Source organism: Microvirga arsenatis (assembly GCF_009910705.1).
Classification (GTDB): Bacteria; Pseudomonadota; Alphaproteobacteria; order Rhizobiales; family Beijerinckiaceae; genus Microvirga; species Microvirga arsenatis.
Genome location: NZ_JAAAXJ010000015.1, coordinates 1 through 53680 on the forward strand (window position 1 = coordinate 1; position 53680 = coordinate 53680).

A 53680-nucleotide genomic window follows, 5' to 3' on the forward strand; every position below is an offset into this window, starting at 1 on the left:
CCCACCTGAGCGCCGCCCACGAAGCCGCCGTCGTCATCGTCGTCGGCCAGGTCGACCGCGTCGAAGTCGTCGTCCGACCAGCCATAGCCGGCGTTCACACCGACATAGAAGCCGGTCCAGGTGAAGATCGGAGCAGCCGCCACGATCGGCGCCGGAGGAGCGGCGCGGGCCGGGAGGTCGGCAGCGGCAGCGGCTCCGGCAAAGCCGAAGAGCGCAACGCTGGCAAGGAGAATCTTCTTCATGGTTTCTCTTTCCTAATCGATGTCATGCCAGCCCGACCCACTGACGTCGGATCGAGCCGGGCACTCCCCATTTATAGAGCGACAACCTCGCGAGGGCTGTGACCTCACAACCACAGCGACCCTGGGGTCTTGTGGCAGGATTGTGGCGGCAATATGCGTGCTTACCCCTTGTGGCATCGCTGGACCTACAACGCACAGCTTGGCCGTTGGTTCGACGGCCGAGCGAAAAAATGTCATTTTCGTGTCCAACATGCTCAACTGATCCAGCGGGAGCGGATTTCAAGAGGTTCAAAATGAAGAATGTTGCCCTGGTGACCGGGGGCGCACAGCGCATCGGGCGCCGGATCGTCGAGCGGCTGGCGCAGGAGGGCTATGCGGTGGCCATCCATTGCCGGCGCTCGGCCGACGAGGCGCAGGCCATCGCCGCGCGGATCGTGGAGGCGGGCGGCCGGGCCGAGGTCGTTCGCGGGGACCTCGCCGACGGGGGTGCCGTCGAGCGCCTGGTGCCGGAGGCCGTGCGGGCGCTGGGTCCCCTTACGCTTCTCGTCAACAACGCCTCGGAATTCGAGCCCGACGAGGTCGAGGCGCTCTCTCAGGAGCGCTGGGACAGGCACTTCGCCGTCAACCTGCGTGCGCCTGCCTTCCTGACTCGCGATTTCGCCCGCCAGCTTCCGGAGGGGCGCGAGGGCTGCATCGTCAACATCGTCGACCAGCGCGTCTGGAAGCTGACGCCGCAATTCTTCTCCTATACGCTGACGAAGGCAGCCCTCTTCACCGCCACGCAGACCATGGCTCAGGCGCTGGCACCGCGCATCCGCGTCAATGCCGTCGGTCCCGGTCCCACCCTGTCGAATGTGCGCCAGGGGGACGAGGACTTCGCCAGGCAGAGCCGCGCCGTTCCCCTGGGCCATGGCGGCACGCCCGACGAGATCGCCGATGCGGTGCTCTATCTCGCCAAGGCGCGCAGCGTCACGGGCCAAATGATCGCCGTGGATGGCGGCCAGCATCTCGCCTGGGAGACGCCGGACGTGGCGGGCATCAGGGAGTGAGCGCGATGGCGGAGATCAGCCGGCCGTAATCCGGCTCCTTGCGGTGGGTGGTGCGGCGGTAGCTGAAGAACCGCTCCTCGTCGGAATAGGTGCACAGCCCGAGATCGGCGAAGGCGCCGATGCTGGCCGCCGCCAAGCGCGCGCCGATGAAGCCCGGCAGGTCGAACATGGCGTGACCCGGCCTCGCCCCCTCGCTGAGGAAGCGCTCGTATCCGGGCGCTTCCTTCGTGAAGCGGTCGATGAAATCCGGCCCGACCTCGTAGGCCTTCCGGCTGATCGTGGGGCCGAGCACGGCGACGACGTTCCCGCGCCGGGCGCCGAGCCGCTCCATGGCATCGAGAGTGGCTTCGAGAATGCCCGTCACGGCGCCGCGCCAGCCCGCATGAGCGGCACCGATCACGCGAGCTTCGGCATCCGCGAACAGAACCGGCCCGCAATCGGCCGTGGTGATGCCGAGCGCAAGTCCGGGAACCCCCGTCACCATGGCATCTGCCCTGGGGCGCTCGCCCCGCCAGGGACCTTCAACGATCACCGCATCGGGTGAGTGCACCTGGTACACGCTGACGAGGGCGTCGGGCGCGACATCGAGCGCAGCCGCCATGCGGCGCCGGTTCTCCTGCACCCTGGAGGGGTCGTCCGCCGAGCCGACACCGCCGTTGAGCGAGGCATAGATCCCCTCCGATACGCCGCCCTGACGGGTAAAGAAGGCGTGGCGGACGTGCGGCTGGGAGGAGAGGGCGGGAGCTTGGATGAACATGGCTCGATCTTATGGGGCGGGGGACAGGGTGGGCAATCCTGGAGCGGTCTGGATGCTGCCATGTGTAACGGCCAAAACCTTAAACAGCTCTCCCATACCCTTCGGCCCGCGCTCGGTCAGCCTTGCGAGAGCCGCGTCGATGTCGGCCCCCTGGGTCGGGGTGGCGCGGGTCTTCAGGGCTGCGGCCCGGGCCTCGATGCCCAGTTCCTGCAGGAAATCGCCCTGCGTGGCGATCCCATGCACCCGCGCCCCCCGCGCAAGAGCGGCCCGGGCGAGGCGGTGGAAGTCCACATGGGTGGTAAGATCCGCGTCTCCGGGCGCATCCAGCGGGCCGACGGGCTTGTGGCCTTTGAGAGCCTGCAGGGTGTCGCCGAAGGCGGGCCCCCAATAGCCGTAATCCAGGATCAGGGCTGCTCCCCCCTGGCCCGTGAGCCGGCCGGCGAGCGTGCCCATGACGTCGATGGCTGCGGCGGGCCATTCCAGCACGTCGCCGGGGCGCAGGGGCGTGCCGAGGGCCTGCTCCGGCTCCGCCCGCAGGCCAAAGATCAGGCTTCCGCCCTCGAGACCGACCAGCCGCTCGCACCAGCCGCGCTCGGTGGCGAGGAACTGGCGCACCGGCAGGGCATCGAAGAACTCGTTGGCGACGAGGAGGGTGGGGCCGGGCGGCACGTCTTCGAGCCGGTCGTGCCACTCGACCGAAAAGCCCGAAGCGGCCAGGGCGGCCTGCTGCCGCTGCCGCAAGGCGGGACTCGTCTCCACGAGATGAATGCTGGCGGCTGCCTTGAAGTCGGGCAGGAGCCTGGTTGCCCGCACCAGGTCCGCCATCAGGGTGCCGCGCCCGGGTCCGAGTTCGACGAGGCGGCAGGGGGCCGGCCGGCCCATGCCGTTCCAGACCTCGAGCATCCACAGGCCGATCAGCTCGCCGAACATCTGGCTGATCTCGGGCGCCGTGGTGAAGTCCCCGGCTGCGCCCAGCGGGTCGCGGGTGGCGTAGTAGTGCCTCAGGCACAGGCTCATGTAGCGCTCGACCGTGATCGGCCCTTCGAGCGCGATGATCTCGCCCAATGCCTCCTTCAGGGGCCTCACGTGGCCTCAGCCATAGGACGTGGGCGCGTGTAGCCCCGCGCCGCCAGGACGATGGCTCCCGCGCCCACCAGCGCCATGGGAATCGAGAGCAGCATGCCCATGGTGATGCCGCCGCCAAGGGCCTGCACCGAGGAGCCGAAGAGGAAGCCGAGCTGCGCGTCGGGCTCGCGGAAGAACTCGGCTGCGATGCGGGCGATGGCATAGCCCAGCACGAAGATGCCGCCGAGGAGGCCCGGCCGGCGGAAGCCGAAGCGGCGGGCGGCCACGATCATGACGATGAACAGGATCAGGCCCTCGCCCAGGGCCTCGTAGAGCTGGCTTGGGTGGCGCGGCACGGGGCCCGCATGGGGAAAGACCACCGCATAGGGGAAGTCGGGTGCCGGTCTTCCCCACAGCTCCCCGTTGATGAAGTTCGCGATGCGGCCGAAGAACAGGCCGATGGGCGTCACCACGGCGGCCATGTCGAGCATGGCGAGCGGGTTCAGCCCGCGCGAGCGGGCGAAGAGCACGATGGCGAGCACCGCGCCAAGGAAGCCGCCGTGGAACGACATGCCGCCGTGCCAGATGGCGAAGATCTCGAGAGGCCGCGAGAGATAGGAGCCCAGGTTGTAGAACAGCACGTAGCCGATGCGCCCGCCCAGCACGACGCCGAGCGCCACCCAGACGATGAGGTCGTCCACATCCAGAGGCTTCGGCTGCCTCAATCCGCCCCAGAGATCGGCCCTGGCGGCCAGGCGCTTGGCATAGAACCAGCCGCCGAGGAGCCCGGCCACATAGGCGAGCGCGTACCAGCGGATCGCGAAGGGGCCGATGGAGATGGCGACCGGATCGATGAGCGGGAAGGAGAGCGGCATAAGCGGGCCTTGATCGAACGCGCTGCCATTGGACCCTTCGGACGAGGATCGTCAACCCTGTTGCAGTTTGGCGCGGATGCGCCCATGTGTGACGTTCCAGGGCGGATGCGCCCGCCGAACGCTGTGGATATCGACCCCATGACCCAATCGTCCAACCGGATCTTCGATGAACTCGCCCGCTTCGCCACCGATGCCGCCGGAGCGGCCCAGGGTATCCGCCGCGAGGTCGAAAGCGTGGTCCGCAGCCAGTTCGAGCGCCTGATCAAGGACATGGATGTGGCCACCCGCGAGGAGGTCGCGGTTCTCCGCGACATGGTAGTGGCTGCGCGCGAGGAGAACGAGCGGCTCGAGGCCCGGGTGAAGGATCTCGAAGCGAAGCTGGCCGGTTCGGCCGGCGGACCGACAAGCCCTGCAACGCCCTGACCGGAGCGGAATGCCGGCCTGCGCCGGGCGCGGGTCTCCTGTTGTGGACAGGCGAGCCCGGCGCATTGTGACGGAGGCCGAAATCTAAGACTGTCGATTCATGAGCTGATTCGCGGCAGCAGCGGCAGGGTCCTCGAATATTTCAGGTATTCCGAGCGTTCCTGCCGAGTACTGTCCGAATTTATGCAATGGTGTTGCCTGAATGTGTTTAGCCTCTTCAGGCATTTGAGTTTTTTGGATCGACATGTCGCAGATTCTTCTTGAAATCGACCGCTCGGAGCATCCTCTCGACGTGGTCGAGCGTCTGGCAGCCCTGCGGCATTGGATCTTCGAGCGGGCCGAGGCCGACGAGATGGCCGTCTCTGTCGCGGGACGCTGGGCCGATTACGACATTGCCTTCACCTGGATCGAGGACGTGGAGGCCCTGCACGTGGCGTGCGCCTTCGACCTCAAGGTTCCCATGCGGCGCCGGCAGGAGGTTCTCCAACTCATCTCCGCGGTCAACGAGCAGCTCTGGGTCGGGCATTTCGACCTGTGGAGCACCGAGAACGTCGTGATGTTCCGCCATGCGCTGCTGCTGGCGGGCGGAGCCGATCCCACGGACGGGCAGTGCGAGACCATGCTGCGGGTCGCGGTGGAGGCCTGCGAGCGCTACTTCCAGGCGTTCCAATTCGTGATCTGGGCCGGCAAATCGGCCCGCGAGGCTCTCGACTCCGTGCTGTTCGAAACCGAGGGCGAGGCGTAGCGCTGCCTCGACAGGGATCGGCGGAGAGGGATAGATAGCGCCCACCCGCCCCTCTTCCGTCAGGTCATCCCATGGTGCCGAACGTCTCCCATCTTCCATCCTCGCTCATCCTGGTTGGAGCCGGCAAAATGGGCGGCTCCATGCTGGAAGGCTGGCTCAAGGTCGGCATGAATCCTCAAGGCGTCGCGGTGCTCGACCCGCGCCCCTCCGAGGCGATGGTCCGGTTCTGCGCCGAGCGGGGGATTGCCCTGAACCCGGCGAGCCCCGCTGCCCCCGACGTGCTGGTGCTTGCGATCAAGCCGCAGATGCTGGACGAGGCCGCGCCTGCCCTGAACGGGTGTCTCGGGCCGCAAACCCTCGTGATCTCGATTCTGGCCGGCAAGACCATCGGCGATCTTCGCTCCAGGCTCCCTGCATCGGGAGCCATCGTGCGCGCCATGCCGAACCTGCCCGCCAGCATCGGCCGCGGCGCCACGGGAGCCGCCGCCAACGATCAGGTGAGCGAGGAGCAGCGTCTCATGGCCGATGCGCTGCTCGCCAGCAACGGCATCGTCGAATGGCTCCCCTCAGAGGATTTGATCGATGCGGTCACGGCGGTGTCGGGCTCGGGGCCGGCCTATGTGTTCCATCTCGTGGAGTGCCTCGCCGAGGCGGGCGCTGCGGCCGGGCTCCCCAGGGAGCTTGCCGAGCGTCTCGCACGCGCCACGGTGACCGGGGCAGGGGAGCTTCTGTTCCAGAGCGATCTGACGCCCGCAACGCTGCGCCAGAACGTGACATCGCCCGGAGGCACAACGGCGGCGGCGCTCGAGGTGCTAATGCGGGATCCGGACGGATTGAAGGCGCTCATGCGAGAGGCGGTGGCCGCGGCCAAGCGGCGCGCGGAGGAACTCGCAGGCTGAACCTTGGGATTGCTCCGGTCAGTCCCTAGATTAGCCTCAACGGCACCGAGTCAGGAGATCGATCGTGACGGCACAAGCTTCCACTGCTCCCACGGACAAGCGCAAGGCGATCGTCGAGGCCCTAATGGATCTTGCCGCCCAGCGACCCTGGCGCGAGATCGAGATCGCCGACATCGCCAAGGCCGCCGGCGTCTCGCTGGCCGAGTTCCGCGATCTATTTCCCTCGAAGGGGGCCGTGCTCGGCGCGCTCTCGCGCATGGTGGACCGTCAGGTCCTGGAGGGCACCACCGACGACCTCGCCGGGGAGCCCGCGCGCGAGCGCATCTTCGACGTGCTCATGCGACGCTTCGATGCGCTGCAGCCCTACAAGGAGGCCCTGCGCCGGATCTCGCAGGATCTGCAATACGATCCCGTGTCGCTTGCGGCGCTCAACCAGGTGGCGCTCAACTCGCAGCGCTTCATGCTGGCCGCTGCCGGCATCAGCACGGAAGGCCCGCTCGGGGCGCTGAAGCTCCAGGGCGCAGTGCTCGTCTACGCCAACACCATGCGCACCTGGCTCGACGATGACGATCCGACGCTGGCCAGGACCATGGCGCGGCTCGACCGTGAGCTGCGGCGTGGCGAGCGCATCGTCGAAGGGGCCGAGGATCTGCGGCGCCTGAGCGCGCCGCTGCGCGCCGTCGGCCGCGCCTTCATGCAGGGCCGCCGCTCCGTGCGCTCCGAATGGCGCCGCGCCGGGGACGACAACGGCGACACGCAGAACCCTGCAGCGGCCATCTGAGCAGGACTCGAAGGGGCATCATGGATCAGGCGCAAGCGGCCGCACCGCAGATCACCTTCGACGATTTCCTGAAGGTCGACATCCGCGTCGGGCGAATCCTCGCCGCGGACCCCTTCCCGCAGGCCCGAAAGCCCGCCTTCAAGCTCACTATCGATTTCGGGCCCGGGATCGGCACCAAGCGCTCCTCGGCGCAGATCACGGTCAATCATGCGCCGGAGGATCTCGTCGGTACGCTCGTGCTGGCGGTGGTCAACTTCCCGCCGCGTCAGATCGGGCCCTTCCTGTCGGAGGTGCTCACGCTCGGCGTGCCCGATGCGAACGGCGACGTCATGCTCATCCGCCCGGACCGCGACGTTCCGGTGGGCGGACGGCTGTACTAAGCGAGAGCGCAGATCCCGTCCCCGGCGAGCCGGAGATGAAGGAAGGAGATTCACTCACACGCTCAGCGCTGATAGGCTCCCTTCCGTTGCGCTCTGGCCGGGAATGCAATCGAGAGGGTTGCCTAAGCCGGCAGGCGCACCGTCGCACGCAAGCCCCCGAGCGGGCTGTCGCCGAGCACGATGTCGCCGCCGTGGGAGCGGGCGACGTCGCGGGCGATGGCAAGGCCGAGCCCTGACCCGCCCTCGTCCTGGTTGCGCGCTTCGTCGAGGCGAACGAAGGGCTTGAAGACTTCCTCGCGCAGCTCCGGCGGGATGCCCGGTCCGTCGTCGTCCACGTGCAGGGTCAGCCAGCGCGTTTCGTGATTGGCCGTAATCTCGATCCTGTCGCCGTGCCGTGCCGCGTTGGACACGAGATTGAAGAGAAGGCGACGGAACGCGTCCGGGCGCACCGTGATCATCGGGTCGCCGATGATCTCGAGCTCGGTGACGTGGCCCTGCCGCTCGGCGTCCGACTGCACTTCTTCGAGAAGCTGCCGCAGATCCGTCTCCACGGCCTGCTCGCCGGCGTCGCCCCCCTCGCCCCGGGCGAAGGCGAGATAGCCTTCGAGCATGCGGCTCATCTCGTCCACGTCGCGCTTGAGGTCCTCGACTTCGGGCGATTGCCCGAGGAACACGAGGGACAGCTTGAAGCGCGTGAGGATGGTGCGCAGGTCGTGGCTCACGCCGTTGAGCATGGTGGTGCGCTGCTCGATGTTGCGCTCGATGCGCCGCTTCATCTCGAGAAAGGCGTGGCCGGCCTGGCGCACCTCGCGCGCGCCGCGCGGGCGGAACTCGATCTCGCGTCCCTTGCCGAGCGCTTCGGCGGCTTCCGCGAGGCGCAGGATGGGCCTGATCTGGTTGCGCAGGAACAGGATGGCGATGCCGAGCAGCACGAAGGACGAGCCGCCCATCCACACGAGAAAGATGTGCGAGTTCGAGGCATAGGCCTGGCTGCGCCGCGCCAGCACGCGCATCACGTTGCTCTGATCGAGCTTGACCCGGACTTCCACGTAGCTCGAGCGCCCCACCGTATCGATCCAGTAAGGCCGGTCGATCTGGCGGCGCAGCTCGTTCGACAGGGTCTCGTCGAGGATGTCGAAGAAGGGTTTGGGCCCCGGCGGCGGAAGGTCGGTGTTGCGCAGGATGTCCACGTCGAGCTGCAGGCGCTCGGAGGCGATGCGGGAGATGGTGTTGGCGTTCCTGTCCTGCGGGTAGCTTTCGTAGATGTCGATGAGCGCCGCGATGTCCGCCGTCACAGCCGATGACAGGCGCCGGGTCACGAGCTCGTAATGACGCTCCATGAACACATAGGCGACAACGGATTGCAGCAGGATGACCGGCGCGATGATGATGATGAGCGCGCGGGCATAGAGGCCCTTCGGCAGGTACCGCCCGAACCAGCGGGCCGCGCGGTCGAGCGGGGAATACTTCAGGGTCGCGCCGATCTTCATCGGTCGATCACGAGGCGATAGCCGATGCCGCGCACGGTCTGGAGGAAGATCGGGTTGGCCGGGTCCGTCTCGATCTTGCGGCGCAGCCGGTTGATCTGAACGTCCACCGTGCGCTCGTTGGCGGCGATCCCGTTGCCGGCGAGCGCCTCCCGGGGAACGTTGTCGCCCGCATGGCTTCCGAGGATGGTCAGGATCTCGCGCTCCCGCTCGGTGATGCGCACCACCTCGTCCCCGCGCCGCAATTCGCCCCGGTCGAACCGGTACGAGAAGGGTCCGAAATGAATGGCCTCAGGCACATCCGAGCCCGCGGCGCCCGGCATCGGCATCGCCCGCTTGAGGATGTTGCCGAGGCGCAGGAGCAGCTCCCGGGGCTCGAAGGGCTTGGGCAGGTAGTCGTCCGCGCCGATCTCGAGCCCCGTCACCCGGTCCGAGGCGTCGGAGCGGGCCGTGAGCATGAGGATGGGCACCTGGGAATGCGCGCGCAGGCTGCGGGCATAGTCGAAACCGGACTCGCCCGGCATCATCACGTCGAGCACCAGGGCGTCGAAAACGAAGTTCTCCGCCTTGGCCCGCGCTTCAGCCGCGCTTGCCGCCGCCGTTACCCGGTAGCCGTTCTCGGACAGGAACCGGGTCAGCAGGTCGCGCAGGCGGCGGTCGTCGTCCACCACGAGAACATGCGGAGCATGGTCGGGAATGTCGATGCGTGCATCCATAGGGCGTCAAGCTACATTGTCCGGATCCTGCTTTATCAGGTTTCCTCGGACCCGAACACGAGGTGCTTCACATGGGCGCTGTGGTCCGGATCGATGAGGCGCAGGAGATAGCGGCTCACCAGCTCCTTCGCCTCGGGCTCCATGGCCGAGAGCGCCCGCATGATGCGGCGGGTCTGCAGCTTGGCGAGCTTCAGGGCCAGCTCCCGGCCCTGGGCGGTGGCGTAGAGCAGCCGCTGGCGCCTGTCGGCGGTGCCCATCCGGCTCTCGATGAAATCCTTTTCGATGAGCTCCTTCAGAACCCGGTTGAGGCTCTGCTTGGTGATCTGCAGGATGTCGAGGAGCTCGGCGATCGTGAGGCCGGGATTGCGGCTCACGAAGTGCAGAACCCGGTGATGGGCCCGCCCGAAGCCGTATTCGCCGAGGATCCGGTCGGGATCGCTCACGAAGTCGCGGTAGGCGAAGAAGAACAGCTCAATGAGGTCGTAAGCCGGCGTCTCGGCAAGGACATCCTTGCCGGGGTGGCGAGCCTTCAAAGCCGGAATTGCGTCTGGCAATGTCCTTGTCCTGAATGATATGTCAGCCTTGTTGACATATCTCAGGACGATTGTTACTCGTCAAGCCGCTTGCGCGAAACGAACGATACCCAAAGGGCGCGCGAGCGAACCGGAAATTACTCGGCCCCGGTTGCCACCAAGGCCCAGCTTCAAGGAGAACACGATGTCCGCGACCCCCTTCGATCAGCGTGATGGATGGATCTGGTACGACGGGCAGCTCGTACCCTGGAAGGAGGCCCAGCTCCACGTTCTCTCGCACGGCCTTCATTATGGGTCGTCCGTGTTCGAAGGCGAGCGCGCCTATGGCGGCGAGATCTTCAAGTCCACCGAGCATTCGGAGCGCCTGAAGAAGTCGGCCGAGATCCTCGATTTCGAGATCCCCTACAGCGTGGCCGAGATCGACGCGGCCAAGCGCCTCGTGCTGGAAAAGAACGGCATGACGGACGCCTATCTGCGCCCGGTCGCCTGGCGCGGCTCGGAAATGATGGGCGTGGCGGCGCAGGCCAACAGGATCCACCTTGCCATCGCGGCCTGGGAATGGCCGAGCTATTTCGATCCGGCCCAGAAGATGAAGGGCATCCGCATCGACATGGCGGAGTACCGCCGCCCCGACCCGGCGACCGCCCCCTCTGCGGCGAAGGCGGCAGGCCTCTACATGATCTGCACCATCTCCAAGCACAAGGCCGAGCGGAAGGGCTATGCGGATGCGCTCATGCTCGACTGGCAGGGCCGCGTGGCGGAGTGCACGGGCGCCAACGTGTTCTTCATCCGCGACGGCGTGGTGCATACGCCCATCGCGGACTGCTTCCTCGACGGCATCACCCGCCGCACGGTGATCGATCTCGCCAAGCGCCGCGGCTTCGAGGTTGCGGAGCGCCGGATCATGCCGGACGAGCTCCCAAGCTTCAACGAGTGCTTCATCACCGGCACGGCGGCCGAAGTGACGCCGGTATCCGAGATCGGCCCCTACAGGTACCAGCCCGGCAACATGACCAAGGTGCTGATGGACGACTACTCCGCCGAGGTGCAGCCCAAGAGCAGGGCGGCTTAAGCTTTTCTCGCATACACGCCACGTCATGCCCGGCACGAGCCGGGCATTGTCGTTTCAGGTGGCTCGGAGATGTGCGTGCCTGAAGCCCTAGGCTCCTTCGTCGGCATTGGTGTGAGCGATGACACGGATCTCGACGATTGCTCCTTCACGCCTGAGACCCGCGACCTCGACCGCCGTCCAGACCGGGTACGGTTCGCCCAGGTACTCGAGGCGGATCGCGTCGAAGAGATCGAAATGATCCCGCAGACCGACATGATAGGTCGTCATCTCGACAATCGACTGGAATGTCAGGCCGCCGGCACGCAGCACCGATCCGATCTTGTCGAAAGCGGTTCTGATCTGGGTTTCCGCATCATCCGGCATGTGCCCGTGTGCGTTGCTCCCGGTGACGCCAGTCAGAAAGACATGGCTCCCGGAGATGATAGCGGGAGACATTTTCAATCGGTCGGCAGCCGCTCGAAATTCAGGCGGAATGATTGCACGCTTGGCCATCAGGGAGCCCCTGGGAAACAACGGAACCCCCATAGTGGCCGAGGCGGTCCCTCTCCTCAACATCCTCCTGCGAAGGCCTCAAAAATCCTCCGCATCGGGAATGCGGTTGAAGGCGATCTTGGCGCCGGCATAGCCTCCGGGGATCGTCACCCAGGGTCCCCAGTGCAGGAGGGTCTTTCGGTAGCTGACGTTGAGCTGGTCGGCGATGGCCGAGAGGTATTCCATGCGCCGCTTGAGCTGCGCCTCCGGGGCGGCATCGAACAGATCGTCCTCGATCTCCTGCAGCGGCACCAGATCGTGCAGCGCCACATGGACGCTGCGGCTGCTGTGCATCTCCTCCCGTTCGGCATGGAGGAACAGGCGGCTCAGGGAGGCGAGGAGGGAGGGATCGTCCCAGGTGGGCTGGAAATGCTCCTCCCCATACCAGCCGGCGCTGTTCCTGTTGGTGAGCCACAGGGCCAAGGCCTTGGCCGCGAAGCCGGCCCGGCGCATGCGGCGCGAGGCCTTGGCGAGGAGGACGCGGGCGGCCGCATAGGCGCCGCCCAGCGAACGCCAGTCTGCGGGAAGCACCCGGCCGTGGCCGAACATGCGCCGGCGGGTCTCGGGCCGCTCCACCGTGTAGCCGTGAAGCCCCATCCAGAGCCGCTCCCCCTCGACGCTGCCCCAGAGCCGGCGCAGCTCCTTGGGCTGGACCCTCCAGAGGGCGGCCATGTCGCCGATGCCCGCCCGGGCGAGCCGCGCCGCATTGCCCCGGGCGATGCCGGGGACGTCCGTGAGTTCCAGCGACAGCAGGGGGCCGGGGAGGTCGTCCGGATGGAGGGCGACGAGGCCATCCGGCTTGTGCATCTCGGCCGCGATCTTGGCCAGCAGATCGTTGGGCCCAAGGCCCACCGAGCAGGTGAGGGTGGGGCCGATGCGGGAGGCCACGGCCTCCTTCACGCGCCGCCCGAGGGCGAGGCCCTGCGCGCTCTCGGAGGGCAGGAGGGCGCAGAGCATCTCGTCGATGGAGCAGACCGCCTTGACCGGCAGAACCGTCTCGATGGCCGCAATGATGGTCTTGTGCAGATCCACATAGACCTCGTGCCGCGCCGTCACCAGCACGAGGCCGGGGCATTGCCGCCGGGCATCGCGCACGAAGGTGCCGCGCTTGAGACCCAGGGCCTTCGCCTCCCGGCTGACGGCGATGAGGCCCGTATGCTCCGAGTCCACGGGGATGATGCCCACGGGCCTGCCGCGCAGATGCGGCTGCAGGTGCTGTTCCGCGCTGGCGAAGAAGGAATCGAAGTCGACATAGAGCCGCTCCAGACCCGTCGGTTTGCGCATCGCCGTCCGCCTCCGCCTTGTCCATAGAACGAACCAAGAACATAAGCTTGGCGGCGAGTCGAGGGCGAAAGCTGTGGATAACGGGGATGAGTCTCAGGGGGTAACCCTCCTTTCTCTGAGGAACCAATGCCCTGCAAGGGTGTTCTCGTTTTAGAACAAAACCAGAACAATAGGAGTCTCACATGTCTTCACAGGGTAAAGCGAATCCCGGTGCCGCCATTCACCATAAGCGTTCCGCAGAGGCAGTTAATCCGAAGACCAATCCTGATCCTTCCGACAACCAGATCAAGGATCCGGACGAGTGGGTCACGGGCGACGAACCCATGACCGGAGCCCAAGCCTCCTATCTCAAGACCCTCTCCGAGCAGGCGCACGACCCGGACGCCTTCGAGCCCGACCTCGACAAGGCCGAGGCCTCGAAGCGCATCGACCGGCTGAAGCGGAAGCAGGGGCACTGAGGCCTCGAAGCTCGCATGTGATGGCCGGGCTTGCGCCGGCCGTCCCGCTTCCTCCGGCGGATGCCCTTCGCATCGGGTTCGGCCGCACAAGGGCGGCATGACGGGCAGGGCAGAGGCATTCGAAACGTGACGGGAAACGAATGGGCCGCCCTTCCGCAACCCCTTGGGCATCACCACATTATCCACTGGAGCCTCACGCTCCGAAGGGATGAAACGTAAGACGATGATGAATTTAGCTTCTCGCCGCAGCCGGGTGATGATCGCTCTGGCGGCCGCCTTGGTCTTCGCCGGGAGCGCAGCCGAGGCCCGCGTCGGGCGGGGAGGCGGCAGCTTCGGTTCGCGCGGCGCGCGCACCTACACTCCTCCGCCGGCGACCCGCACTGCGCCGGACGCGGCGGCTCCGATCCAGCGCTCGCAGATTCCGAACCAGGGTCCGAATGTGACCCGTCCCGGCATGCCGGCTCCGAACGTGGCGCAGCCGCGCCGCTTCGGCTTCGGCACGGGCCTCATGGCCGGCCTGTTCGGCGCAGGCCTGCTCGGCCTCCTGTTCGGCAACGGCTTCTTCGGGGGTCTTGCCGGGCTTGCCTCGATCTTCGGCCTCCTGCTGCAGATCGGCCTGATCGTGCTCCTGGTGTCGTTCGCTATGCGCTGGTTCCGCCGGCGCCAGCAGCCGGCCTATGCCGGCCCGGATCAGGGCTATGCCCGCTCCATGGGCGGCAGCGTGCCTCCTGCCGGGGGCGGACGCCCCATGGGCGGTGGTCTCGGCGCAGGCCTGGGCGGCGGCCTCGGCGGCGCGATGGACGGCCTCAGGGGCATGGCCCAGAACACCCAGCGCCGTCCTGGGGTGCGCGATGAGATCGGCATCGGCGAAGGCGACTACGCGGCATTCGAGAAAGGCCTCGTCGAGCTGCAGGATGCCTATTCGCGCGAGGACGTCGCCAAGATATGGACGCTCGCAACCCCCGAGATGGCGGGCTACATCCAGGAGGAGCTCAACGACAATGCGGCCCGCGGCGTCGTGAACAAGCTCTCGAACGTGCGCCTCCTGCAGGGAGACCTGTCGGAGGCCTGGCGCGAAGGCGCGACCGATTATGCCACCGTCGCCATGCGCTTCGCCATCACCGACGTGATGATCGACCGGACCACCGGGCGCGTGGTGGAAGGCGATCCGAGTAGAGCCGAAGAGGCCACAGAGGTCTGGACCTTCCGCCGCGATGGCGGTGGCTCGTGGAAGGTTTCCGCGATCCAGCAGGCCTAAGGCAGCCATTCGACAAATGCGAAAGCGGCCGGTGAGAACCGGCCGCTTTTTTGATGCCTGAAATCTGCGGGTCGCTTACTCCGCCGCTTCGCGCCGGCCTGCATGCGAGCCTTCGCGCACCTCCTCGATGATCTTGTTCACGAAAGCGTCGAGATCGCCGGGATTGCGGCTGGTGATGAGGCCCTGATCGGCGACGACGGTCTCATCGCGCCATTGGCCGCCGGCATTGATCACGTCCGTCCTGATCGAGTGGTAGGACGTGCATTGCCTGCCCTTGATGATGCCGGCCTCGATGAGAAGCCACGGCGCATGGCAGATCGCGGCTACCGGCTTGCCCGAGGAGTAGAAGGCGCGGATGATCTCGATGGCTTTGGGCTCCACGCGCAGCTTGTCGGGATTGATCTGCCCGCCCGGCAGAACGAGCGCGTCGTAATCGGCCGGGTTCACATCCTCGATGTCCTTGTCGACCGGGACGGTCTTGCCCCAATCCTTCTCGTCCCAGCCGTAGATCTTGCCTGATTTCATCCGCGACTTCGGGGCGGCAACCTCGACCGTCGCGCCGGCCGCTGCCAGCTTCTCCTGCGGAACCATGAGTTCCGACTGCTCGAAACCGTCGGTGGCCATGATGAGGATCCGGGCCTGCTTGATGTCAGGCATGGTGCTCTCCGTCGTTCGTGGGGGACTGCCGGGCAACGGGTGGATGAGGGAGAGGTTCCGTGCGGAAGCGGTGATCGGAACCCTGCCTGCACGGGCCTGTTGACCCAGTCACAAACTTCCGAAGCGAGGAGGGATGACGATGGTCAATCCAGGAGCTCCCACCAACGAGCCCTTGCCCGGCGGCAACATTCCGAGCGAGGTGCCGCCCGGCATCGTTCCGGACGAGGAGCCGGATATCGGCCCGACCGGGCCCCGCACCCCTTATCCCGTCAACGATCCCGGCATCAGCGACCCCAAGGGACCGGGCTCCGAACCGGATTACCTGCCCGGCAATCCAACCGACCCCGGCATACGCTACTGAGGCTGTGCCCGAAGACAGCGGGCGGGGCAGGTGCCCCGCTCAGACTTCGAGAATGGCGTAGGGCTTGCCGTTCGGCTTCTCGATGTGCTTGGCCACGTTGTAGACCGGCTGCCCGCCGGGGGTGCGGCCCTCGAAGCGGCCGCGATGGGCATGACCGTGCACGATGGCGTTGACCTTGAAGCGGTCGATGGTCTCGGCAAGCCGCGAGGAGCCGAGGAAAGGATAGATCTCCAGCGGCTCGCTCTCGATCGTGTCGGTGACCGGCGCGTAATGAAGAATGACCACGGAGCGCTTGGCGCGCACCTGACGCATCGCGTTCTCGAGCCGCAGCGTCTCGTTCATGGTCTCGTTGACAAATTGCTTCATGGCGGGTTCGCCGAAATAGCCCAGCATGCGCCGGCCGAAGCCGCCGGCAAATCCCTTCACCCCCACGAAGCCGACGCCGCCGATTTCGACGGACTGGCCATCGAGCAGCCTCATCCCCGCATCGCGCAGGATCCGCGCCACCTCTTCGTGCGCGCCGCATTCGTAATCGTGATTGCCGAGCACGCCGACGACGGGAATCGAGCAGGCCTTCAGGTCCTGTGCCAGAAGCTCCGCCTCCCTCGGCTTGCCGAGATCCGTCAGATCTCCGGCGAGCACCAGCACATCCGCCTCCCGGGAAATCTCCCCGAACAGATCGCGGTAGGATTCGGCATTGTCTTCGCGAACATGAAGATCGCCCATGGCTGCGACCTTCAAAGGCGTCTGCACGTCATTCATTCCGCCATTCACCTTCGCCGCCCACATCGGCGAAGCCCCATTGCTTGACGTCGATCTCGTAGTCGATGCGGGAGAACATCCGCCCGCGGCAGACCTTCATCTGCGGCGGCGGAAGATCGAGCTGTTTGGCAAGCCTGTCGAGAAGCTCGTCCATCACCCAGCGCGGAACCTTGTCGCGCTCGGACGGATAGATCCAGCGGAAGTTGAGCAGGTGCATGAGCAGCACCTCCCAATGCACTTCCATGTAGGCCAGAAGACCATGCCAGTCGATCTGGTCGTGCGCCTTGAGGATCGTGTGCGCCACGTCCGCGCCGTCGTAGCGGTGGCGCAGTTGGATGAAGCACTTGGACCAGACGAGCTCCGTCGGCCCGACGATGCGCACGGGAATGCCGAACACCTCGATCTGGCGCGCATGCTCGAACCAGGGATCGCCGATCGGCATGGTGCCGTTCGAGGAGGCGAAGATCACGTCGAAGAAGTACTGGCCCTTGAAGACCTTGCCGAGCCAGCGGTCGTCCTCGATCTCGATGGAGTAGCCGAGGCTCTTGAAATGCGAGAGCACGCGCGTGTAGTCGCCGGCCTTGCAGAAGATGTCGAGGTCCTTGGTGGGGCGCGTGATGCCCGTATAGGCCGAGAGCGCGTAGGTGCCGGCAAGCAGGAAGGGCAGCCCGAGGGTGTTCAGCTCCCGCAGTGCCTCCGCATAGAAAGCCTCGGACTCAGGATATTTGAGCGTCGGCTCCGCCTTGGCGTCCATGACGGGGACGGACGGGTATGCGGTCGAAGGGAGATCTGGGTCGTGAACTGCCATGGGCTTTGTCCGATGCGCGGCCAAGAATGGCCCGCGTTCGACAACAGAATGGCATTCACGAAGTTCCGCACCGGCCCAGCTTAATGCCGGAGGGGCGATTCCGGCTCAGGCCCGCAGCCGCCGCTGCTCCACCGATTTCGCCGGGGAGGGGGCACCGAGCCCGAGCGAGGTCCAGATGCCGAGGATGTTCTGCTCGAAATCGGCGACGCGCTGCCGAAGCTCCGCCTCATGGGCCTCCCCTTGCAGCGGCTTGCCTTCCTTGAGGAGGCGCTGGCCGGCCTCCGACAGAACCTTGCCGACGAAGCCTGCCATGTCAGGGTTCTTCTCGCTCAAGGAAAGCCACATCAGCTGGTTCATGCGCTCGGCTGCCAGCCCGCCTCCCGTGACGGGCGAGGCGAAATAGCCGAACTTGCGCTCGAAGCGGGACTCGTCGGCAACGGCCCTGTTGAACCGGTCGGTGTGAAGCTTCCGCTCGAGCACGCCCGGCTCGGGCAGGCAGGGATGGCAGACGCCGAGCGCCACCAGGATGGTGAGCGCCTGGATGAGCCGGTTGATGCCGATGGCGCCGAGGGCAGGATCCGCCACGATCTCGCGCAGGGTGCGAGGGCCGCTCCCAAGGGCGGCGATCAGAGGATCGTAGATGCCGCTCTGCAGCTTCACCGCATGCCGCATGCCCCGCAGCTCGCGCGGAATTCTCGCGCCCCGGGCCGACAGGGCAAAGCGCATGTCGAGCCACTTTTCCCGCACCTGATGGGCGGCGAGGCGGACGGGACCCTTGACGAAGATGTCGCGCCGGAACTGCTGGTCGATCATGTGGTCCCGGGTCATCTGGCGCAGGGCCACGCTGTCGATGCCGGACAGGAACTCCCGCTGCTCCTTGGTCAGGTTGATCTCGTCGAGGCTGTCCAGCGCATTCGCGGGTCCGACCCAGGTGAGCTTCGCCTCCGCGAGCTCCTCGGCGAGGTCCATGAAGTAGAACGGGTTGGATTCCTGGTTGAAATATTCGTGGATGATGTAGTTCGGATGGTGGTTCTTGAGCTTGTCGAGCCGGCTCGCAAGCTTGGGATGGTTGGCGAAGTAGCGCATGTCGAGCTTGCCGAACCTGTCCGCCATATCGAGGAAAGTCGACGCGCGGGATTGCGGCGAAAGCTGCGCTCCCCGGGCTGCCGTGTGCTCCACCAGCAGGCGCCGGAGCGGCAGCATGGAGACCCAGCCGGGCATGCAGTTGTAGGAAATGTAGACGAGACCGCCCGGCTTCAGCTTGCGGCGGATGAACTCCACGATGGTCCGCCGGTTCTCCGGCGAGATCCAGCTGTAGATCCCGTGAAGCGTGATGAAGTCGAAATCGGGCAGGTCGCCGCGGGTCAGGAACTCGGCGAAGCTGTCGTCGTAAAAGCGCACGTTGGTGAGCGCCGCCGCCTGGGCGAGGGTCTGCGCGCCGACGATGTGGCCGGGGTTGAAGTCCGTGGCGTGGAACTGGATGTGCGGGTTCGCGGCTGCCAGCAGGTTGGTCGAGAAGCCCTGGCCGCAGCCCAGCTCGCAATAGGTCAGGGAAGACGAGCTCAGGTCCGGCGTCTGGACGCCCTGCAGAAGAGCGAGGAAGCCGAGCAGGCTCGGCGTCAGCTCCTGATAGAAGCCGTGGGTGTATTCAACGTCGACGACGTAACCTGCTGACCAATTCGCCATGACAATGTCCCGGCCGCGGATGAACCGGCACCCGTCGGCGAAAGAAAAGTTATAAAATAACCTATGTCAGGCCGGGCTATTCAGCGCAATACTTTTCTACTTACCACGCGGAAGATTGGTAAACTCAATGGTCTCCGTGGGATACCCTGACGTCCCGTGGGCTGTTGAGGATCTCGAGCAGGCTGTTGGCGATGTGCCGGGCCTCGTCGTCCTTCAGGCGCAGCAGGAAGGGCGGCATCATGCCGGCCTGGAGCGCCACCACGGCCATGCCGTGCTCGTCCATGCCGACGTCGATGGTCTGGGAGGTCACGTCGACCAGTTCTTCCGGCATGTCGCCGCTGTCTTCCCCACCCTCGCCGATGGCGGAGAGCAGCTGGCTCACGGCCCTGACCAGCGAGCGGGCGGCGTGGGGATCCATGACCACGGCGGTCGACTGCTCGCCCTTCTGGAAGGCCAGCTGGATGTTGTCGCCCTCAAGCGTGACGGAAATGCCTGCCATGTTCGTCCTCGTCTATCCCCTCCCATATGGGGTCCCACAAGGATCAGGGAAAGGCAGAGGCCTTGGTACGACGAATGCGCCTCTTCCCCAAGGAAAGAAGCGCATCCTGGTAAATGGGTCAGGCCCTCGGGCCGGGAAAGGTCAGGCACCGCTGCCCGAGGAGCCGCCCGTCCGGCGTCCGCCCGATGCGGCTGCGCCGCTGCCGGTCCCCTCCGGCGTGCCGACGGTGCCGGCGCCGGCAGCTCCCGCGCCCGACATCGTGGTCCCGCCGATGCCCGCATCCGCCGCCTGCTGGATGCGCAGGTTGTTCTGCACATGGATGACGCCGGAGACGGATTCGGCGATGTCCTCCGCATGGCGCTTCTCGAAGCGGCTGTTCACCGTGCCGGTGAGCGTCACCTCCCGGTTCTCCACCCGCACCTCGATCTCGGAGGCGTCGATATGCGGGTCTTCCGTCAGGCGGTCGTTCACGTCCTCCAGAATGCGGGCATCGGAGCGCTGGTAGCCCTTCGGGCCGCGGCCGCGATGCTGGCCGGCCTCGCGCATGTCCCGGTCGCGGCGGCGCTCGGCCTCATCGTCGCCGAACCAGGAGCGCACCTCGTCGCCGGCCCGGTCGAGGAAGCCGCGCTCCTCGTAGTCGTCGCGGGAGCCGCGGCCGAAGCTCTCCGAGCCGGAGCGGCCCCGCCCGTAGCGGTCCTGGCCGAGCTGGTCCGGATCGCGCCGGCGGGAGCGGTCGGTGTCGAAGACGGATCGGCCGGCGCCCCGGTCGTCCCCGACCACGTCGTGCCAGTCGAGGGCCGAGCCGCCGGTGCCGTAGCCGGCTGAATCGCCGAAATCGCGCTCGCGGCGCCGGCCGTAACCCTCGTCGGAGCCGTGGCCGCGGTCGTATCCTGCGCTGCGGTTGCCGAAGCCGCGCCGGGCGATGTAGCCGTCGTCCTCGCGGTCGCGCCAGTCGTTGTCCCGATTGTCATAGCGGCGGTCATTGGCCATGGATGGGCTCCTCCTGAATGCTTCGGGGCCGTTCCGGGGCGGCCCTTGCGCAACCAACGTGAGGCCGGAGCCGGTGTTCCTGATGCCCGGACAGGCCGGGATCCTGCGTTTTTCCAAGGCTGCGCTTGAACGCTCCTGCCGCACTCGCATTGACCGGAGGCGCGGCCGGTCCGCGAAAGGGAACAAGACGAAAGAGGTCGACGATGGCCGATCTGTCCGGGTTGAGCGACGAGGCGCTGGCCGTCTTTGCCTTCGCCGCCTATCACCAGCTGTCGAGCGGCCAGCCGGTCCGCAGCGTGGTCCAGAGGGACGGCGCCGGCCACAAGGCGAACGACAAGGCCGTGGAGGAACTCAAGGGCCGCGGCCTCATCGAGGCCGACGGAGCCGAGATCCGCTTCACGGCGCAGGGCGAGGAGGCGCTGCAGGGCCTCATCGCCACGATCCGCGGGAACCGGCAGGCCTGAGGCCCCGATCCCTTTGCCTTGCAATTGCCCCATCCGTACCCTAGGTAAAACCCATCGACATTTGGCCGGACGACTGGGCTACCCGCTTTGGCACTGCCGGGCGCACGTTCCTTCTCTACCATCTATCGACTAACGGATGACCGGCTCCGGTCCGTCATCCACGTGCAAACGACAGTGAAAAGGATTTCCCATGGAACAGGGAACCGTGAAGTGGTACAACGAAACCAAGGGTTATGGTTTCATTCAGCCCGACAATGGCGGCAAGGACGTGTTCGTCCACGCCACGGCGCTCGAGCGCGCCGGCATGCGCGGCTTGCGCGAAGGCCAGAAGCTCTCTTATGAGCTTCAGACCGACCAGCGCACCGGCCGCCAGTCTGCAGTGAACCTGCAGAACGCGTAAGGGTTACATGCCGGAGGACGTGGACGCCACGTCCTCTTGCATATGAGCCGTTCCGGTCCAGGGGCGGCTTTTTTGTTATGAGGAAAGGCTTTGCATGGCAAAGGAAGAACTGATCACCTTTGAAGGACTTGTGACCGAGATCCTGCCCGACGCGCGCTACCGCGTGCAGCTCGACAACGGGCACGAGGTCATCGCCTACACGGCGGGGAAGATGAAGAAGAACCGCATCAAGACGCTTGCCGGCGACCGCGTGACCGTCGAGATGTCCCCTTACGACCTGGAGAAGGGCCGGCTCATCTTCCGTCACAAGGACACGGGTGCCTCTTCCGGTCCGCGCCCGCCGCAGCGCGGCAACCCGCAGTTCCGGCGCCGCTAAAGCAGCAGGCGCGCCGTTCGGAGCGCCTGTCGATGGAATCGATTGTCGAGGCAGCCTGACGCCCGGCCTCAGGCGACGGCCTGCACCACCGAGAGGGTGACGCGGTCGGGGCCGAGATCCTCCTCCATGTCGGTGAAGTGCATCAGCTCGGCGAGCCGGTTGCGGGCGCGGTTCACCCGGCTCTTGATGGTGCCGACCGCACAGCCGCAGATCTCCGCCGCCTGCTCGTAGGAGAAGCCGGAGGCGCCCACCAGCAGCAGCGCCTCGCGCTGGTCGTGGGGCAGGCGGGCCAGCGCCTTCTGCAGGTCCTCGAAGTCCAGATGGGGCATCTGGTCCGGCTGCACCGAGAGGGCGGCGGCGTATTTCCCGTCCGCATCCTCCACCTCGCGGCGGCGCTTGCGGTACTCGGAATGGAACAGGTTGCGCAGGATGGTGAAGAGCCACGCCTGCATGTTCGTGCCCGGCTGGAAGCGGTCGATATTGGCGATCGCCCGCATCAGGGTCTCCTGCACCAGGTCGTCGGCCCGGTCCACGTTGTTCGTGAGCGAGATGGCGAAGGCGCGCAGGTTCGGCGTGGCCTTGAGCATGGAATCGCGCAGATCGATGTCGAGGCTCATGAGGACTGCTTCTCCGGCTTGCGCTCGTCGAGCCGGTTGATGATCTCGATGAAACGGTCCGGCACCGGCTGCTCGCCCAGCGCCAGCGCCTCGTAGAACTGGCGCAGCCGCTGGCCGAGCTGGGCCTGAACCGAACGGCTCAGGGCCGGCGAGGAGGACTTGTCGAGGCCCGGGACAGGCTCTGGATCGTGATGGGGCATGAGGTTCGGGGTCTTCTTCTGCATCGGGGTGTCCTGGACCATCGTGGGTAAGCGACCTCCCGCAGGGGTCGCGCGGACGGCGGCACCCAATCGCCGTGGAGCTAACGCCAAGTCAGATTGATCGTTCCGCGGCGCGCCTACCCCTTCAGGGTTCATCCACAGGCAAGTTGCGGCGGGAACCTCGGGGCCTACAGCCAAGTTTCCTCCATAGCCATGCGGCCCCTTCGCGGCCGCGCGTCATGGAGGTCCTACGATGGCGCTCAGCACCATCCTGCTCATTCTGGTCATCCTGCTGCTCATCGGCGCCGTGCCGGCCTGGCCCCACAGCCGCGGCTGGGGATACGGGCCGAGCGGCCTTCTGGGCGTCATCCTGCTCATCCTGATCATCCTGCTGCTGATGGGCCGACTCTGAGGCCCCTCGGCCCTGCCGGAGCCCGGATGTCCTGCCCTGGCCGGGCCCGTTCCGGCCGCGCCGCGCCGCGCCCCAGCGACCAAACGGCTCATGGGAGAAAAAGCCCCTGTGTCCCTTTACGAAACGTGATATCAGGTTCGCGCAGACCTGCTCTGCTTCATTGCGACATGGACGTTTCAAGCAAACCGTGAAGGTTGGGACATGGCACGATATTACGGGGGCCGCGGCGCTGACGTGCTGCGCGGCGGCAAGGCGACGGATCTCCTCAAGGGCTACAACGGCAACGACCGCCTCTATGGCGGCGCCGGCAACAACACCCTCGACGGCGGCGACGGCCAGGACCGCCTCTGGGGCGGCAGCGGCGACGACCTGCTGATCGGCGGCAACGGCCGCGACCGGCTCTGGGGCAATGCCGGCAACGACACGGTCGATGCGGGCGCAGGCCACGACATCGTCTTCGCCGGCCTGGGCAACGACAGCGTCAATGGCGGCACGGGCGCCGACGACCTGCAGGGCGGCGCCGGCAACGACGCGCTCAACGGCGGCTCCGGGTTCGACATGCTCTTCGGCGGCGAGGGCAACGACGTGCTCAACGGCGGTACCGGCACCGACTATCTGCGCGGCGGCAAGGGCCAGGACGTCTTCTCCTTCGATTCCGGCTTTGGCCGCGACCGCATCCGCGATTTCAGCCAGGCCGACGACCTCATCGACCTGCGCGCCATCGCCGTCACCGGCTTCGAGCAGCTCAAGATCGCCGTGAACGGCGGCAGCACCGTCGTCGACACCGGCACGGGCACCATCGTGCTGCAGGGCTTCAAGGGCACCCTGACCGCCGACGACTTCCTCTTCTGAAGGGGCGGGCCGCGAAGAAGACGGCGCTCCTTCCCTCCCCTTGTGGGGAGGGCCAGGGTGGGGGTGCCGGCGCTCCCCTTTCAAGATCGTGGCTCCGATCACCTCTCCCCGGATCTCGGGTGTTCCCGAGATCCGTTTCTGGGGCGCAGGTCGGGAACACCCGACCTGCGGCGGGGAGAGGTCGAGCGACAGCGAGGGTGAGGGGGAGAGCGGGTGCCGGAGAGGGCTGTAACCCCTCACCCGGACCTGACGGTCCGACCTCTCCCTCAGGGAGAGGTGAAGGGCGCCGCACGCGGACAGGCACTCGCTCACACCCCCACCTCCAACTCCTCTCCAGCGCAAGCCGGGTGTTCCCGACTTGCGGCGGACCAAAGACAAGTCTTGGGCAAGCCCGAGGCTTGTGGGGGAGGGGGCTGCCGACGCTGTCCAGGCCGGATGCCGAGGAGGCGGGCCCGCGCGGCGCGGCGTCCGTGTGCAGAATGTTCGAACGAAGCCTGGAAAGGGCGGCGGAGCGCCGCCCTTTTTGCGTTCGCCGGCCCGCTGGCCGCCACGGGTCGCACCCTGGGGCCAGTCCCCTCGGGTGCCCCGCCCGGCCAGGGGCGCCGCGCGGGCGCTCCTCATCGCGGCAGCCCGGTCAGGAATGCTCCCAGGCCGGCTGGGCCTTGGCTCTCCGGCGCTGCTCCTTCCAGTAGGCCCGGTACTCGTCGAGCTCGCAATGGACCGCATCGGCGAAGAGGTGGCGGTACTGCAGGTAGCAGGGCGGGCCGAAGCCGCCCTGGCAGCCTTCGTTCCGCCGGCACGTGCGCCGGCGGCAGAGCCGGTGCATCCTGAGCAGGTTGGACAGGCGGATCAGGGTGTCGTCGAAATCGGGCATGTCGAACAGGGTGATGGCGTCGTCATCGATCATGATGAAGCTCTCGGGCAATGGGTTGGGGAATGAATGAAAAGGGCCTGGATGAAGGCACGGGCCTTCGGCCCCGGGGCCGGCGAGGGCCCCGGGTGTGAAGGCAATCGAGGGTGGCGTGTCGTGCAGCCCGGCTCGATGGATAATGGTGGAAGGTGAAGAGCCGAACTGCTCGTCACGCGCGGTTCTTTTCAGGCGGACCTCCTGCGGCAGCGCCCAGGGTCGGCCTCCCGCGACCACAGGTGTGCGAGGCCTGCGGCGGGACCGCGCCCCGTCCCGCATCTGCGACGCCTCGCGAGCGCGCCCCTCACCGGACGAGGATGGGTGATGTTATAGCTGAGGTTAGGCGAACTGTCAAGAACAAAATGGGAACATGCGCGGTGTCGCTCTCGGTCCGAGGGGGAGGTACCATCCAGGGGAGGGGGAGCTATGGCGTTGAGCCTGATCGTGGATCCTTCCCAGCCTCACGGCCGCTGGGGATAGCATCTGCTCGTCATCATCGGCCCTGTGCCGGTAGTCCAGATAAGAGAGCGCCGAGCCTTCGCCCGATCACCATGGCATGTAATGGAGGAGCACAACGCTAGGCTATGAAAGCGCTCCTCGATCAAAGAGAAGCGCTGATGGGGGCGGCGTGTTTCGGCTCGGAGTATGCTGGGTACCTTAGCCTTAAAGTAGATGCCCTTCACCAGTTGAATACAGCCCTAACCAACTCTGTGTATTTGTTAGGATAACTGCACGCCGCGGTTGACTCGATGCTGGGTACGCTATCAGATTTAGTAAAAGGCACTGTGGGGGTATGGGTGACAACCAATCGGCGAAAGCGCTCGATCCAAGATAATGAGATCGCGCTGATCAAAGCTATGTTGGTCCGGGGATTTGAGAAAACTCAGATCCAAGCTTACTTCACCCATCCTCAGAGACCTGTAAATTTCGGTCGTATTACTAATATCGAGAATGGTGAATACGGGCCGGAAGTTTCTGCGGCTTCAAGCGATGATCTTGATCGCTTTCTCTCATCGTGGGCGGAGCATAGAGGTTTAGCTATTGAGCATCTTGCAGATGCAGCCTTAGACATAACGCTTCTGCCACCCACGGCTGAAAGAAAGCTGTTGTCACTCTTCATCAGAAAAGATGATGGAAATTGGGCTCTCGACCACAAAGAAACCGATAACATTGAATGTAAGAAGAACTTCCATCCAAACGGAAAACTATTCAGAGCGATATCTGCTTTGGCGAATAATCGTGGCGGATACGTCCTCTTTGGTGTCACTGATGAGGGTTGTATAGCAACAGGAATGGATAGCCGACGCTTCCTAGAAAATGATCCAAATTATCTCTCCCAAAAGGTTCGTGCCGCAATGGAGCCTATGCCTCGGATCGAGGTTGGTCATTGTCTTATCGATGGAAAATTTATTGGTGCGATTTACGTCCACCCCGAGGTGGACGGGCCAGTAATTGCAGCCAAGGACGATGAGAATTTCAGAGAGGGAACTATTTATTATCGATATCCCGGCGAGTCTCGGGCTGTTCGACCTGCTGAGTTTAGGAAGATCCTTAATGAGAGAGATCGCCGGGTACGCCAAGAAAGTTTGACTGGAATATCACGCCTTATGGAGCTTGGTAGTCGGGCGGCTATCATTGACATGGGTGAGAAGACCTCCGAGGCCACAAAGATTGTCCGTGAGAGCGTTGATGATGCAGATGTCCTACGGAACTTCCTGCGCCAAAACACAGTCCAGTTTCCACTCGCCTATGTCTTGCGGTCCGTAAACACCGCTAAGAGATGGCTGCCAATTTTCTACTATATCAAGCTATCTGGCCTCTCTATTTCACAGGCTCTCGGGGAAATCGCTGCTCGTGAAACATCTCATGTTGCTTCGAGGAGAAATCTGGTTGAGCGCTTGCTAGGAAGGAAGACCGCTTACGCAAAGCCTGTCGGGCGAGTAGCCCGCATTTTAAAGGATATCAAAAGTAATAGACCAATCATACCTGAGACGGCCTCTGAAGCTGCCCATGTAGCTCAGGCTATCGCAGGACTCGAAAGCACTACTGTTGATCTTAGTAGGCTGTCCGAACTCCTAATCACCTGCGCTGAGGCTATACGAAGAGACAAGTCTGCAAAAGCCGTGTTCTGGAGTTCCCTTTACAAAGCCGCATCTCGCCTCGACGAACTCTACTTTGGTGAGAGGCTGCAAACTCAAAGCGATAGGCCTAACTCTCAGAAAACTGCTGCTTGATGTGATTGAAAGAAGAGACGCCCCCCGTCACATCCTCCTCACCGGGTGGGGAATAATCCATGCATTGGCCATATCGGACTGATAGGCTTGGCTAAGCAGGTGATTGCGGGCGTGATAGCGTTCGGGGTTGGCGACGTGTTTCGGCGCTCTCCTTCGACCTCATGGACAACGCTAATCGCCTGCCATTCCAGTCTTGTACCAAAAGTCCACCCGCTCTCTCGCTCCCGCCTCATCCTGAGGAGCAGCCGTGAGGCTGCGTCCCGAAGGAGGACCAGTGCGCGCTGGAAGCGCCCTCGTCCTTCGAGACGCTTCGCTCCTCAGGATGAGGGCTCGGGTTGATCGGGTCGTCCAGCGCGAACGGCCGCCCCCGGACTTAATCCGGGGACGGCCATGACGACGTGCGCAGAGCATCCGGCTTCGGGCCGGTCTAAAAAAACCCGTTACCCCGGAATCCGCCCCTCGTAATCCTGCTTCAGGCGGGCAACCTGGTCCCAGAACGGCTCCGGCTCCGTGCCTCCCATGCGGGCGGCCAGGATGTCGAGGTGGGTGTGCCAGCCGGCGCTGACGCTGAGCAGGGTCGAGCGCTCGGGCACGCGGCGGTGGACCAGGGTGAGCAGGGTCTTTGCGCCGACGGGCTCGAGGGTGAAGGTGACGCCGCCGGTGGAGCCCCAGGTGATGGAAAGCTTTTTCGGCGGGTCGAGCTCGGTGATCCGGCAGTCCAGCCGGTGCTCCTCGGCCGAGCCCGCGGGGCGCTGGCCCGACGGGGAGGTGAGCTCGTCGTTGCGCCAGACGAAGGTGAAGGGCGCGTCCGCCGCCAGAACCATCTCGCCCGCCGCGAGCCATTGCCGGCGCAGCCCGTCCTCCGTGAGATAGGCCCAGACCCGCTCCACGGGGCCGGGGAGGAGGCGCTGGATCGTGAGGGTGTCGGGCTCGGTCAGCACGCCATAGGCGTCGGGGGCGAGCTTCGTGGGGGAAAGATCATTCATGGGCGTCTCCTTCGGGCTTGGGGGCTTTGCGGGCATCCTCCTCGCGAAGGAGCCGGTCGAGGGCATCCAGACGGCTGGTCCAGAAGCGTTCGTAGTGCCTGAGCCACTCATGGGCCCCGGCGAGGGGGCCGGGATCGAGGCGGCAGAGATGGGTCCGGCCGCGCACCTCGCGCCGGATCATGCCGGCCTTCTCCAGCACCTTGATGTGCTTCGAGGCGGCGGCGAGCGAGATCGCGAAGGGCTCGGCGAGCTGGCTCACCGTGCGCTCGCCCCCCGCCAGATCGGCCAGCATCCGCCTGCGGGTGGCGTCGCCGAGGGCGTGGAAGACGGTGTCGAGAGAGGAGGCGTGTTGTTCAACCATGTGGTTGAATATGCGCCGGCAGCGGAGGATTGTCAACCGGTTGGTTGAATGAATATCGGCCGGGTCCCGGCCGCGGCGCCTTCCCGGGACCGGAGCGTGGAAGCTCGGAAAGGCCCGGGATGGCCCTGGGCCGGCGAGCATTCCGCGCCGGGGCGGATTTGTGTAGACTGGGCCGGGGGAGAGGAGGGAACGATGCCCATCTATCTCGACCGCCACGACCTGAAGGGCCTGACCGCCGCCGACATCGCCGAAGCCCACCGCAAGGACCTGGAGGTCCAGGGGCGCTACGGGGTGCGGTTCCTGACCTACTGGTTCGACGACACCCGCGGCACCGCCTTCTGCCTCATCGACGCGCCCGACATCGATACGGCGATGCGGGTCCACGACGAAGCCCACGGGGCCGTCGCGCGGGACGTGATCGAGGTCGATCTCTCGGCCGTGGAGGCCTTTCTCGGCCGCGTCTCCGATCCGGAGCCCGTGGGGCATTGCTGCGACGGCCGCGTCGATCCGGCGATGCGCACCATCATGTTCACCGACATCGTCGATTCCACCGGAATGACCGCGCGGCTCGGCGACAGGCGCGCCGTCGAGATGGTCCGGGCGCACGACGCCATCGTCCGCCGGGCGCTGCACCGGGAGGGAGGCCGCGAGGTCAAGCATACCGGCGACGGGATCATGGCGGCTTTCGACGATGCGGCCGCCGCCGTGAATTGCGCGCGGGCCATCCAGCAGGCCTTCGAGGCCTTCAACCTCGCCAGCCGCGAAAAGCTGCAGGTGCGCATCGGTCTCGATGCGGGCGAGCCCGTGGCCGATCACAACGACCTGTTCGGCGCGACCGTGCAGATGGCGGCGCGCCTGTGCCAGAGCGCGCCGCCCGACGCCATCCTGGTGTCGCAGGCGCTCACCGGCCTCGTACCCGACCGCTCCCGCCTCGTGAGCCTCGGGCCGAAGGTCCTCAAGGGCTTCGCGGCGCCTGTCGAGGCCTATGAGGTGGCGTGGCGGTGAGGGCGCGGGCATTGCCATAAAGAGGGCACGGCGTTCCTGCACCATGACGGTTCGGGAAGCCGGAGCGTCGGGATGGTCAGGACTCTGGTCTGGTTCGTGCTGTTCGGGGCCGCGTCGCTGGCGTTCTACCGCGTGAACGACCGGATCGTGTGGGACATCTGCCGGCGCGAGCGGCGGCCCTATCCGGCGGGCTGGACCTTCTCCCTCGCCTGGCAATGGCGCACGATTGGCGGCGGCTGGTATCGGGATGCCCAGCGCGCCGGCCTGCTGCTGCCCAAGGCCGCCGCCACCGCCGCCATTCTGCTCACCGCCATCGGCCCGGTGGTCGTCGGCATCCTGGAAAGGGCGCCGGGCTAGCGGGAGGCGCAGGCATCGTCCGGCAGGCTCCTGCCCTCGTCCCACGTCCGTTCGCGAGGCCCGATCGAGCCGCGATGCGCAGCACTGCAACCTTCGGTTTATTGCCCGTGAGGCTATATTGTAACATTCTGACGCAGACTCGTATGAGCGAGTTCGCAACAGGGACCGGTCGAGCCATGTCCGACGAACAATATCAAATTCCTGCCGCCACGACCTCCGAGGCGGAGCGCACCTATGAGCGTCTCTCCGATCCGAGAGCATGGATGAACGTCTCCACCTTCACCATTCTCGAATTGAGCGAGGAGGAGATGGAGCACATCGCTGGCGCTCGTGCACCTCTGAAGGTCGACGTGTAGGCAGGAAGACGATCAGGGACAAAGGGCCGTGTCACCAGACACGGCCCTTGTCTTTTGAGGGCTGGCAGGTGCTACCGCCCCTTGCGGCCCTTGTACTTCGGCTTCTGCCCGGCGAAGCCTTGGGTCGAGCGCCCGGTCGGGCGCTCGCGGAAGTTCAGGGGCACCTCCCGGTCGGTGCCGGGGCCCATCTCGTCGAGGCCGGGCTTGCGGATGCGGGTGCCCTCGTCGGAGCGGCCCTTGCCGAGGGGGCCGTAAGCGGCGGAATCCTCGTCGCCCGCCGTGGCGCCTTCGCCAGAGGGCGGCAGCCCCTTCGGCGGCAGGTTGGCGCTGCGGCCGTATTTGCGCGAGCCGCCATACTTCCCCGCCTCCCGCTCCACGTCGCTCTGGCGCGCCATCGGGTCGTCGCTGATGGCAAGCTCCGTCGCCTGCAGGCGCTTGAGCTCGTCGCGCAGCCGCGCGGCCTCCTCGAATTCGAGGTTCGCCGCGGCCTCGCGCATGCGCTTCTCCATGTCGGCGATCACGGCCTTGAGGTTGTGGCCCACCGTCTTGTCGGCGAGCCCCGTATCGACGGAGACGTGGTCGCGCTCGTAGACGCTCTCCAGGATGTCGGCGATGTTCTTCTTCACGCTCTGCGGCGTGATGCCGTGCGCGGCGTTGTAGGCGAGCTGCTTCTCGCGGCGGCGGTTGGTCTCGGCGATGGCGCGCTCCATGGAGCCGGTGATCTGGTCCGCATAGAGGATCGCCTTGCCCTCCACGTTGCGCGCCGCGCGGCCGATGGTCTGCACCAGCGACGTCTCGGAGCGGAGAAAGCCCTCCTTGTCCGCATCGAGGATGGCGACGAGCGCGCATTCGGGAATGTCGAGGCCCTCGCGCAGCAGGTTGATGCCGATGAGCACGTCGAAGGCACCTAGCCGCAGGTCGCGGATGATCTCGATGCGCTCCAGGGTGTCGATGTCCGAGTGCATGTAGCGCACGCGCACGCCGTTCTCGTGCAGGTATTCGGTGAGGTCCTCCGCCATGCGCTTGGTGAGCGTGGTCACCAGCGTGCGGAAGCCCTTGGCCGAAAGCTCCTTGACCTCGTGCAGCAGGTCGTCGACCTGCGTGCGCGCCGGCCTGATCTCCACCACCGGATCGACGAGGCCCGTGGGGCGGATGACCTGCTCCACGAAGACGCCCCCGGTCTGCTCCATCTCCCACTTGCCGGGCGTGGCCGAGACGTGGATCGATTGCGGGCGCATGGCGTCCCATTCCTCGAAGCGCAGGGGCCGGTTGTCGAGGCAGGAGGGGAGGCGGAAGCCGTATTCGGCGAGCGTCGCCTTGCGCCGGAAGTCGCCGCGATACATGCCGCCGATCTGCGGAATGGTGACGTGGCTCTCGTCGGTGAAGACGAGGGCGTTGTCGGGCAGGTATTCGAACAGGGTCGGCGGCGGCTCGCCGGGCTTGCGGCCGGTGAGATAGCGCGAATAGTTCTCGATGCCGTTGCACACGCCCGTGGCCTCGATCATCTCGAGGTCGAACTGCGTGCGCTGCTCGAGCCGCTGCGCCTCCAGCAGGCGGCCCATGCGGGTAAGCTCCTGCAGGCGGTGCTGCAGCTCCTCCTGGATGCCCTTCACCGCCTGCTGCAACGTGGGACGCGGCGTCACGTAGTGCGAGTTCGCGTAGATCTTCACGAATTGCAGGTCGTTGGTCTTCTTGCCGGTGAGCGGATCGAACTCGACGATGGACTCGATCTCGTCGCCGAAGAGGCCGATGCGCCAGGCGCGGTCCTCCAAGTGGGCGGGGAAGAGCTCGATGACGTCGCCGCGCACGCGAAACGTGCCGCGGGCGAAGTCGCTCTGGATGCGCTTGTACTGCAGGGCCACGAGATCCGCGATGAGCTGGCGCTGCTCGATGCGCTCGCCCACCTTCACGGAGAAGGTCATGGCCGTATAGGTTTCCACCGAGCCGATACCGTAGATGCACGACACGGAGGCGACGATGATCACGTCGTCGCGCTCGAGCAGGGCGCGCGTCGCCGAGTGGCGCATGCGGTCGATCTGCTCGTTGATGGACGATTCCTTCTCGATGAAGGTGTCCGAGCGCGGCACATAGGCCTCGGGCTGGTAATAGTCGTAATAGGAGACGAAGTATTCCACCGCGTTGTCGGGAAAGAACGACTTGAACTCGCCGTAGAGCTGCGCGGCCAGCGTCTTGTTCGGCGCGAGGATGAGGGCGGGGCGCTGCGTCTCCTCGATCACCTTGGCCATGGTGAAGGTCTTGCCCGAGCCGGTGACGCCCAGCAGCACCTGGTCGCGCTCGTTGCGGCGCACGCCATCCACGAGCTCGCGGATTGCCTGCGGCTGGTCGCCGGAGGGCGTGAAGTCGGACTTGATCTTGAACGGAATGCCGCCTTCCGACTTCTCGGGGTGCGGCGGGCGGTGCGGCACCCAGGCCTTGCCGTTCTTGAAGCGCGGATCGCCCTCGGTCAGAAGCTTGGTGAGCGCATCGACGGTGGCCGAGACGCCGGAGCCGGGGGCGAGGTCGCCCAGCTCCTCGGCCACGTCCGGCCCGTCGTCGGGACCCTTCAGGCCGAGCTTCTTGGCGAGCGCCGGATCGACGTCGGTGACGTCGCCGTGGATGAAGGTCTCCTGCGCCCGCTCGGCAAAACCCTCGGCCGCCTCCCGCTCCCGGTTGACCGCGGGATTGAGGAGCTCGGCCAGATAGGGATCCAGCGGCTTCAGCTCGGGCTTGGAGGCTTTCCCGGTGGAAAGCTTCGGCTTCTTGGGTGATTTGGCCATAGAACGAATATGGTACGAACCGCCGGAGATTGGAAGGGTGAAGGCCTGCTCAGGCCGTATGCTTCTCCGCCTTCCTGCCACCCCGCAGCGCCTTCAGCACGGGCACGGCGACATAATGCACCAACGGGATCAGCACGCCGCCTAGGGCGAGCCCGAAGAGGCCTGCCGCGGCGGCCGAGACCAGCCATTCCAGCGTGCCCGCCAGCATTGGCACCGCATGGGCCACCCTCACGGCCGCTTCGTGGATCGCGTGCTCCACGCCGGCCACGCCATAGCCCGCCAGCCCGTGGATGATGATGCCGCCGCCGACCCAGATCATGGCGGCAGTGCCGACGATGCTCAGGATCTTGAGCAGGATCGGCATGCCCTTCACGAGGCCTCGGCCAAGCACTTTCGTAACAGGCGCCAAAGTCCTGTCCATACCCGAGGGAGGCTCACCGGGCGCGGCGCGCCCGAGCAGGCGGGAGACCGGCCTGTTGCTGGTCGCCATCGCCACGCCGGCATCGTCCGCCTTCACGATAAGGGCCACGGCCCCGTAAACCAGGGCCGTGATGGCGATGCCGACGACGGCGAGCACCAGCGCCTGCATCCAGAACGAGGCGGTCGGCACCGTGGCCAGGGTGATGGCCATGATCTCGGCGGAGAGGATGAAATCGGTCTTGATCGCGCCGCTGACCTTTTCGTTCTCGAAGCTTTCGGCGGTCTGCGTTGCGGCAGCGACAGCCGCTTCATGCTCATGGGCCTGATGCGGGAAGAAGGCTTCGAACACCTTTTCCGAGCCCTCGTAGCAGAGATAGGCGCCGCCGATCATCAGGAGCGGCGTGATGGCCCAGGGCGCCACGAGGCTCAGGATCAGGGCCGCTGGCAGGAGATAGAGCAGCTTGTTCCTGAGCGAGCCCCAGGCGATCCTGCCGACGATCGGCAGTTCGCGGGCTGCGGCAAATCCCACCACATAGCGCGGCGTCACGGCGGCATCGTCGATCACGACGCCGGCCGCCTTCGCGCCCGCCTTCATGGCCTGGGCGGTCACGTCGTCGAGGGAGGCGGCGGCCACCTTGGCGAGGCCGGCGATGTCGTCCAGCAGCGCGATCAGGCCGATGCTCATGAGGTCTCCTGTCGAGGTCGTTCAAGCGTGACTGTGGCTCATGGAGCAACAGCTAATGGTCGGCTTCGGTTTCGACAACGCCTGATGGGCGGATTGGGTGCAAAGCGGTTCCGCTGGGAGGGGCTCCGCCGTCATTGGCCTGTCATACGACGAGCGCATGACAATCCGGCTAACCTTGACCGTCTCGCGGGGATCCCATGCATCGCTCCTTCATCGTCGGCTCGCTCGCAGCTGCGTTTCTCTCCGGCACTGCTCTCACCGCCTCGGCGGCCGAGTATTTCGACCGCATCGCCAGCTTCCCCATTACGGCGAACGTGCCGAAGGACGGGGACCCGAAAGCCGAGACCGTCGCTGAGATCATCACGGCGAGCGAGGACGGCAAGCTGCTGATCTACACGGACAGCCCGCGCAAGGCGCTGGGCTTCATCGACATTACCGACCCGGCGCAGCCGAAGGCGGGCGGATCGCTGGTTCTGGGTGGCGAGCCTACCTCCGTGAAGGTGGTGGGGCAGAAGATCTATGCAGCCGTCAACACGTCCGAGAGTTTCACCAATCCAAGCGGCAAGCTCGTGGCAATCAACTTGGCGGATCGGAAGACCGCCGCCGAATGCCCGCTGCCCGGCCAGCCGGACTCCGTCGCCGTCAATGCGGGCGTCCTGGCCGTGGCGATCGAGAACGAGCGCAATGAGGAACTGAACGGGGGAGCGCTTCCGCAGTTGCCCGCCGGCTCCCTGGTCGTTGCCTCTCTCAACGGCGATCATCTCGACTGCGCGAGCCTGAAGACCGTGGCACTGACCGGACTGGCCGCTGTCGCCGGCGAGGATCCGGAACCCGAATATGCCGACGTCTCCAGCGAGGGCAAGGTTGTGGTCACCCTTCAGGAGAACAACCACATTGTCGTGGTCGACGGGAAGGCGGGCAGGATCGAGGCGCACTTCTCCGCCGGCACGGTCGACCTGAAGGCGGTCGATGCCAAGAAAGACGGCAAGATCGAACTCGCAGACAGCATGGGGAAGGTGGCTCGCGAACCGGATGCGGTGCACTGGATCGACGCAGGCCGCTTTGTGACGGCGAACGAAGGCGACTGGAAGGGTGGCTCCCGCAGCTTCACCATCTTCAACAGGGACGGCAGCGTTGCGTACGAGTCCGGAGAGAGCCTCGAGCACGAGATTGTTTCGCTCGGGCACTATCCCGATAAACGCAACAAGAAGGGCGTCGAGATCGAAGGTGTCGAGACCGGCCGCTTCGGCAGCGATAACCTGATCTTCGTCGGGTCCGAGCGGGCGTCGGTGGTCGGGGTCTACCGCGACACAGGCGCGGCGCCCGAACTCGTGCAGGTGCTGCCGACCGGCATCGGGCCTGAGGGGCTGCTCGCCATTCCGAGCCGCAACCTGTTCGTCGCCACCAGCGAGACCGACCTGCACGGGGACGGCGGCGTTGCGCCCCATGTGATGATCTACCAGCGCGCAGAGCGCGCCGCTCCCGCCTACCCGACGATCCGTTCCGGGAAGAGGGCCGACGGCCTGCCGATTGCCTGGGGTGCGCTTTCCGGCCTCGCGGCGGACCGGACCCAGGCCGGCAGGCTCTTCGCGGTGACCGACAGCGTCTATGCGGGCGCGCCCCGCATCCTCACGATCGATGCCACAAGGAAGCCTGCGGTGATCACGGGCGAAACGCTCGTCACCCGTAACGGCGCTGCGGCGGAGAAGCTCGACCTCGAAGGCATCGCCACGGCCGATGAGGGCTTCTGGCTTGCTTCCGAGGGCAATCCGGAGAAGGGCCTCTACAACCGTCTCATCAAGGTCGACGCCAAGGGCGCGATCCAGGAGGAGATCGCCCTGCGGTCGATCTCGAGAAAGGCGCGAAGAACTACGGCTTCGAAGGCGTGACCGTCACCGGTTCGGGCGCCGACGAGACCGTGTGGCTCGCCGTTCAGCGCGAATGGGCGGATGACGGGAAGAACGCCGTGAAGCTTCTCGCCTACAAGCCTTTGGACAAGAGCTGGAGCGCCGTGCGTTATCCGCTCGACAGCGCCGAGGCCGGCTGGCTCGGTCTCTCGGAGATCACCGCGGCGGGCGATCGCGTCATCATCATCGAGCGCGACAACCAGATTGCCGAGAAGGCGAAGGTGAAGAAGCTCTATGCGGTTTCGATGGCCGACATGAAGCCCCTGAAACTCGGTGGCGAGTTGCCCCTCGTGCAGAAGACGCTGGTGCGCGATCTTCTGGCCGACCTGAAGGCGGGCAAAGGCTACGTGCTCGACAAGGTCGAGGGCTTCACCATCGATGCAGCGGGCGACGCCTACATTGTCACCGACAATGACGGCGTCGACGACTCCTCCGGCGAGACGCAGTTCATCAAGCTCGGCAAGCTTTGAGACTGCCAGGGAAAGAAAACAGCAGAGGGCTGCTCATCCGGCAGCCCCCTGCACATTGTTTCGTTTGATCTGCTGACCTGAGCGGGATCAGCCCGGCAGCAGAACGGTGTCGACCACGTGGATGACGCCGTTCGACTGCATCACGTCGGCGATGGCGACCGTGGACTTGCCGCCCTTCTGGTCGGTGATGACGAGGGTGTTGCCGGAGGGGGTGACGGTGAGCGTCGCGCCCTGGACGGTCTTCAGGGTGGCCTTGCCGCCGCCTTCCTTCACCTTCGCGGCGAGATCCTGCGCGGTCATCCTGCCGGGCACCACGTGATAGGTGAGCACGCCGGTGAGCTGGCCCTTGTTCTCGGGCTTCAGCAGCGTGTCGACCGTGCCGGCGGGCAGCTTCGCGAAGGCTGCATTGGTGGGGGCGAACACCGTGAACGGGCCCTTGCCCTGCAGGGTCTCCACGAGGCCCGCCGCCTTCACCGCCGCCACGAGCGTCGTGTGGTCCTTCGAATTGACGGCATTCTCGACGATGGTCTTCGACGGATACATCGGAGCGCCGCCCACGGTCTTGGTCTGCTCCTGGGCCGTTGCGGACAGCGACAGCGTGAGAGCCGGCGCCGCGAGGGCAAGAGCGGCGGTCATGCAGGCAATGCGAATGTTCATGGATCTGGTCCCCGAATGGTTTGCATGGAGATCCCGGCTGTCGTGCCGCGGATCGAAGGCTCAACCTTCAGGGCGGGTACACCGCATCGGGACGCTTGGATGCGGGATCGCGTTCTCGTGAAGAAAATTTTTGAGGTTAGGCGGTGAAGGCCGTCGGGCCCCTCAGATAGGCCTCCATGCGGTCGTCCTCGACTTCGGCATCTTCCTTGCTCACGAGGCGCGGCATGTCCTGCTCGGTCTCTGGAACAGGCTGCTCGTCGACGGGCGTGATATCGTTAAGAGCGCTGTGGACGGCCCGCAGAAGTTCGCTCTGCTTGTCATCGTCCGGACTCTCAGGCGGCTGGCGTGGAGTCATGACATCCTCCTTACGGATTAGCCGAAAGTATTGCGCCGATCCGTGTCACAAATAGGGCGCCGTCACAGTGCGGTGGACGCCGTCCCCTTCATCACCACCGGGCCGGTGGGCAGGCCGGTGGGGGAGCCGGTGAGCGGTTCGACCGAGATGGCAAAGAGCTGGTTCGAGTGCGGCCGGGGTAGGTTGCGCAGCTCGAGCAGGACGGTCTTCGCCGTTTGGACGACGCCCACGGAGACAGGGGCGCCCGCCGGATCCGGGAAGGTCCAAACCTGGATCGAATGGTTGTGCGGGATCTCCATGTTGCCCAAGGGCGTGAGTTCGGCGCGCCCATCCGCGAAAGTGCGCAGCACGGCGCCAGGCTGGTTGGCCTCGTTCATGAGAACCGCGACAAGCGTCGGCTGGCGGGTCGCTTTGTCGGCGAAGTAGCCCACGCCCAGCGCGAGCAGGAGCGCGGCCAACGCACCGGCCATGCCGAAGCTGCGCCAGAAGGCGAGGCTGTTCCACAAACCCTGCAGCAAGCCGGGCGATGTCTCCCGCCGTGCGGGGGGCGCGGGCCGCACGGCAGCTGCCGCAGGCTGAGCTTCGAGACCGGCCTCGATCTGCTGCCACAGGACATCGCTCGGCACGACATCGGCAGCCGTGTTGTCCCATTCCGCGAAGCGGGTGCGCCATTGCCGGACGAGAGCCTGAAAGCTCTCGTCAGAGTCGAGCAGGCGCTCGGCGAGCGTGCGCTCCTCGCCCTCGAGCAGGCCGAGCACATGCTCGGCGGCCAGACGGTCCTGATCGTCCCGCGTCATGTCATGCACTCCCGCAGGGATACCAGAGACCGGCGGATCCAGGACTTGATCGTCCCGAGCGGCACGCCGAGGCGCCCGGCCAACTCACCGTGGCTGAGGCCGTGGATATAGGCCAGGGTGATGGCCTGGCGGCGCGCCGGCTCCAGGCGCTCCAGGCAGCGCTTCAGGCTTCCCGTATCCGACAGGCGCATCATCACGGCTTCGGCATTCTCCTCCTCGCTCACGAGCCCCATCGGCTCGAAATCCTCGACGAGATCCGTGCGGGTCTCGCCGCGCAGGATGTTGAGCGCGCGGTTGCGCAGGATCGCATAGAGCCAGGAGCGGGCGTCGCCGCGCGCCGGGTCGAAGCTGTCGGCCTTGCGCCAGACCTGCAGGAACGTGTCGTGCACGGCCTCCTCGGCCAGCGCGCGCCGCCGCAGGAGGCGCATGGCGACGCCGAGCATCCGCGGCGCCTCGCTGTCATAGATGGCGCGCAGGGCAAGCCGGTCGCCCCGGGCGCACCGGCCGAGGGCGTCGTTCAGGTCCAAGGCCGGGGAGGCCATCTCCCCCAGCGCTGCCTTCACGCGGGATCTCCGTTTTCACCTGCCGACAATACACCTGAGCCTGCCGCACGGATGCAGCGGCCCGGGAAAAATTCATGCCCCCTGCATCCATAGAGGATTTCGGCGGGTAAGCGCAACGGCGGCCGCGCACGGCCGGCCCTTGGACCCGGAGGGAAAAAGCATGAAATTCACGTCATTGGCCGCAGCACTGGTCGGATCGACCCTGCTTGCGGGAGCGGCCCAGGCGCAGAGCGTCGCCGCGCTCGTCGGCGACGACACGATCGCCATCGTGGACGTGGCAGGGAAGAAGGTCGACAGGTCGATGAAGGTCACCGGCCTCACAGGGGCTCTGGCCGGCATCGACGTTCGCCCGGCCGACGGCATGCTCTACGGGGTCGTGGCCGACGGCACGGTCGTCACCATCGATCCGGCTTCCGGCAAGGCGACGATGAAATCCAGGCTCGATGCCATGCTCGCCCCCGGCACCACGGCAACCGTCGACTTCAACCCGGTTGCGGACAGGCTGCGGATCATCGGCTCGGACGGGGCGAACCTTCGCGCCAACGTGGATGACGGCAAGGTCACCAGGGACGGCCAGCTGAAGTTCGCCGACGGCGACATGCACAAGGGCAAGGCGCCGAAGGTGGTCGCGGGCGCCTACACCAATTCCATGAAGGGGGCGAAGGAGACGACCCTGTACGACATCGAGGCCGGCGGCGTGCTGGTCAGGCAGGCGCCCCCGAACGACGGCGTGCTCAACTCGGTCGGCATGCTGGGCATGGAAGCCGGCAGCGTGGCCTTCGACATCGTTGCGGCCGAGGCCGCGAACGAGGCGTGGCTCATGAGCGGCAAGACCCTCTACAAGGTCGATCTCGCCACCGGCAAGGCAACGGAGGCTGCCACGATCGCGGGCGTGGACGGAACGGTTCGCGACATTGCGGCGCTGCCGAAGTCCCTCTGAGCCAAGGGGCGCGCCGGAAGGGTTCGGCGCGCCCGTCGCCTCAGGCGCAGCTGCGGCCCATGGCGTTGAGGCCCTCGTCCAGGAGGTCGGCGAGGTTCGGGATGCCGATCAGCCAGTCGGCGGTCGACAGCGCGCTCGAGGCCTCGCGCTCGCGGGCGAGGCGCACGGCCGCGCCCCATTCCTCGGGTTCCATGTCGCCGCGGCCGATATAGACCAGTGCGATCAGGTCGGCGCGCTCGTCGTCGTTGAGGCCGGCGATCACGTCGCGGACCTCGTCCTCCGTCGCATCGTCGGGCGAGGCGGTGAGCGCGTCGACCGACCCGTCGTCGATGGGATTCGAGCCCGACGCCGGGTCGGTGAGGCCTTCCTTCACATCGATGGCCCTGACCCGCAGGATGAGTTCGCAAACCTTGTCGAGCGCGATATCCATGGAAACCCTCTAGAACAGCGTTGTCGGTCGATCGGATAGGAAACCCGGAAAGCGTCGTTCGGTTCGGCTGCGGCAAAGCTTCTCTCCGCCTGTGCCCCGCCCGATGAAATGAACAGCCAGGGACGCGCCGGCGTGATAAAGATGCGTCTGCCTCCAAAACGCGATTCGATCATGTCCGGTGTAGAACTCCTCGGCTTTGCGGCCGCTTTTCTGACGACGGTCTGCTGGCTGCCCCAGGCCTTCCGGACGATCCGCACCAAGGACACGAAGTCGCTTTCGCTGTTCGCCCAGAGCATCTTCACCCTCGGGGTCGGGCTCTGGCTGGTCTATGGCATCCTTGTCGGGTCGATGCCGATCATCCTGTCCAATGGGGTGAATTTCATTCTCGTCGGCCTGATCCTGGCGCTGAAGGTGCGCTATGGCTAGGATGAGCCGGCATCGGGAGTTCGCTGTGTTCCGGATCCTTGCCTCGTGCCTGCTCGGCCTCTCGCTGGTCTCCCTTCCCGTCCACGGGGCGTATGGGCAGGCGGCCCGTCGGGCCGAACCCGTCCGGCTGGAGGCGCAGCGCCCGGGCCGGACCGACGTGTACATCCTGTCCTTCGGCCTGTGGGGGCCGCAGAGCGTGTTCGAGAGCGAGGCCAGGGGCGCGGCGCGCATCCTCGAGCGGCTCTACGGATCGAAGGGGCGCACCATCGTCCGCTTCAACACCAAGCGCCAGGCGGGCGCGACGCCCCAGACCCTTCTCGCCGCCGCCGAGGCTGTGGGGCGCACGCTCGATCCGGCCGAGGACGTGGTGGTGCTCGTCCTCACCTCCCATGGCACGCCGGAGGGGATCGGGCTCGTCGCGGGCCGCGATACGCGCCTCATCACGCCGGCCGACGTGGGACGGCTGCTCGACCGCACCGGGGCCCGTCACCGGGCGGTGATCGTTTCCGCCTGCTATTCCGGCATCTTCGCCCGGGCGCTGGCGGACGAGCGCACCCTCGTCATCACGGCGGCCGCAGCCGACAAGCCTTCCTTCGGCTGCCGGGACGGGGCGACCTGGACCTATTTCGGCGATGCCTTCTTCAACAAGGCCCTCCGGGCCGAAGCCCGGCTCGACGCCGCCTTCGAGCAGGCCCGCAGCCTCGTCACGCAGCGGGAGCGGCGGGAGGGCTTCGACCCCTCCAACCCGCAGATCGCGGGCGGCTCGCAGGTGCTGGCGCGTCTCGGCGCTCGGTAAGGCAGCTTGCCCTTCTGCAGCTTGACATGGCGGCGGAGAGGGATAGGGCAGGGCGCTCCCGTCTCCTACCCGTCCCTTCCTCAATGCTCATGAACCCTCACATCGCGCCCGTCCTGATGCTGATCGCCTCGAACGTCTTCATGACCTTCGCCTGGTACGGACACCTGAAGTTCAAGGCATCGCCCCTGTGGCTCGCCGTCATGGCGAGCTGGGGCATCGCCTTCATCGAGTACTGGTTCGCGGTACCGGCCAACCGGATCGGCTCCGCAGTCTATTCGGCCGCCGAGCTGAAGACCATGCAGGAGGTCATCACCCTCGCGGTGTTCGCAGGGTTCTCGGTGCTCTACCTCAAGGAGCCGCTGGGCTGGAACCACCTCGTCGGCTTCGGCCTCATCGCCGCCGGCGCCGCCTTCATCTTTCAGGGGCGCTGAGCAGTCTCGTCAGGTCGCCGGCTTCATGCGCAGGATGCGGCCGTTGCGGGAATCCGTGAGCAGATAGACGAAGCCGTCCGGCCCCTGGCGCACGTCGCGGATGCGTTCGCCGAGCTGCTGCAGCATCCGCTCCTCGCCCGTCACCCGGTTGCCGCTGGTCTCCAGCCGCGACACGAGCTTGCCCGCAAGCGCGCCGACGAGAATGCTGCCGCGCCAGGCCGGAAACTTGTCGCCCGTGTAGAAGGCCATGCCGGAGGGGGCGATGGAGGGATCCCAGAAATAGACCGGCTGCTCCAGGCCCGGCTTCGATGTGCCCTCGCCGATCTTCGCGCCCGAATAGTCGACCCCGTAGGAGATGACCGGCCAGCCGTAGTTCCGGCCCTTCTGCGGGATGTTGACCTCGTCGCCGCCGCGGGCGCCGTGCTCGACGGTCCAGAGCTCCCCCGTTGTGGGATGGAGGGCTGCCGATTGCAGGTTGCGATGGCCCAGCGACCAGATCTCCGGCCGCGTATCCTCGCGGTTCAGGAACGGGTTGCCCGGGGCGGCGCCTCCTTCGGGCTTGATGCGGACGATCTTGCCGATGTGGTTGGCCGGGTTCTGCGCCTGGCTGCGCAGGTCGAAGCGGTCGCCGAGGGTGACGAAGAGGTTGCCCTCGCGGTCGAAGACCAGGCGGGAGCCCCAGTGGTTGCTGCCGGTATGGGACGGCTCCTGGCGGAAGATCACCTGCAGGTTTTCCAGGGCCGCGCCGTTCTCGGCAAGGCGCGCCCGCGCCACGCTGGTGCCCGCGCGGCCTTCGCCGCGGTCCTCGGCATAGCTCATGTAGACGAGGCGGTTGCGGGAGAAGCCGGGGTCGAGGGCGATGTCCAGAAGGCCGCCTTGCCCGCGCACCGCGATCGGCGGCAGGCCCCGGATCGGCTCGGAGAGGCCCCCGTTCGCATCGACGAGACGCAGGCGCCCGGCGCGCTCGCTCACCAGCATGCGGCCATCGGGAAGGAAGGCGAGTCCCCAGGGATTCTGCAGATCGCGGGCGACCGTCTCGACGATCACCTCCGCTTTCTCGGTCCGGAAGCGCTGGGTGTCCTGGGCCAGGGCGGGGGGAAGGGCACCGAGGGTCAGGGCGCAGGCCAGGGCCAGCCGAAGTCCGAGCATCGCGATCTCTCCGTCGTTTCGATGCCGGAGAGCTAGACTCCTGCGGCAGGGCGTCAACCGTGCCGCCGTTCAATCACGCGTTATCGCGGTGAAGTGATGTGGATGGCTTTCGTGTCCTGGGCCGAGAGCGTCTGCGTCGTCGCCATCACGGAAAGCGTCGCCAGTCCCATCAGCATGATCAGGGCCAGGGAGCAGCGGGTCTCCCGGCGCGGATCGAGGCGCTGGGCGCGGGACGACACGTGACAGGTGTTTCTGGCCTGGAAGGTTTTCATCGGTTCTTCCCCTAGCAACCGAACGATGATCACAAGAGGAAAACTTGTTTGATTCAAGAAAGTTCCAGGGTGCGGCGAAAGTGCTGCTTGCGGAGTCTTGGCTAAGCCATTGTTAACTAATTATTAACCATTGTGGCAAGTCATTTGCCGGCAGCCGAGGTCACAACGACGGATGGCGCCGAGCGTTCCCGCGGCCCATGATGCACCGCCTCGATGTTGTGACCGTCCGGATCAATGGCGAAGGCCGCGTAGTAGCCAGGATGGTAAGAGCGCTCTCCAGGCCCGCCATTGTCACGCCCGCCAGCGCTGAGGGCCGCCGCGTGGAAGGCATGAACGCTCTCACGGTCCTTGGCCTGAAACGCAAGATGGACCCGTGAGACGGGGCCGTCCGCCCTGTCGACCCACAGCTCGTCGCAGGCGAAGTGCTCCGGGCTCTCCGACGTGAAGTCATGACCCAAGGCCTGGAGGACGGCGCGGTAGAAGCGCCGGCTCGCCTCGAGATCGGAGACGCGCAGATGAACGTGGTCGATCAGGCGGCCTTGGTGACGTTGCATGCGATCCTCCTTCCGTCATCCCGGGACTGTACAGCAGAACCCGGGATCGTGTGACGAGTATGGCGCCTCATCCTGCTCGCGATCCCGGATCGGCTTGCGCCGTCCGGGATGACGGTTCGTGAAAACCTCACTCGGCCTTGATTCCGGCCGTCTTGATGATCTCGGCCCAGGTCTGGATTTCCTTCTCGAGATAGGGCCTGAAAGCCTCCGGATTGCGCACGTTCAGGGTGAAGCCGAGCTTGGTGATGCGCTCCTTCACGTCGGGCCGGTTGAGGATCGCGATGATCGTGCCCGACAGCTTGTCGAGGACGGGCTTGGGCGTGTTCACCGGGGCGAAGAAGGCGGCCCAGGATTCCGCATCCGCATTGGTGATGCCTTGCTCGCGTAAGGTGGGCACGTCGGGCGCCTGCGGGTTGCGCTGCGGGCTCGCGATGCCGATGGCCCGCATCTGGCCGGCCTGGAACTGGGAGAGAACGCTCGGCAGGGTCGAGTTCGACACGTCGATGCGCCCGCCCATGAGCTCGGTCACTAAGGGAGCGGCGCCCCGGAAGGGCACATGGGTCATCTTGGTGCCCGTGCGGGTCATGAAGAGCTCGGTCGCCAGATGCGAGCCGGAGCCCACGCCGGTCGAGCCGTAGTTCAGCTTGCCCGGGTCCTTCTTGGCGAGCTCGATCAGTTCGGGGATCGTCTTCACGGAGAGGTCGTTCTTCACCACGAAGACGTGCTCGAAGGCCCCGGCGCCGGCGAGCGGCGCAAAGTCCTTCACCGCGTCGTAGCCCGGCTCTTTCAGCAGGAACATGTTGTTCCCGTGGGTCTGGTTGTTGCCGAACACGATGGTGTAGCCGTCGGGATCCGCCTTGGCGACCGTGCGGGTGCCGACCGCCCCGGAAGCGCCGGCGATGTTCTCGACGACCACGTTCTGGCCGAGGGTCTTGCCCATCTCCTCCGCCACGATGCGGGCGATCACGTCCGTCGGGCCGCCGGCCGGATAGGGGACCACCATCTTGATGACGCGGGTGGGGAAATCCTGGGCGGGGGCCGCCGTGGCGAAGAGGGCGGCACCGGCGAACAGGCCGAGGGCCAGGCGGCGGGTGAGGGCAGGGGTCATGGGCGGGGCGTCTCCTCAAAAACCCTGAGCACAGGGCTGTTTTGCTTGCTTGGGCGGCTTGGCCGGATTAGGGTCCGCCGCCGTCACGGTCCTGTTCTAACGCCCCGATCGGAGGATTCCCATGGGCTTTTTGTCTGACGCCCTTTCCCGCATCAAGCCGTCTGCCACCATCGTCATCACGCAGAAGGCGCGGGATCTGAAAGCCCAGGGGCGGGACGTGATCAGCCTCTCCGTCGGCGAGCCGGATTTCGACACGCCCGACAACATCAAGGAAGCGGCCATCGCCGCGATCCGCCGCGGCGAGACCAAGTACACGCCCGTCTCCGGCATCGTGCCCCTGCGCGAGGCGATTTCGCGCAAGTTCAAGCGCGAGAACGGCCTCGACTACAAGCCCTCGCAGACCATCGTGTCCACCGGCGGCAAGCACGTGATCTACAACGCGCTGCTCGCCACCCTGAACCCGGGCGACGAGGTGATCATTCCCGCGCCCTACTGGGTGTCTTACCCTGAGATGGTGGTGCTGTGCGGCGGCAAGCCGGTCTTCGTGGACTGCACCATGGAGCACAGCTTCAAGCTCCAGCCGGAGCCGCTCGAGCGCGCCATCACGCCGAAGACGAAGTGGATCATCCTCAACTCGCCCTCGAACCCGACGGGCGCTGCCTATTCCCGCGCCGAGATGAAGGCGATCACCGACGTGCTCATGCGCCATCCGCATGTGTGGGTGCTCACCGACGACATGTACGAGCACCTGACCTACGGCGATTTCGAGTTCGTCACGCCGGCGCAGGTGGAGCCGAACCTCTACGAGCGCACGCTCACCATGAACGGCGTGTCGAAGGCCTATGCCATGACCGGCTGGCGCATCGGCTACGCGGGCGGTCCGGAGCATCTCATCAAGGCGATGGATTTCGTGCAGGGCCAGCAGACCTCCGGCACGAGCGCGATCTCGCAATGGGCCGCCGTCGAAGCCCTCGACGGTCCGCAGGATCACCTGCCGCGCTTCAAGAAGGCTTTTGAAGAGCGCCGCGACCTTGTGGTCTCCATGCTCAACCAGGCGAAGGGCCTCAAGTGCCCGATGCCGGAAGGCGCGTTCTACGTCTATCCGTCCTGCGCCGAGGCCATCGGCAAGACCGCGCCCTCGGGCAAGGTGATCGAGACGGACGAGGACTTCGTGTCCGAGCTGCTGGAGGCGGAAGGCGTCGCCGCCGTGCACGGCTCGTCCTTCGGGCTCGGCCCCAACTTCCGCATCTCCTACGCCACGTCCAACGCGGCGCTCGAGGATGCCTGCCACCGCATCCAGCGCTTCTGCGCAAGCTTGCGCTAGGGGCCAACGGGAGGGCTCAGAATTGAGCTTCTCCCCTGAGCCCTCATCCTGAGGAGGCCGTCAGGCCGTCTCGAAGGACGAGGGCGTCTCCGGCGAACGCTGGACCCTCCTTCGAGACGCAGCTGCGCTGCTCCTCAGGATGAGGGCAGAGATTGATGAGACGATCTCCAGGGAGTACACCGTGCTGATGAGCCTGCCGCGCACCTTCCATCCCGATCCCGCGGCAGAGCCCTACCGGGCCAATCCCGCCTCCACGCACCGCGTGAAGTTCGACGCCCGCGTCGACTTCACCAATGGGGGCTACGTGGAGGCGAAGGACTTTCTGCTCGACATCGAGGGCGACAGCGTCGCCCCCGAGCGCCTGGCCGAGATGATCGTCTCGGCCATGAACCTCCTGCGCGCCGGCCCCGTGACCATCACGGCGATGCGCGTGGTGCGCAGGGGCGAGCACCAGGACGGGTGAAGGCTCTCTCCCGTCCTGATGCCTCTGTTCTGGCAGATTCTTAGAGCACGAACCAGCTTTTGCTGAGGTCGATGGCGCCCTTGAGCTTGATCACGGCCTCGGCCGCCCGGTCGCTGTCGGTGTTGAGATAGACGTGGGTGTACCCCTTCGCCTTCTCGTAGCGCACCTGGCCTGCACGCGTGAATGCCTCGTCGTCTCCGATGAAGAAGAACTTCTGATCGCCACGCAGGCGGCTGTTGGCATCCACCAGCTTCAGGTCGAGCTTGTCCCCGCTGCGGCCTCGGAAATCGGTGATGGCATCGGCCCGGCTCTTCGAGGAACCCGTCTCCCGGTCGTCGAACACGAACACGTCCCGGCCCGTGCCGCCGGTGAGCGTGTCCCGGCCAAGCCCGCCCACGAGCCGGTCGTTGCCGTCGCCGCCATTGAGACGATCGTTGCCTGCGTTGGCGATCATGATGTTGGCGAAGGCGTCGCCTGTCAGGCGGTCGGATCCCGCGCCGCCCGAGACCGTATCGGCGAGAGCCGTGTTGCGAGCCATGGTGCCGGCGCTCACATTGATCACATGCGGCACCACCCAGCTGACGCTGCCCTCGACGAGGCTGATGGTCACCGCCTTGGTGCCAGTGCTGGCATAGGCATGATGGACGGACACGCTGCCATTGACCGGTGTCGCCGTCATGCTCGTGCCGTCGCCCCAAGTCACCGTCACGCTGGAGGCCGAACCCACGCCAAGCCGGGCCTCGACGAAACGGCCTTCCGCGATGGCCGCAGCATTCGCTTGATAGAGCAAGTCGACACGGAAGACATCGTCACGGTCGTTGCTGTCATCGGGTATTAGATTCGCGGCGGCGCTCACGAAGAGCGCATAGCGTCCGTCAGGGCTGAGTCGGGGGCTAATGCTGTAACTCTCGCCCTGAGTTCCATCGGCTGCGGTGGAGACGCGGGTGATTGCGCCGGTGACCAGATCCTTGAGGAAGATGTCAGTGTCGTTGTTGGTGTCACCAGCAACCAGATTGCTTGCATCACTCTCGAACGTCACAAAGCGCCCGTCAGGGCTAAACCGAGGGTCGCGGCTGTCACCACCGGTGGCCTCTGCTCCCGATGAAGTGGTGGAGAGCCGCGTGACTGCACCGGTGACCAGATCCTTGAGGAAGACGTCCCTTTCGCCGTTGGTGTCTCCCTCCACCAGATTGCCGGCGGCGCTGTCGAACACCACGTACCGTCCGTCAGCACTGACCTTGGGATTGCTGCTGCTGCCGCCGGCGGCCTCTGCTCCCGATGATGTGGTCGAGACACGGATGATCTTACCGGAAGCCAGTTCCTTGAGGAAGATGTCCCCCCGACCGTTGGTGTCCCCCTCCACCAGATTGCCGGCTGCGCTGTCGAACACCACGTACCGCCCGTCAGCACTGATCATGGGATTGTTGCTGCCGCCACCGGTGGCTTCTGCTCGCGATGAGGTGGTCGAGACGCGGGTGACTGCGCCGGAGATTAGATCCTTGAGGAAGACGTCTGTCTGGCCGTTCGTATCTCCGTCGACCAAATTGTTGGCGGCGCTCGTAAAAACGACAAGGCGTCCATCGGGGCTAAACTCATAGGCAAAGCTCCTGCCGCCGGTGGCCTCTGCTCCCGATGAAGTGGTCGAGACGCGGGTGACTGCGCCGGTGACCAGATCCTTGAGGAAGACGTCAGTGTTGCTGTTGGTGTCTCCCTCCACCAGATTGCTGGCGTCGCTATCGAACACCACGTAACGTCCGTCAGGGCTGAATGCAGGATAGCCGCTGCTGCTGTTGGCCTCTGCTCCCGATGAGCTGGTGGAGACACGGGTGATTGCGCCGGTGACCAGATCCTTGAGGAAGATGTCCGCCTGGTCGTTTGTATCCCCAGGCACCAGATTGCTGGCGGTGCTTGTAAACAGCACATAACGGCCGTCAGCGCTCATTACGGCATCGTCGCTATCTCTGTTGCTTTGGGCCCCATCCGCTGCGACTGAGATGCGTGTGAGGATGTTCGACTGGGTGGGCCGGAGAAAGGATTGGACTGTCAGGAACATGGCGGCTTCTCGGCAAGCAGGCAGGGCACAATGAGGGTTCAGGTCTATTTGCAACCTGGAAACCTTCCCCAGCGCAACTCTCTGAATGGAGGGGAATGGGCACTCCAAGGCATCAGAATCGCCAGCTTGGTGGTACTCCGCAAGGACAGCGCTCAAAATGCGAAGTGTTGCTGGGTAAGGATCCTTGCACCGACCTTGATGCAGAAAGGGCCGCTCACGCGGCCCTTTTCGTTTGCTGATCGGCTGTTCGGATGCCTCAGATGACGAAGAAATCCTTGTGGGTCATGGCGAGCTTCTTGGACAGGGTGGTGATTTCCACGGCCTTTCCCTTGCCGGAGCCATCCGCATCGTAGAGCAGCACGCCCTTGGCCTTGTTGTAGATCAGGTAGTCGTCCTTGTCCTTGGCCGCACTGCCCACCACGAAGAACTTCTTGTTAATCTGGGCGGGATTCGTCACGGAGCCCTTCTTGCCGAGCTTGGTGAAGACCGCGTTGTCGAGCCAGAACGAGTCGTCCTTCACGACGAAGTCGGCGATCTGATCGAGATTGACCTTCTTGTTGGCCTTCGTGTCGAACACGAAGATGTCCAGGCCGGTCCCGCCCGAGAGCATGTCCTTGCCAAGCCCGCCTACCAGCCGGTCGTTGCCGTTGCCGCCGGCGATCGCGTCGTTGCCGGCCTCGCCCGTCAGCGTGTCGTTTCCGTCGAGGCCGTTCAGGGCATTCGCGCCGGCATTGCCGCTGATCGCATTGGCCGCGTTCGATCCGGTGAGGCTGTAAGCCTCGAGCCCGCCGGCCGAGGCCAGCCGCAGCACCTCCACCTCGGCCGACGGCGCCAGGCTGTAGCTGCCGGAGGCCACCACCGTGTCGATTCCCTGTCCGGCGCCCTCCGCCACCAGGGTGCCCGCCCCCACCTGGTAGGTGTCGTTGCCCAAGCCGCCATGCAGCTCGTGAGCGGCTCCGGCGAGCGTGTCGTCGAAGCGTGAGCCGAGAAGAGCCTCGATGCCGATCAGGGTGTCTCCGGCCGCCTCTCCGGCCAAGCCCTGGCCGCTGGCGAGCGACACGCTCACGCCCGATGCCGTCTCGGCATAGGAGGCCCAGTCGAAGCCCGCCTCGCCCACGAGCCTGTCGCCGCCGGTGCCGCCCGAGAGGGTGTCGTTGTCGACCCCGCCGTTGAGCTCGTCGTTGCCGTCATGGCCTTTCAGCACGTCGGCGCCCTGGGCGCCCCAGAACACCTGCGCGCCGGTGGTGCCCTCGATGGTGTCGGCCTGGGTGGTGCCGTCGACGATCTCGATGCTCCTGAACACGTCGCCCGCCGCCGCGCCCCGGCTGGCGCCGGTGGCCACGATGGTGCCGTCGCCCAGGCGCTGCATGTAGAGCGCGATGCCGGTCGGGCCGTAGTAGCTCACCTTGTCTACGCCATCCCCGCCGTCGAACACGTCGTTGCCGCCGCCGCGGCCCCACATGAAATCGTTGCCCTCGCCGCCAAAGAGCGTGTCGTCATCGGGAACGGCGGCGCTGATGACGCCGCCGTCGAGAACGTCGTCGCCGGCCCCTCCGTTGACCTCGTCGTTGCCTCCGCCGCCGCTGAGGGTGTCATTGCCGTTGTCGCCCCAGAAGATGTTGGTGCTGGCGTCACCCTCGATGACATCGGCGTAGTCTGTGCCGTCGATCACCTCGATGCTGTTGAAGCTGTCGCCCTCGGCGGCCCCGCCGTTGTATTGCTGGTAACCCAGGTAGATCTTCACGCCTGTCTGGTTGTCATTCGTGACATTCCAGTAGCTGACCTTGTCCTGATCGCCTTCATTGCCGTTGAAGATGTCCTTGCCGCGATAATTTCCAAGATTATCCGGGGCTTCTTTGGCTTCGAAGTAGTCGTTGCCAGCGCCACCATGGAGAACATCGTCGCCATCGCCCCCGGTGAGGGTATCGTCGAATTCGGAACCGAAATAGGCATCGTTGCCCGATGTTCCAGCCAGATTCACAGGCTCATAGCGATCGTCGAAGATCCGGCTTTGGATGCCAGGTACAATGCCTGCGCTGTCTTTCCAACTGACGACGATGCGACCATCCGCAAGTGTCGTCAGGGTCGGTGTCTCCTGCAGGCCAGAATTGCTGTCGTGGACAGTCCTTGGAACTCCTTTAGGCTCTCCTGATAATGTGTAAGTCGCAAGATAGGTATCAGAATTCGGAGGGCTCGAAGTAGTTTCCTGCTGGAAGACCAAGGCAAAGCCAGACTTGATGGCCTTGACGTTGATATTTAGCACGCGAATGCTACTGGAGCTATGCAGATCAAGCACCTGTCCCTCAGCCGTTCCATCCTCTTTGAAGATCTGCGCTTTGATGTGGTTGAACTGAGACCAGACGACGATGAACCGCCCATCCTCGAGTGTCTCGACCGCAAAAGCCGGAGCAACTCCAAATCCGCTGGTAAGGGTGATGGATCTTTGCTCTCCTCCCTTTGCCGAAAAAAGTTTTGCAGTCAGTTCGTATCTATTCGTGCCGCTCGTTTGACCACTGGCTGCTACAACAGTGACATAGGCATTGCCACCCTGCACGGCGGCGATAGCAGTATCTTTAGCTGTATAGGACATATCTTGCACTTCGAGACGGCTGCTCCCGTCTCGGTTGTAAACGTAAGTTGTCGCTGACTCCAATGACGCTCCGTTGAAGCGGCCAGTGACGGATACTGCAAAAGCCCCATCAGCAAGCGCCGTGACCGACGTATTGGCATGGCTGTTATGGGGCCATTCATGATCCGCGATCCGAAAAGGGGGAGTGCGGACTTTGGTGGTCCCGTCCGGGTTCACATCGAAAACCGCCGCATGCGCGGATATGGAGTTTGCATCCTCCCAAGTGACCACAAAGCCGCCATCCGTCAGGGCTGTCACGCAAGGGTTCTTGAGGGCCCCGCCGTTGGCGACCGTGAACGGGCTGACCTTTGAATCGTTATCGGCACCGATAACCCGGGCCTCGATGGCTGCACCTGTGTCGCCCGCCCAAACCGCGATGAAGCTGCCATTCTTCAAGGCTGCGACGGCAGGCATCGTGCCGGTTGAGCTGATGGCGAAGGGCTCTCCCCAGTTTGGAATTGGGCTGGCGGGCACGGTGGGCACTTCCTTGCTGATTGCTTACACGAGTAAGCTTTTGGAAAGCTGTGGGCAGAGTAGATCTTTTTGCAATTCTATTGATTTAACAAAAGTGCAGAGGCTGCGGCACTCTCCGAACAGAGGGGTTGCCCGTGCAAGGTTCTACTTTCGACGCTCGGCTGCCAAAAGCAACGACAGCAATCGGCAAAGCCAGAGGCGATCAATGGTAGGTCGCCTCTGGCAGCATCGTGGCGAGATTACTCTTCAGTTCTAATAGCTCGCGTCAGCGCGATTTGCTGACCGACACTGAAGCACCACTAGCCGTCACGCCAGCCAGATCCTCTCAGATGACGAAGAAGTCCCTGTGGGTGAGGGCGAGATCTGGCTTCAGCCTCGCGAATTCGACGGCCGTTCGAGAGCCCGATCCATCCGCGTCGTAGAAGAGCGAGCCGCTGGCCTTGTCGTAGATGATGTGGTCGTTCGCATCCTCGGCCTTGTCGCCGGTCACGAAGAAGCTCTTCTTGAGCTGAGCCGGCTTCGTCATGGAGCCTTTCTTGCCGAGCTTGGCGAAGACCGTATTGTCGAGCCAGATGCTGTCGTTCTTGACGTCGAAGTCGCTGATGGTATCGACATTGCCCGATCCGAGCTTCGTGTCGAACACGAACACGTCCTTGCCCTTGCCGCCGACAAGGACATCCTTGCCTTTGCCGCCGAGCAGCTTGTCATTCCCACCTTGACCCTTGAGGGCGTTCCGGTCTGCATTGCCGATGATCTCCTCATCGAAACCATTGCCGATGAGATTGATCGAGCCCGCTTCGGATCCCGCTTTCAGCACGTCGATCCTGACCGATTTCGAGAGGGCATAGCTCACATTGGCCTGCACAGTCTGCTTGCCCGATCCTCCTGTTCTGATGACGGTGTCCGCACTGTCTGTGACATACATGTTGTCTCCGGCACCGCCCTCCAGGGTATCGGCTCCTGCCCCGCCATTCAGCGTGTCATTTCCTTCGCCGCCGATGAGATGGTCGTTGCCTTCGCCTCCCTCAAGACGGTCATCACCCTTCCCGCCATTGATGCGCTCATTTCCCGTATGGCCGAAGAACTCGTCATTATAGTCGGTTCCGATGAAAGCCTCGACATTGGTGTATCGATCCCCGGCAGCGTCGCGCTGATTGAACTGCGCCGTGTTGGGATCAACAAAGACAACAACGAAATCCCTGGAACTGGCATAAGTGACCGTATCGAAGCCGCCTCCGCCGTCAATCAAGCCTGCGACCTGAGTGCCGTCCAGCGTGTCATCAGCCATGCCTCCCCCGAGAGTATTCGGAAGGGGATCAGAGCCGGGGTTTGGATTCGTTGAGGCTTCGCCAAAGACTTGAGCATTGATTCGCCCCCCGCCGCCATCCTGCCAACTCACGACGAAGCGGCCGTCCTTCAGAACAGCAACGGATGGGTTCGTCTGCCGACCATCCATATTGCTGGCGACGAGCAAGTCATTGCCGTTGCGAGCGCCCATGGCATTGAAGGACGCAACGCGAATGTCCATGGCATACGGGTCGGTCGTGCTGGCCCAATCCTGGAAAGCTACAACGAAGCCGCCACCGGGGAGCGCTTCGACGACCGGCATCATCTGCATGCCGGCCGTTTTCGAGTTGACGATGATCTCGCCAGTTAGAGGCACGATATCGATCTTGTGAAGAGCCATGGAGTCGTTAAGCTTCGACTTATCGATGCCGAAGACACGAGCCTTGATGCAACTGCCTGAGCCATCGCCGGAAGGTCCTCTGTCCTCCCAGACGACGACAAAGTTTCCGTTGGACAGAGCGGCAACAGAAGGGTTTTCCTGATTGCCTGTAAAGTTGGTCGGGACGTGGATTGTCCTGCTCGCAATGCTTGAGGATTGACCAGTCCCGTAGGGATAATCAACCGTAACCTTGATCCCGTAGCTGGAAGGGTCGGATACGGTGTCGTATGTCACTTCAGCACGAGCCCATCCACCTCCAACAAGGCCAGAGACATCGCCGCCGTGACCAGCGTTGAAGGAGATGGGTCTGCCGGGCACGAGTACGTAATGGCCGCTACTTGTGCTTCCTGCGGAGCTATACTCGAGAACGTAGGTCCCGTCCTCTGTAGCCGATAAGTTTGGATTGTACTCGGAGAATCCATCGTCGGT

The 53680-nt window shown here is 65.1% G+C and carries 58 protein-coding genes and 2 pseudogenes (1 of these 60 cut by a window edge); 26 read left to right on the forward strand and 34 right to left on the reverse strand.

What is annotated here, in order from left to right; genetic code table 11:
* A pseudogene (locus GR303_RS19405) lies at positions 1 to 242 on the reverse strand (outer membrane protein); the annotation flags it as partial.
* Between the two features lie 293 nt (positions 243 to 535).
* Between GR303_RS19405 and GR303_RS19410 the strand changes: the two are divergent.
* Positions 536 to 1291 (forward strand): SDR family oxidoreductase, encoded by a 756-nt coding sequence (locus tag GR303_RS19410; RefSeq protein WP_161725158.1) that lies wholly within the window; start codon positions 536 to 538, stop codon positions 1289 to 1291.
* Here GR303_RS19410 and pgeF read toward each other — a convergent pair.
* The 3 genes from pgeF to lgt are packed head-to-tail and all read right to left on the reverse strand — an operon-like array spanning position 1281 to position 3988.
* Complete coding sequence (pgeF, locus tag GR303_RS19415; protein ID WP_161725156.1) at positions 1281 to 2048, reverse strand: peptidoglycan editing factor PgeF; 768 nt, start codon at positions 2046 to 2048, stop codon at positions 1281 to 1283. The two genes, GR303_RS19410 and pgeF, sit on opposite strands and share 11 nt — an antisense overlap.
* A 9-nt stretch (positions 2049 to 2057) precedes the next feature.
* On the reverse strand, positions 2058 to 3134 hold the full coding sequence (locus tag GR303_RS19420; protein WP_161725153.1) for an SAM-dependent methyltransferase: 1077 nt from the start codon (positions 3132 to 3134) through the stop codon (positions 2058 to 2060).
* Positions 3131 to 3988 (reverse strand): prolipoprotein diacylglyceryl transferase, encoded by an 858-nt coding sequence (gene lgt / locus GR303_RS19425; protein ID WP_161725151.1) that lies wholly within the window; start codon positions 3986 to 3988, stop codon positions 3131 to 3133. The genes GR303_RS19420 and lgt overlap by 4 nt, the downstream gene beginning before the upstream one ends.
* 138 nt (positions 3989 to 4126) lie before the next feature.
* On the opposite strand from lgt, the gene GR303_RS19430 reads away from it, so the two are divergent.
* The 5 genes from GR303_RS19430 to GR303_RS19450 all read left to right on the forward strand — a co-directional run bounded on the left by GR303_RS19430 (position 4127) and on the right by GR303_RS19450 (position 7216).
* A complete protein-coding gene (locus GR303_RS19430) occupies positions 4127 to 4411 on the forward strand; it encodes an accessory factor UbiK family protein (protein WP_161725149.1) in 285 nt (94 codons plus the stop codon).
* 244 nt (positions 4412 to 4655) lie between these two features.
* On the forward strand, positions 4656 to 5156 hold the full coding sequence (locus tag GR303_RS19435; protein ID WP_161725148.1) for a type III secretion system chaperone family protein: 501 nt from the start codon (positions 4656 to 4658) through the stop codon (positions 5154 to 5156).
* Between the two features lie 71 nt (positions 5157 to 5227).
* On the forward strand, positions 5228 to 6055 hold the full coding sequence (proC, locus tag GR303_RS19440; RefSeq protein WP_161725145.1) for a pyrroline-5-carboxylate reductase: 828 nt from the start codon (positions 5228 to 5230) through the stop codon (positions 6053 to 6055).
* A gap of 124 nt (positions 6056 to 6179) precedes the next feature.
* On the forward strand, positions 6180 to 6836 hold the full coding sequence (locus GR303_RS19445; protein WP_161725175.1) for a TetR/AcrR family transcriptional regulator: 657 nt from the start codon (positions 6180 to 6182) through the stop codon (positions 6834 to 6836).
* Between the two features lie 20 nt (positions 6837 to 6856).
* Positions 6857 to 7216: a tRNA-binding protein gene (locus GR303_RS19450; RefSeq protein ID WP_161725143.1), complete on the forward strand. Its 360-nt coding sequence runs from the start codon at positions 6857 to 6859 to the stop codon at positions 7214 to 7216.
* A gap of 122 nt (positions 7217 to 7338) precedes the next feature.
* On the opposite strand, the gene GR303_RS19455 is transcribed toward GR303_RS19450, so the two are convergent.
* Genes GR303_RS19455 through GR303_RS19465 form a run of 3 tightly spaced genes read right to left on the reverse strand, consistent with a single transcriptional unit; the run spans position 7339 to position 9973 of the window.
* Positions 7339 to 8706: an ATP-binding protein gene (locus GR303_RS19455; protein WP_161725141.1), complete on the reverse strand. Its 1368-nt coding sequence runs from the start codon at positions 8704 to 8706 to the stop codon at positions 7339 to 7341.
* Positions 8703 to 9419, reverse strand: a complete 717-nt coding sequence (locus GR303_RS19460) for a response regulator (RefSeq protein WP_161725138.1) — start codon at positions 9417 to 9419, stop codon at positions 8703 to 8705. Before GR303_RS19460 ends, GR303_RS19455 begins: the two co-directional genes overlap by 4 nt.
* Positions 9420 to 9454: 35 nt before the next feature.
* The gene (locus tag GR303_RS19465; protein WP_201752147.1) at positions 9455 to 9973 is read right to left on the reverse strand and encodes a MarR family winged helix-turn-helix transcriptional regulator; all 519 of its coding nucleotides are present in this window, start codon (positions 9971 to 9973) and stop codon (positions 9455 to 9457) included.
* A gap of 163 nt (positions 9974 to 10136) precedes the next feature.
* Here GR303_RS19465 and GR303_RS19470 point away from each other — a divergent pair, with 163 nt between their 5' ends.
* Positions 10137 to 11024: a branched-chain amino acid aminotransferase gene (locus GR303_RS19470; RefSeq protein ID WP_161725136.1), complete on the forward strand. Its 888-nt coding sequence runs from the start codon at positions 10137 to 10139 to the stop codon at positions 11022 to 11024.
* 87 nt (positions 11025 to 11111) lie between these two features.
* On the opposite strand, the gene GR303_RS19475 is transcribed toward GR303_RS19470, so the two are convergent.
* Together GR303_RS19475 and GR303_RS19480 are read right to left on the reverse strand one after the other, a co-directional pair.
* The gene (locus GR303_RS19475) at positions 11112 to 11516 is read right to left on the reverse strand and encodes a RidA family protein (protein WP_161725133.1); all 405 of its coding nucleotides are present in this window, start codon (positions 11514 to 11516) and stop codon (positions 11112 to 11114) included.
* 78 nt (positions 11517 to 11594) lie between these two features.
* Positions 11595 to 12839, reverse strand: coding sequence for a Y-family DNA polymerase (locus GR303_RS19480; protein ID WP_161725131.1), 1245 nt, complete (start codon positions 12837 to 12839; stop codon positions 11595 to 11597).
* A 182-nt stretch (positions 12840 to 13021) separates the two neighbouring features.
* On the opposite strand from GR303_RS19480, the gene GR303_RS19485 reads away from it, so the two are divergent.
* Both GR303_RS19485 and GR303_RS19490 read left to right on the forward strand, forming a co-directional pair.
* Positions 13022 to 13297 carry a DUF3072 domain-containing protein gene (locus tag GR303_RS19485; RefSeq protein WP_161725128.1) on the forward strand — a complete coding sequence of 92 codons (276 nt, stop codon included), beginning with the start codon at positions 13022 to 13024 and terminating at the stop codon, positions 13295 to 13297.
* Positions 13298 to 13520: 223 nt separating this feature from the next.
* On the forward strand, positions 13521 to 14555 hold the full coding sequence (locus GR303_RS19490; RefSeq protein WP_161725126.1) for a Tim44 domain-containing protein: 1035 nt from the start codon (positions 13521 to 13523) through the stop codon (positions 14553 to 14555).
* A 75-nt stretch (positions 14556 to 14630) separates the two neighbouring features.
* Here GR303_RS19490 and GR303_RS19495 read toward each other — a convergent pair whose 3' ends face one another.
* Positions 14631 to 15212 (reverse strand): type 1 glutamine amidotransferase domain-containing protein, encoded by a 582-nt coding sequence (locus GR303_RS19495; RefSeq protein WP_161725123.1) that lies wholly within the window; start codon positions 15210 to 15212, stop codon positions 14631 to 14633.
* Between the two features lie 139 nt (positions 15213 to 15351).
* Here GR303_RS19495 and GR303_RS19500 point away from each other — a divergent pair, with 139 nt between their 5' ends.
* Positions 15352 to 15573, forward strand: a complete 222-nt coding sequence (locus GR303_RS19500) for a hypothetical protein (protein WP_161725120.1) — start codon at positions 15352 to 15354, stop codon at positions 15571 to 15573.
* Positions 15574 to 15612: 39 nt separating this feature from the next.
* Here GR303_RS19500 and GR303_RS19505 read toward each other — a convergent pair whose 3' ends face one another.
* From GR303_RS19505 to GR303_RS19525, 5 genes are all read right to left on the reverse strand, one after another.
* On the reverse strand, positions 15613 to 16335 hold the full coding sequence (locus tag GR303_RS19505; protein WP_161725118.1) for a metallophosphoesterase family protein: 723 nt from the start codon (positions 16333 to 16335) through the stop codon (positions 15613 to 15615).
* Positions 16328 to 17143, reverse strand: coding sequence for a nucleotidyltransferase family protein (locus tag GR303_RS19510; protein WP_246205697.1), 816 nt, complete (start codon positions 17141 to 17143; stop codon positions 16328 to 16330). Before GR303_RS19510 ends, GR303_RS19505 begins: the two co-directional genes overlap by 8 nt.
* Positions 17144 to 17248: 105 nt before the next feature.
* Positions 17249 to 18829, reverse strand: a complete 1581-nt coding sequence (locus GR303_RS19515) for a methyltransferase regulatory domain-containing protein (RefSeq protein WP_161725115.1) — start codon at positions 18827 to 18829, stop codon at positions 17249 to 17251.
* Between the two features lie 124 nt (positions 18830 to 18953).
* Positions 18954 to 19328 carry a hypothetical protein gene (locus tag GR303_RS19520; RefSeq protein ID WP_161725113.1) on the reverse strand — a complete coding sequence of 125 codons (375 nt, stop codon included), beginning with the start codon at positions 19326 to 19328 and terminating at the stop codon, positions 18954 to 18956.
* 141 nt (positions 19329 to 19469) lie between these two features.
* On the reverse strand, positions 19470 to 20318 hold the full coding sequence (locus GR303_RS19525) for a BON domain-containing protein (RefSeq protein WP_161725111.1): 849 nt from the start codon (positions 20316 to 20318) through the stop codon (positions 19470 to 19472).
* A gap of 203 nt (positions 20319 to 20521) precedes the next feature.
* Between GR303_RS19525 and GR303_RS19530 the strand changes: the two genes are divergently transcribed.
* The 3 genes from GR303_RS19530 (at position 20522) to infA (ending at position 21558) form a co-directional block, all read left to right on the forward strand.
* Complete coding sequence (locus GR303_RS19530; protein WP_161725109.1) at positions 20522 to 20782, forward strand: hypothetical protein; 261 nt, start codon at positions 20522 to 20524, stop codon at positions 20780 to 20782.
* Between the two features lie 190 nt (positions 20783 to 20972).
* Entirely contained in the window at positions 20973 to 21182 is a 210-nt protein-coding gene (locus GR303_RS19535) for a cold-shock protein (RefSeq protein WP_027314980.1), read from the forward strand.
* 94 nt (positions 21183 to 21276) lie between these two features.
* Positions 21277 to 21558: a translation initiation factor IF-1 gene (gene infA, locus GR303_RS19540; protein ID WP_161725107.1), complete on the forward strand. Its 282-nt coding sequence runs from the start codon at positions 21277 to 21279 to the stop codon at positions 21556 to 21558.
* Between the two features lie 68 nt (positions 21559 to 21626).
* Here infA and GR303_RS19545 read toward each other — a convergent pair whose 3' ends face one another.
* A complete protein-coding gene (locus GR303_RS19545; RefSeq protein ID WP_201752148.1) occupies positions 21627 to 22175 on the reverse strand; it encodes a sigma-70 family RNA polymerase sigma factor in 549 nt (182 codons plus the stop codon).
* Positions 22172 to 22399 carry a NepR family anti-sigma factor gene (locus tag GR303_RS19550; RefSeq protein WP_161725105.1) on the reverse strand — a complete coding sequence of 76 codons (228 nt, stop codon included), beginning with the start codon at positions 22397 to 22399 and terminating at the stop codon, positions 22172 to 22174. Before GR303_RS19550 ends, GR303_RS19545 begins: the two co-directional genes overlap by 4 nt.
* A 229-nt stretch (positions 22400 to 22628) precedes the next feature.
* On the opposite strand from GR303_RS19550, the gene GR303_RS19555 reads away from it, so the two are divergent.
* Both GR303_RS19555 and GR303_RS19560 read left to right on the forward strand, forming a co-directional pair.
* On the forward strand, positions 22629 to 22787 hold the full coding sequence (locus GR303_RS19555; protein ID WP_099510964.1) for a DUF3309 family protein: 159 nt from the start codon (positions 22629 to 22631) through the stop codon (positions 22785 to 22787).
* 201 nt (positions 22788 to 22988) lie between these two features.
* Positions 22989 to 23639 carry a calcium-binding protein gene (locus GR303_RS19560; RefSeq protein ID WP_161725103.1) on the forward strand — a complete coding sequence of 217 codons (651 nt, stop codon included), beginning with the start codon at positions 22989 to 22991 and terminating at the stop codon, positions 23637 to 23639.
* Between the two features lie 634 nt (positions 23640 to 24273).
* Here GR303_RS19560 and GR303_RS19565 read toward each other — a convergent pair.
* On the reverse strand, positions 24274 to 24546 hold the full coding sequence (locus GR303_RS19565) for a hypothetical protein (RefSeq protein ID WP_161725101.1): 273 nt from the start codon (positions 24544 to 24546) through the stop codon (positions 24274 to 24276).
* A gap of 749 nt (positions 24547 to 25295) precedes the next feature.
* Between GR303_RS19565 and GR303_RS19570 the strand changes: the two genes are divergently transcribed.
* Positions 25296 to 26780, forward strand: coding sequence for an AlbA family DNA-binding domain-containing protein (locus tag GR303_RS19570; RefSeq protein WP_161725099.1), 1485 nt, complete (start codon positions 25296 to 25298; stop codon positions 26778 to 26780).
* A gap of 440 nt (positions 26781 to 27220) precedes the next feature.
* Here GR303_RS19570 and GR303_RS19575 read toward each other — a convergent pair whose 3' ends face one another.
* On the reverse strand, positions 27221 to 27766 hold the full coding sequence (locus tag GR303_RS19575; protein WP_161725097.1) for an SRPBCC family protein: 546 nt from the start codon (positions 27764 to 27766) through the stop codon (positions 27221 to 27223).
* Positions 27759 to 28127, reverse strand: a complete 369-nt coding sequence (locus GR303_RS19580) for an ArsR/SmtB family transcription factor (RefSeq protein WP_161725095.1) — start codon at positions 28125 to 28127, stop codon at positions 27759 to 27761. Before GR303_RS19580 ends, GR303_RS19575 begins: the two co-directional genes overlap by 8 nt.
* A gap of 192 nt (positions 28128 to 28319) precedes the next feature.
* Between GR303_RS19580 and GR303_RS19585 the strand changes: the two genes are divergently transcribed.
* The 3 genes from GR303_RS19585 to GR303_RS19595 all read left to right on the forward strand — a co-directional run bounded on the left by GR303_RS19585 (position 28320) and on the right by GR303_RS19595 (position 29845).
* A complete protein-coding gene (locus tag GR303_RS19585) occupies positions 28320 to 29132 on the forward strand; it encodes a nickel-binding protein (RefSeq protein WP_161725093.1) in 813 nt (270 codons plus the stop codon).
* A gap of 72 nt (positions 29133 to 29204) precedes the next feature.
* A complete protein-coding gene (locus tag GR303_RS19590) occupies positions 29205 to 29489 on the forward strand; it encodes a hypothetical protein (RefSeq protein WP_161725091.1) in 285 nt (94 codons plus the stop codon).
* A gap of 176 nt (positions 29490 to 29665) precedes the next feature.
* Positions 29666 to 29845 carry a hypothetical protein gene (locus GR303_RS19595; RefSeq protein ID WP_161725089.1) on the forward strand — a complete coding sequence of 60 codons (180 nt, stop codon included), beginning with the start codon at positions 29666 to 29668 and terminating at the stop codon, positions 29843 to 29845.
* A 71-nt stretch (positions 29846 to 29916) separates the two neighbouring features.
* On the opposite strand, the gene uvrB is transcribed toward GR303_RS19595, so the two are convergent.
* Together uvrB and GR303_RS19605 are read right to left on the reverse strand one after the other, a co-directional pair.
* Positions 29917 to 32622 (reverse strand): excinuclease ABC subunit UvrB, encoded by a 2706-nt coding sequence (gene uvrB / locus GR303_RS19600; RefSeq protein ID WP_161725087.1) that lies wholly within the window; start codon positions 32620 to 32622, stop codon positions 29917 to 29919.
* Between the two features lie 49 nt (positions 32623 to 32671).
* Entirely contained in the window at positions 32672 to 33727 is a 1056-nt protein-coding gene (locus GR303_RS19605) for a DUF808 domain-containing protein (protein ID WP_161725085.1), read from the reverse strand.
* 197 nt (positions 33728 to 33924) lie between these two features.
* On the opposite strand from GR303_RS19605, the pseudogene GR303_RS19610 reads away from it, so the two are divergent.
* Positions 33925 to 36104: pseudogene (locus GR303_RS19610) on the forward strand (esterase-like activity of phytase family protein).
* A gap of 87 nt (positions 36105 to 36191) precedes the next feature.
* Here GR303_RS19610 and GR303_RS19615 read toward each other — a convergent pair.
* The 4 genes from GR303_RS19615 to GR303_RS19630 form a co-directional block, all read right to left on the reverse strand.
* Positions 36192 to 36761 carry a fasciclin domain-containing protein gene (locus tag GR303_RS19615; RefSeq protein ID WP_201752149.1) on the reverse strand — a complete coding sequence of 190 codons (570 nt, stop codon included), beginning with the start codon at positions 36759 to 36761 and terminating at the stop codon, positions 36192 to 36194.
* A 136-nt stretch (positions 36762 to 36897) separates the two neighbouring features.
* On the reverse strand, positions 36898 to 37116 hold the full coding sequence (locus tag GR303_RS19620) for a hypothetical protein (protein WP_161725083.1): 219 nt from the start codon (positions 37114 to 37116) through the stop codon (positions 36898 to 36900).
* A 62-nt stretch (positions 37117 to 37178) separates the two neighbouring features.
* Positions 37179 to 37913, reverse strand: coding sequence for an anti-sigma factor (locus GR303_RS19625; RefSeq protein ID WP_161725081.1), 735 nt, complete (start codon positions 37911 to 37913; stop codon positions 37179 to 37181).
* Positions 37910 to 38455 carry a sigma-70 family RNA polymerase sigma factor gene (locus GR303_RS19630; protein WP_161725165.1) on the reverse strand — a complete coding sequence of 182 codons (546 nt, stop codon included), beginning with the start codon at positions 38453 to 38455 and terminating at the stop codon, positions 37910 to 37912. The genes GR303_RS19625 and GR303_RS19630 overlap by 4 nt, the downstream gene beginning before the upstream one ends.
* A 181-nt stretch (positions 38456 to 38636) precedes the next feature.
* Between GR303_RS19630 and GR303_RS19635 the strand changes: the two genes are divergently transcribed.
* The gene (locus tag GR303_RS19635; RefSeq protein WP_161725080.1) at positions 38637 to 39416 is read left to right on the forward strand and encodes a DUF4394 domain-containing protein; all 780 of its coding nucleotides are present in this window, start codon (positions 38637 to 38639) and stop codon (positions 39414 to 39416) included.
* A gap of 40 nt (positions 39417 to 39456) precedes the next feature.
* On the opposite strand, the gene GR303_RS19640 is transcribed toward GR303_RS19635, so the two are convergent.
* Entirely contained in the window at positions 39457 to 39846 is a 390-nt protein-coding gene (locus tag GR303_RS19640; RefSeq protein WP_161725078.1) for a DUF3775 domain-containing protein, read from the reverse strand.
* A 171-nt stretch (positions 39847 to 40017) separates the two neighbouring features.
* On the opposite strand from GR303_RS19640, the gene GR303_RS19645 reads away from it, so the two are divergent.
* The 3 genes from GR303_RS19645 (at position 40018) to GR303_RS19655 (ending at position 41499) form a co-directional block, all read left to right on the forward strand.
* Positions 40018 to 40272 carry a SemiSWEET transporter gene (locus GR303_RS19645; protein ID WP_161725076.1) on the forward strand — a complete coding sequence of 85 codons (255 nt, stop codon included), beginning with the start codon at positions 40018 to 40020 and terminating at the stop codon, positions 40270 to 40272.
* A 25-nt stretch (positions 40273 to 40297) separates the two neighbouring features.
* Complete coding sequence (locus GR303_RS19650) at positions 40298 to 41068, forward strand: C13 family peptidase (RefSeq protein WP_343038474.1); 771 nt, start codon at positions 40298 to 40300, stop codon at positions 41066 to 41068.
* An 89-nt stretch (positions 41069 to 41157) separates the two neighbouring features.
* Positions 41158 to 41499, forward strand: coding sequence for a DMT family protein (locus GR303_RS19655; protein WP_425487125.1), 342 nt, complete (start codon positions 41158 to 41160; stop codon positions 41497 to 41499).
* A gap of 9 nt (positions 41500 to 41508) precedes the next feature.
* On the opposite strand, the gene GR303_RS19660 is transcribed toward GR303_RS19655, so the two are convergent.
* From GR303_RS19660 to GR303_RS19675, 4 genes are all read right to left on the reverse strand, one after another.
* Positions 41509 to 42648 (reverse strand): PQQ-dependent sugar dehydrogenase, encoded by a 1140-nt coding sequence (locus GR303_RS19660; protein ID WP_161725072.1) that lies wholly within the window; start codon positions 42646 to 42648, stop codon positions 41509 to 41511.
* Positions 42649 to 42728: 80 nt separating this feature from the next.
* A complete protein-coding gene (locus GR303_RS19665) occupies positions 42729 to 42920 on the reverse strand; it encodes a hypothetical protein (protein ID WP_161725070.1) in 192 nt (63 codons plus the stop codon).
* 140 nt (positions 42921 to 43060) lie between these two features.
* A complete protein-coding gene (locus GR303_RS19670; RefSeq protein ID WP_161725068.1) occupies positions 43061 to 43474 on the reverse strand; it encodes a VOC family protein in 414 nt (137 codons plus the stop codon).
* A 127-nt stretch (positions 43475 to 43601) separates the two neighbouring features.
* Positions 43602 to 44582 carry a Bug family tripartite tricarboxylate transporter substrate binding protein gene (locus GR303_RS19675; protein ID WP_161725066.1) on the reverse strand — a complete coding sequence of 327 codons (981 nt, stop codon included), beginning with the start codon at positions 44580 to 44582 and terminating at the stop codon, positions 43602 to 43604.
* A 121-nt stretch (positions 44583 to 44703) separates the two neighbouring features.
* Between GR303_RS19675 and GR303_RS19680 the strand changes: the two genes are divergently transcribed.
* On the forward strand, positions 44704 to 45906 hold the full coding sequence (locus GR303_RS19680; RefSeq protein ID WP_161725064.1) for a pyridoxal phosphate-dependent aminotransferase: 1203 nt from the start codon (positions 44704 to 44706) through the stop codon (positions 45904 to 45906).
* A gap of 181 nt (positions 45907 to 46087) precedes the next feature.
* On the forward strand, positions 46088 to 46369 hold the full coding sequence (locus GR303_RS19685; RefSeq protein WP_161747597.1) for a hypothetical protein: 282 nt from the start codon (positions 46088 to 46090) through the stop codon (positions 46367 to 46369).
* Positions 46370 to 46409: 40 nt separating this feature from the next.
* On the opposite strand, the gene GR303_RS25220 is transcribed toward GR303_RS19685, so the two are convergent.
* The 3 genes from GR303_RS25220 to GR303_RS19700 all read right to left on the reverse strand — a co-directional run.
* Entirely contained in the window at positions 46410 to 48311 is a 1902-nt protein-coding gene (locus GR303_RS25220; RefSeq protein ID WP_161725060.1) for a PD40 domain-containing protein, read from the reverse strand.
* Positions 48312 to 48678: 367 nt separating this feature from the next.
* Complete coding sequence (locus GR303_RS19695; RefSeq protein WP_161747598.1) at positions 48679 to 50403, reverse strand: calcium-binding protein; 1725 nt, start codon at positions 50401 to 50403, stop codon at positions 48679 to 48681.
* Positions 50404 to 51850: 1447 nt separating this feature from the next.
* A protein-coding gene (locus tag GR303_RS19700) for a calcium-binding protein (protein WP_161725056.1) crosses the window boundary here: on the reverse strand, positions 51851 to 53680 show its 3' portion. The gene runs 438 nt beyond the window's last position; 1830 of the gene's 2268 nt are visible here — the last part of the coding sequence; its start codon lies off the right edge, out of view; its stop codon occupies positions 51851 to 51853.

Excerpts from the sequence above, each read along its gene's own strand:
- GR303_RS19410 (WP_161725158.1), top strand. The coding sequence starts at position 536 with ATGAAGAATGTTGCCCTGGTGACCGGGGGCGCACAGCGCATCGGGCGC.
- pgeF (WP_161725156.1), bottom strand. The coding sequence starts at position 2,048 with ATGTTCATCCAAGCTCCCGCCCTCTCCTCCCAGCCGCACGTCCGCCAC.
- lgt (WP_161725151.1), bottom strand. The coding sequence starts at position 3,988 with ATGCCGCTCTCCTTCCCGCTCATCGATCCGGTCGCCATCTCCATCGGC.
- GR303_RS19430 (WP_161725149.1), top strand. The coding sequence starts at position 4,127 with ATGACCCAATCGTCCAACCGGATCTTCGATGAACTCGCCCGCTTCGCC.
- GR303_RS19435 (WP_161725148.1), top strand. The coding sequence starts at position 4,656 with ATGTCGCAGATTCTTCTTGAAATCGACCGCTCGGAGCATCCTCTCGAC.
- proC (WP_161725145.1), top strand. The coding sequence starts at position 5,228 with ATGGTGCCGAACGTCTCCCATCTTCCATCCTCGCTCATCCTGGTTGGA.
- GR303_RS19445 (WP_161725175.1), top strand. The coding sequence starts at position 6,180 with ATGGATCTTGCCGCCCAGCGACCCTGGCGCGAGATCGAGATCGCCGAC.
- GR303_RS19450 (WP_161725143.1), top strand. The coding sequence starts at position 6,857 with ATGGATCAGGCGCAAGCGGCCGCACCGCAGATCACCTTCGACGATTTC.
- GR303_RS19455 (WP_161725141.1), bottom strand. The coding sequence starts at position 8,706 with ATGAAGATCGGCGCGACCCTGAAGTATTCCCCGCTCGACCGCGCGGCC.
- GR303_RS19460 (WP_161725138.1), bottom strand. The coding sequence starts at position 9,419 with ATGGATGCACGCATCGACATTCCCGACCATGCTCCGCATGTTCTCGTG.
- GR303_RS19470 (WP_161725136.1), top strand. The coding sequence starts at position 10,137 with ATGTCCGCGACCCCCTTCGATCAGCGTGATGGATGGATCTGGTACGAC.
- GR303_RS19475 (WP_161725133.1), bottom strand. The coding sequence starts at position 11,516 with ATGGCCAAGCGTGCAATCATTCCGCCTGAATTTCGAGCGGCTGCCGAC.
- GR303_RS19480 (WP_161725131.1), bottom strand. The coding sequence starts at position 12,839 with ATGCGCAAACCGACGGGTCTGGAGCGGCTCTATGTCGACTTCGATTCC.
- GR303_RS19485 (WP_161725128.1), top strand. The coding sequence starts at position 13,022 with ATGTCTTCACAGGGTAAAGCGAATCCCGGTGCCGCCATTCACCATAAG.
- GR303_RS19490 (WP_161725126.1), top strand. The coding sequence starts at position 13,521 with ATGATGAATTTAGCTTCTCGCCGCAGCCGGGTGATGATCGCTCTGGCG.
- GR303_RS19495 (WP_161725123.1), bottom strand. The coding sequence starts at position 15,212 with ATGCCTGACATCAAGCAGGCCCGGATCCTCATCATGGCCACCGACGGT.
- GR303_RS19500 (WP_161725120.1), top strand. The coding sequence starts at position 15,352 with ATGGTCAATCCAGGAGCTCCCACCAACGAGCCCTTGCCCGGCGGCAAC.
- GR303_RS19505 (WP_161725118.1), bottom strand. The coding sequence starts at position 16,335 with ATGAATGACGTGCAGACGCCTTTGAAGGTCGCAGCCATGGGCGATCTT.
- GR303_RS19510 (WP_246205697.1), bottom strand. The coding sequence starts at position 17,143 with ATGGCAGTTCACGACCCAGATCTCCCTTCGACCGCATACCCGTCCGTC.
- GR303_RS19515 (WP_161725115.1), bottom strand. The coding sequence starts at position 18,829 with ATGGCGAATTGGTCAGCAGGTTACGTCGTCGACGTTGAATACACCCAC.
- GR303_RS19520 (WP_161725113.1), bottom strand. The coding sequence starts at position 19,328 with ATGGCAGGCATTTCCGTCACGCTTGAGGGCGACAACATCCAGCTGGCC.
- GR303_RS19525 (WP_161725111.1), bottom strand. The coding sequence starts at position 20,318 with ATGGCCAATGACCGCCGCTATGACAATCGGGACAACGACTGGCGCGAC.
- GR303_RS19530 (WP_161725109.1), top strand. The coding sequence starts at position 20,522 with ATGGCCGATCTGTCCGGGTTGAGCGACGAGGCGCTGGCCGTCTTTGCC.
- GR303_RS19535 (WP_027314980.1), top strand. The coding sequence starts at position 20,973 with ATGGAACAGGGAACCGTGAAGTGGTACAACGAAACCAAGGGTTATGGT.
- infA (WP_161725107.1), top strand. The coding sequence starts at position 21,277 with ATGGCAAAGGAAGAACTGATCACCTTTGAAGGACTTGTGACCGAGATC.
- GR303_RS19545 (WP_201752148.1), bottom strand. The coding sequence starts at position 22,175 with ATGAGCCTCGACATCGATCTGCGCGATTCCATGCTCAAGGCCACGCCG.
- GR303_RS19550 (WP_161725105.1), bottom strand. The coding sequence starts at position 22,399 with ATGCAGAAGAAGACCCCGAACCTCATGCCCCATCACGATCCAGAGCCT.
- GR303_RS19555 (WP_099510964.1), top strand. The coding sequence starts at position 22,629 with ATGGCGCTCAGCACCATCCTGCTCATTCTGGTCATCCTGCTGCTCATC.
- GR303_RS19560 (WP_161725103.1), top strand. The coding sequence starts at position 22,989 with ATGGCACGATATTACGGGGGCCGCGGCGCTGACGTGCTGCGCGGCGGC.
- GR303_RS19565 (WP_161725101.1), bottom strand. The coding sequence starts at position 24,546 with ATGATCGATGACGACGCCATCACCCTGTTCGACATGCCCGATTTCGAC.
- GR303_RS19570 (WP_161725099.1), top strand. The coding sequence starts at position 25,296 with ATGCTGGGTACGCTATCAGATTTAGTAAAAGGCACTGTGGGGGTATGG.
- GR303_RS19575 (WP_161725097.1), bottom strand. The coding sequence starts at position 27,766 with ATGAATGATCTTTCCCCCACGAAGCTCGCCCCCGACGCCTATGGCGTG.
- GR303_RS19580 (WP_161725095.1), bottom strand. The coding sequence starts at position 28,127 with ATGGTTGAACAACACGCCTCCTCTCTCGACACCGTCTTCCACGCCCTC.
- GR303_RS19585 (WP_161725093.1), top strand. The coding sequence starts at position 28,320 with ATGCCCATCTATCTCGACCGCCACGACCTGAAGGGCCTGACCGCCGCC.
- GR303_RS19590 (WP_161725091.1), top strand. The coding sequence starts at position 29,205 with ATGGTCAGGACTCTGGTCTGGTTCGTGCTGTTCGGGGCCGCGTCGCTG.
- GR303_RS19595 (WP_161725089.1), top strand. The coding sequence starts at position 29,666 with ATGTCCGACGAACAATATCAAATTCCTGCCGCCACGACCTCCGAGGCG.
- uvrB (WP_161725087.1), bottom strand. The coding sequence starts at position 32,622 with ATGGCCAAATCACCCAAGAAGCCGAAGCTTTCCACCGGGAAAGCCTCC.
- GR303_RS19605 (WP_161725085.1), bottom strand. The coding sequence starts at position 33,727 with ATGAGCATCGGCCTGATCGCGCTGCTGGACGACATCGCCGGCCTCGCC.
- GR303_RS19615 (WP_201752149.1), bottom strand. The coding sequence starts at position 36,761 with ATGAACATTCGCATTGCCTGCATGACCGCCGCTCTTGCCCTCGCGGCG.
- GR303_RS19620 (WP_161725083.1), bottom strand. The coding sequence starts at position 37,116 with ATGACTCCACGCCAGCCGCCTGAGAGTCCGGACGATGACAAGCAGAGC.
- GR303_RS19625 (WP_161725081.1), bottom strand. The coding sequence starts at position 37,913 with ATGACGCGGGACGATCAGGACCGTCTGGCCGCCGAGCATGTGCTCGGC.
- GR303_RS19630 (WP_161725165.1), bottom strand. The coding sequence starts at position 38,455 with ATGGCCTCCCCGGCCTTGGACCTGAACGACGCCCTCGGCCGGTGCGCC.
- GR303_RS19635 (WP_161725080.1), top strand. The coding sequence starts at position 38,637 with ATGAAATTCACGTCATTGGCCGCAGCACTGGTCGGATCGACCCTGCTT.
- GR303_RS19640 (WP_161725078.1), bottom strand. The coding sequence starts at position 39,846 with ATGGATATCGCGCTCGACAAGGTTTGCGAACTCATCCTGCGGGTCAGG.
- GR303_RS19645 (WP_161725076.1), top strand. The coding sequence starts at position 40,018 with ATGTCCGGTGTAGAACTCCTCGGCTTTGCGGCCGCTTTTCTGACGACG.
- GR303_RS19655 (WP_425487125.1), top strand. The coding sequence starts at position 41,158 with ATGAACCCTCACATCGCGCCCGTCCTGATGCTGATCGCCTCGAACGTC.
- GR303_RS19660 (WP_161725072.1), bottom strand. The coding sequence starts at position 42,648 with ATGCTCGGACTTCGGCTGGCCCTGGCCTGCGCCCTGACCCTCGGTGCC.
- GR303_RS19665 (WP_161725070.1), bottom strand. The coding sequence starts at position 42,920 with ATGAAAACCTTCCAGGCCAGAAACACCTGTCACGTGTCGTCCCGCGCC.
- GR303_RS19670 (WP_161725068.1), bottom strand. The coding sequence starts at position 43,474 with ATGCAACGTCACCAAGGCCGCCTGATCGACCACGTTCATCTGCGCGTC.
- GR303_RS19675 (WP_161725066.1), bottom strand. The coding sequence starts at position 44,582 with ATGACCCCTGCCCTCACCCGCCGCCTGGCCCTCGGCCTGTTCGCCGGT.
- GR303_RS19680 (WP_161725064.1), top strand. The coding sequence starts at position 44,704 with ATGGGCTTTTTGTCTGACGCCCTTTCCCGCATCAAGCCGTCTGCCACC.
- GR303_RS25220 (WP_161725060.1), bottom strand. The coding sequence starts at position 48,311 with ATGAGCGCTGACGGCCGTTATGTGCTGTTTACAAGCACCGCCAGCAAT.